Here is a 56763-nt window from a genome sequence, read left to right on the forward strand (position 1 = left end):
CGCCGGGCCTTCCAAATACAGCATTCATATTCCCTATAAACACACGACTTTGAAAACCCTCGACCTTAACCGGTCGGGGGTTTTGTCGTTTCAGTCTTTCAGAATTTGGTGTGCTGCCACCTCACAGCGCTGTGAGGATATGTGTGGAATGTCTCACGCCTCTTTGACTTGGCGTGTGCGAATGGTGCAGTGACGAATTTGCCCATCGCCCTTACGGTTAAATCATCACCTGGACTTGAGTGTCCGCATTTAACCGAAGGGAAACGACGATGAAAAAAGCAATGGTTCTGGGTGCAGCATTGAGTGCTGCTGTTTCAATGGCTGCGATCAACCAGGCTGCAGCCGATGGCGCTAAGGAAAAATGTTTTGGCGTGTCGCTGGCGGGGCAAAATGACTGTGCTGCCGGTCCGGGCACGACCTGTGCCGGTACCTCGACGGTCGATTATCAGGGCAATGCCTGGAAACTGGTTCCGGCCGGTACCTGTGAAGATATGAGCTTCACCACCGCGGATGGCCGCGAAGTCATGGGCAGCCTGGAAGCGCTGGATCGCGATATCCCGCAGGGCTAAGTCCTGCAATCCCCCAAGCCCGACCCTAAGCCTAATCGCGTCCCAACGGACGGTCAGCACAGATCTGCATATGTCTCCCCCTGTCCCGATGTGCTGGCCGTCCACCCGCGTAAACGGCGAAAAGATAAGGTTGCCCCGATATGACATCGCTGACACAGCTTCCTGACCGTGCAGGTGTTGGCTTCAAGGCCGAGCACGCCCAGGACATTTTCGACAAAGCCCCATCTGTGGGCTGGTTTGAAATCCATCCGGAAAACTACATGGTTGCCGGTGGCCCGCGACTTGCCATGCTGGAAGAGCTGTCTGCGCGCTATCCGGTCTCGATGCATGGGGTCGGATTGTCGCTTGGCGGCGGGGAGCCGTTGAACAACAACCATCTGGCAGACCTTAAACGTCTGGTCGACCGGTTCAATCCCGCCATGGTGTCGGAACATATCGCATGGTCCGCCCATGAAGGGCTTTATATGGCTGATCTGCTGCCGACCCCGATGACGAAAACGTCGTTGGCTCAATTGGTGGATGCCATCAATAGTGTGCAGGACTTTATTGGTCGACGGATCCTGATCGAAAATCCGACGTCCTATGTGCCTTTGCCGCAAAACTCGATCCCCGAATTGGAATTCATCACCGAAGCCGCCGCACGCAGTGGCTGTGGGCTGCTGATTGATGTAAACAACGTTTACATATCGGCCCATAATCTGGGCTTTGATGCCAATGCGTTTATTGATGCGGTGCCCTGTGACCTGGTCGGTGAAATTCATCTGGCCGGGCATGAGGAAGACGCCAACCCCGACGACAATGTTTTGATCGATACCCATTCCCGGCCGGTGGCCGATCCGGTTTGGGATCTGTTTGACCGTCTGATCGCCCGGATCGGGCGCAAGCCGACCCTGATTGAATGGGATAATGATCTCCCAAGCTGGGATGTGCTGGCGCGTGAAGCAGCCCTTGCTGACCGTCATCTTGAATATGCCGTGGACGCGCAGTTTGAGGCCGCGTCATGACGGAGCTTAAGGCATTTTATGACGGCTTTAGCGATGCCTTGATGGCCCGGGAACCCGATGCAGTGCCAAGCAGTGTCGCGGACGGTTATGCGCACCGTTTCGCGATTTACCGCAACAATGTCCATCGCGGCCTGTATGACGCGTTGGGGGCTGCTTACCCGACCGTGCGCAAACTGGTCGGGGATGTTTTTTTTGATCAATTGGCACAGGGGTTCGTTCAATCCGAAACCACACGTGCCGGATCGCTTGCCCTTTATGGGGCTGGCTTTGCTGACTTTCTGGCGAACCACCCGGTACGTGATCGTTTGCCGTACCTGTCTGATATCGCAAGGCTTGAACGTGCCCGGCTTGAGGTCAGCACATCCGAAGACGCCAAACCGCTCCTGGCCGAAGAGCTCGGCGGGCTTGAAGATCAGCTGGAGGCCATGACACTGCGCGCACACCCGGCCTGTCAGATCGTGGCGTCGAAGTATCCGGTCTTTGCCATCTGGAATGCGCAAAACCCGGTGAATGGCAACGAGGTCGGCAAAACCAGCATCGTGCAACGCGCTGAAACCGTTCTGGTCACACGTCCTTATATGCAGGTTGAAATGCGCGTGATTACCCATGGGCAGGCGGCGTTTCTTGCGGCGCTAACGCGCGATGGTTTGAGCCTTGGCGAAGCCTGTGCCCACGCCCTTGAGGCCGATGCGAATTTTGATGTGATGGCGAGCTTTGCCGCGTTTTTAACAATCGGGGCATTTGATGCCCGCGTTAATATCCCGAGAGGAAACGGGCATGATGATGCATAATGTAATCGGCGGTTACGCCCGTCTTGAGACGAAAATGGATGCCCTTGGCCGGCGCGATGTTATTGGCATTGCCAGCCGGGGGCTTTTTGTTCTTTTGCTGCTGCCTTATTACATCAACAGCGCGATGACCAAGATTGATGGCTTTGGCCTCAGTGCGGGCGCATTCGCGCAGATCCTGCCGCCAATTGCCGAGCAGTATCTTTACGATACCTCTGCCATTCCGTTCTTCCCGTGGTACCTGATTGTCTGGGCCGGCACCCTTGGCGAGTTTGTTTTGCCGATCCTGATTGTTGCCGGCCTGTTCACCCGCCTTGCAGCCCTTGGCATGATTGGCTTCGTTGTGGTTCAGACGGTGGTGGATGTTGTGTTTCACGGTGCCGCACTGGGCGGGCTTGCCAATGGATTGCCGACCGAGCTGATTGATCACCGCCTGCTTTGGATTTCGCTTCTGGTAGCACTGGTCTTTGCCGGTGGTGGCAAGCTGTCGGTGGATCGGTTCCTGTCGCACCGACGCGCCTGATGGGTGTTAGATCGGTAGCAACATTGGCGCCATTGATGCGACCAAAAGCACGGCCATGATGATGTTAAAGATGCGGGTTCGGTTGCCCTGACCAATAAAGGATCGCATGGCCGCGCCAAACAGCGCCCAGCTTGAAATGGATGGGATGTTGATCAATGCGAAGACGGCGATCATTACCAAAAGCCCCTTTATGCCTGCTGACGGCACGGTGTAGGTGACTGTTGCGATCAGGGCGACAGTCCAGGCCTTCGGGTTCAGAAGTTGCAACATTGCGGCCTGAACAAATCCGATGGGCTGTGCTGTCGCCTGTTCTTTGGTTTCAAGCGATCTGATCTGCGATATCTTGTAGGCAAGCCAGAGAACATAGCCAAAGCAGATAACACGCAGGACATCCTGTGCCATTGGAAAACGTTCCAAAATCTCGCCCAATCCCAGGCCCACCACAAACACCATCGACAGAAAGCCACTGCTGATGCCAAGGATCAGCGGGATGGTGCGGGCAATGCCAAAATTGGCGCCCGAGGCAAGCAGCAGGAAATTGCCCGGACCGGGCGAAACGGACATGACAAAGGCAAAGCCGATCAGGGCTGTCAGGTTTTCAGGGCTCATGATTTGATCATCCATCTGGGTATGTGGTCTGGTGATCATTGATCATTTCCGGGGACGCGTCTTTGCGATAAGCTGCCAATAAATTATCAGATCGTTCCAAATCGCGATGATGGATAAAATGCAGCAAGATGTGCTTAGTGACGTTTGCGCCGGATTACGGTTGCGCAGTGATCTGTATTTCACGGCGGAGCTTGCCGGGGATTTCAGTGTGCATATCCCGGCGGATGGCGCGCGCATCCGGTTTCATCTGGTTTTGGCAGGCGGGTGCAAGCTTTTGCTGTCTGAAAATGCACCACCAATTGATCTTTGCGCAGGTGATCTGGTTCTGGTGCCAAATGGGCGTGGGCACATTCTGTGTGATGCGCCGCGAACAAAGGCGGTTGCGTTGTCTGATGCGATGGCGGTCGGGTTTGACCCGGTTGTCGGGGTCTTGCGCAATCAGCTTGAAGGCGCGGGGGATGTGAGGCTGTTATGCGGGTTTTGCGCCTTTGATGACGATGAGCGTCATCCGGGTTTTGGCCTGATTGAGGATCATGTGATCCTGCGCGCAGAGGACCCGACAACAGAGGCGCAATCCTCAATCGTTGCGATGATCGAGACCCTTGCGCAAGAAATACAGCCCGGTTGGCGCAGTGCCTTGGCGCGCCTGATGGAGGTCCTTGTGATTGCGCTTATGGCAGCGCAATTAAAACGCGCCAATCTGCCGCAAGGTTTCCTTGCCGGATTGGCGGATAAAAAAATCGCACGCGCACTTTCAGCCATGCATGCCCAGCCGGAACGTGACTGGACCGCGGAGCTTTTGGCCAAACAGGCCGGGATGTCGCGGACGCGTTTTGTTGTGCGGTTTGGTGCGTGTGTCGGGATTGCACCAATGCAATATCTGCAAAATTGGCGGATGCGCCGGGCCAAGGCGCTTTTGCGCGATACCAACTTGTCGATGGATGAGGTTGCCTTGCGCTGCGGCTATCAATCGATGCCGGCATTTTCGCGGCGGTTTAAGGCGCAATATGGTGAAGGGCCGGGGGCGTTCCGGCGGGGATTGTGGCAGCCGGTTGCGGGGCAATAGGCCCTGTTTCGAAGGCCTATTTTGCCGCAAACCGGTCGTTCTGGGCGCTCGCATCGCGCAGGCTTGCGAGGTATTCCTGGCTGATCTCGTGGACCGCCATGATATGCCCGTAAAGCAAATCTTCGGCCGCCTTGACGTCGCCCCGCAGGATGGCATCGACAATGCCCTGATGCTCTTCGTGTGAGGATGCAAGGCGCGACAGGCTTTGGAACTGCACGCGGCGGAACGGGGCGACGCGCCGACGCACCGAAAGCGTAACATCGACTAGCACATCATTATGCGTGCCACGATACAGCGTATTGTGGAACGACCGGTTCAACGTTTCGTAACCGTCGCTATCACCCAGGCGCACTGTTTCGGCCAATTCATGGTGCAGGCGTTCAAGATTGTGGCGCTCACCACTTGTCATGCGCTTGGCCGCAAGCCGCCCGCAGGTGCCTTCCAGTTCGGCCATGCTTTCAAACATCGCCGTCAGCCGTTCCGGGGTGGCCAGCGAGACATAAACGCCGCGATTGGGAATCTTTTCGGCAAGTTCGGTTGCAGTCAGAAGCTGCAAGGCCTCGCGCACCGGCGTGCGTGAAACGCCAAACCTCTTGGCCAAAAGCGGTTCTTCCAACCGCTGCCCGGGGGGGAGCTTTCCTTTGACGATGTCATCTTCCAGCGCCTGACAAAGCTGTTGGGCGATGCCGACCTGCTCGGTCTGTTCGGACGGGGTGCTGAGCGCTTGGCGAAGCTCGATCATCTGAAGTCGATACCCTTCTTGCGAGGTTTGGTTGGGCTCTTATTGATCAAATGTATACACCAATTTTCAAGGCAAGGCCAAGTTTCTCAAGGGTTGTAAAATCCGCACATTTTTTCGCGCCAGTTCCTGCATATTTATTGTGCAGTAAAAATGTGCATTGCAATATTTTGACTATTTAATTGGCATTTCGAACATCAAAGAATAAGAGGAATTTTATTAAGTCATTGAAAAATATGCAATGGCATGTGTGTTGCAAGATGTATACACAGTGCGGAATGCATTCCGTTGAGATCACGTTTCAGAGAAATAGCTATCTCTATCAGGGAGACATCAATGACAAACATTAAACGGCGCGATTTTCTGACCAAATCGGCAATCGGTGCGGCAGCAACCGGTGCAGGCGTTATCGCCGCACCAAGCATCGTTCGTGCGCAGGAAACCTTTAACTGGAAAATGACCAATGCCTATGGTCCGGGTTCACCCTTTTATGTGACCGGTCCGGGCAGCCCGGAAGATTTCTGCAAGCGCGTGACGGAAATGTCGAATGGTCGTCTGAACATTCAGCATTTCGCCGCTGGCGAACTGATCCCGGCGCTTGAAGGTTTTGACGCGGTTCAGGCCGGTACGGTCGAAATGAATGCGGCCAATGCCTATTTCTGGGCGGGTAAAATCTTTGCCGCCCAGTATTTCACGACCGTGCCATTTGGCCTGAACTTCCAGGGTGTGAATGCCTGGCTGTATCATGGTGGCGGGCTTGAGCTTTGGCATGAAGTTTATCAGCCATATGGTCTGGTGGCCTTCCCGATGGGCAATACCGGCGTTCAGATGACCGGCTGGTTCCGCGAGCCGATTGAAAGCCTCGATGATTTCAACGGTCTTAAAATGCGCATCCCGGGTCTTGCCGGGAAGGTCTATCAGCAGATCGGCGTTGAAGTGAAACTGCTTCCGGGTGGGGAAATCTTCCCGGCACTGGAACGTGGCGTGATTGATGCGGCCGAGTTCGTTGGCCCGTATCAGGACCGTCGTCTGGGCCTGCAGAAAGCCGCCAAATACTACTACACCACCGGCTGGCATGAGCCGTCCAACGTCACCGAACTTCTGATCAATCAGAAAGCCTGGGAAAGCCTTCCGGCTGATCTGCAGGCGATCGTCAAGAACGCCGCACAGGCGTGTAACCTTGATAGCCATTCCTGGTGTGAAGCCAACAACGCAGCCGCCCTGCGTGATCTGGTCGAGAACTTTGGCGTTACCGCGCAAACCCTGCCCGATGATGTTGTGACCAAGCTTAAGGACATCACTAAGGATACCCTTGAAGCCGAAGCAGCCAAAGACCCGATCACCAAAAAGGTCCATGACAGCTTCATGGCGTTCCGCGACACGCACCGTGAATGGGCCGCGATCAGTGAAAAGCCCTATCACGGGATCATTTCATCCAAAGGCGGGATGAGCTGATATGAAGTCGACCCGTACTGAGCCGTTACCGGACCGTGTCCTTGGTCTGGTTGTCGATATTGCCGGATGGGGCGCTGCGATCAGCAGTCTTGCCCTTGTTCTGGTGGTCGGTGGCAATGTGTTGCTGCGCTATCTGTTTAATTCCGGAAGTGTGGCGATGCAGGAACTTGAATGGCATCTGGTGTCGCCAATTGCCCTGATGGGGATGGCCTATGGCATGCGCCATGGCGGCCATGTGCGGGTCGATTTCCTTTACGAACGTCTGGGCCCGCGGGCCCAGGCGATCATCGACCTTTTCTCGGCCGTTTTGATGGCGGTGCTGGGTGCTGCGCTGATCAGGTTTTCGATCCCCTATGTCGAGCAATCCATCATGATGGGCGAAGGCTCCCCCGATCCGGGTGGCCTGCCATATCGCTTCTTGCTCAAGGCCTTTATTCCGATCGGGTTTGGTCTTTTGCTGCTTCAGGCGATTGCCCAGGGCCTTATGAATTATCGTCAAATCGTTGCGGGTAATCGCAGCAATCCTGCCTTTGATGCACCTGATGCGGTCACGCAAACCGGTGCAGGAGACTAATCAGACATGACCGGAAATGAATGGCTGGCCATCGGTATGGTCGGGGGCTTCTTTGGCTTCCTCGTGCTTGGTGTGCCAGTGGCGATCTCGCTTGCGATTTCGGGATTTGCCTTTGGGATTATGGGGTTTGGCACCGGTTTGTTTAACCTGTTGCCGGCACGCGTTTACGGGGTTGTGACCAACTATACGCTGCTTGCCTTGCCGCTTTTCATCTTCATGGGGGTGATGCTTGAAAAATCCAAGCTGGCGGAAGAACTGATTGATGTGATCGGTCACGCCATGGGGCGGCTCAAGGGCGGCATGGGATTGGCCATCGTCATCGTTGGCGTTTTGATGGGCGCGTCTTCGGGGGTTGTCGGCGCGACCGTGGTGACGGTTGGTCTTTTATCCCTACAGCCCCTGATCAATCGTGGCTATGACAAGGGAGTTGCGAGCGGCGTAATTTGCGCATCGGGCACCCTTGGGCAGATCATCCCGCCCAGTCTGGTTCTGATCCTGCTGGCTGATATTCTGGGTGAATCTGTTGGTACACTGTTTGCCGCCGCCATGGTGCCGGGCTTGATCCTGGCCGGGATGCTTGGCCTTTATCTTGTGCTTCTGGGGATTTTCAAACCCGACATGGTACCCGCCATCCCCAAGGCTGAACGCGACGCCATGAGCACGCAGCAATTGCTGATCAAGATTGCCAAGGTGGTCGTGCCGCCATTGGCACTGGTCTTTGCCGTGCTGGGTTCCATCGTTGGCGGGATTGCCGCCCCGACCGAGGCGGCATCGATGGGCGCACTTGGTGCGTTGTTGCTCGCCCTGTTTTCCGGGCGTCTGAATTTTGGTGTGATGCGCGATGTCTTGCATGACACGCTGATCACCAGTGCGATGGTGTTCTTCATTCTGATCTGTGCGCAACCCTTTGGTCTGGCCTTCCGTGGCTTGGGCGGCGAGGGGCTTGTTCATGCGATGTTTGAATGGGTGCCGGGTGGCGACATGGGCAACCTTCTGTTCATGATGGCCTTGATCTTTGTGCTTGGCTTCTTCCTTGAATGGATCGAGATTTCCTATATCGCGCTTCCGATGTTCTTGCCGGTGTTCCTCAATAGCGGGATCGACATGGCATGGCTTGCCATCCTGGTGGCGATGAACCTTCAGACCAGCTTCCTGACGCCGCCGTTTGGCTGGGCGTTGTTCTTCCTTAAGGGGGTGGCGCCGCCATCTGTTTCCACGGTCGATATCTATCGCGGGGTGATACCGTTTATCGGTATTCAGGCACTTGCCCTGATCCTTCTGTTTATCTTCCCGGAATTGACAAGCTGGTTGCCAAATCTGATCGGCTGGTAGGCCGGTTTGGAAAACAGGTATTCTACAATGTGAAAAGGCGCTGAACGGAAACGCAAAACAGCGCTATGAACAAACCGGGCATGTCGCAGATGACGCGGCATGCCCGCAAGCATAAGGCAGGGAGATCAACTGATCATGTTACGTTCAAGAACCGCACTCGGTGGCATGGTCACCGCACCCCATCATCTGGCGTCTGAGGCCGGACGTGACATTCTGCGCGAAGGCGGAAATGCGGTCGAGGCGATGATTGCCGCCGCTGCGACCATTGCGGTTGTCTATCCGCATATGAACGCGATTGGGGGTGACGGTTTCTGGCTGATTGCCGAACCCGGCAAGGACCCGGTTGCCATCCGGGCATGTGGCGGGGCCGCAGGCCTTGCAACGCCAGACTTTTACCGCGAACAGGGCAAGGCCGCGATCCCGGCCCGTGGTCCGCTTGCGGCCCTGACAGTTGCTGGTGCGATTGGCGGATGGATCAAGGCAGCCGAGGTCGCGGCATCAATCGGCGGCAAAATCCCGCACAGTCGCCTGATGCGTGATGCGGTCCATCATGGCAAAACCGGGGTGCCGGTTACCAAATCACAGGTTGCCCTGACCACGACCAAAATGGCGGAACTTCAAGACTCACCGGGCTATGTTGATACCTACGCCGCCAACGGTATTCCGGCGATTGGCGATGTGCTGAAACAGCCAGCCCTTGCCGCAACGCTAGAGCAGCTTGGTCAGGTGGGTTTCGATGATTTTTATCGCGGCGATATCGCGCGAACCAATGCGCGCGGGCTTGAGGCGCTCGGAAGCCCGCTTCGCCTGACCGATTTTGAAGCCTATCACGCCAAAATCATGACGCCGCTTTCGGTCAAACTTTCAACCGGGACCGTTTTCAATATGGTCCCGCCGACCCAGGGTGTGGCATCGCTGATGATCCTTGGCCTGTTTGATCGCTTGGGATTGTCCGGCGCGACACTGGACGGGTTTGACCATGTCCATGGATTGATTGAGGCGACCAAACGTGCCTTCCTGAAACGTGACGCCCATGTCGGGGACCCGGACCGCATGAGCATCGATCCGATGTCGCTGCTATCTGATGGAATGCTCGATCATGAGGCGGCCAAAATCGACATGAAAACAGCACTTCCTTGGCCGCATGTCGCCAAGCCGGGCGATACCATCTGGATGGGGGCGGTTGACGCCAACGGTGTTGCCGTCAGCTATATCCAAAGCATATTCTGGGAATTCGGATCGGGCGTTGTGGTGTCCGAAACCGGCGTTCTGTGGCAAAACCGCGGGGCGAGCTTCACGCTCCATGATGGCCCCAATCAGCTGGGACCGGGCCGCCTGCCATTCCATACGCTCAACCCGGCCTTGGCAAAGCTTGATGACGGATCGCTACTGACCTATGGCACCATGGGCGGCGAGGGACAGCCACAAACCCAATCGGCGGTCTTTACCCGCAACGTGATGTATGGGCAGGACCTGCAGGAAGCGGTCAGCGCGCCGCGCTGGTTGCTGGGCAAAACATGGGGCGAAGACACGACAACCCTTAAACTCGAAAACCGCTTTGACCCGGCCTTGATCGAACAACTGAAAACGGCCGGTCATACGGTCGAAGTCGTCGGGCCCTATGAAGATATGATGGGCCATGCGGGTGGCTTTCGATTAAAGCCCAATGGCGTGATGGAAGGGGCCACCGATCCGCGTGCGGATGGTTCTGTTGCAGCACTTTAGGCCAAATCAAAGCCCCGCAAATGCGGGGCTTTGTTGTTTTAGGAAAACTCCCACTCAATCACGTGCCGATACGTCTCGCCGGGTTTGAGCCACGGGCTTGGGAAGTCCGGGTTGTTGGGGCTGTTGGGGTAGGTTTGCGGTTCAAGGGCGATGCCGCCTAATGTGTGAAGCGGCACGCCGTTTTCGGTTTTCATTGCATCATTGAAATGCTGTGCGAGGTAAAATTGCAAACCGGCCTCGGTCGAAAACAGTTTGATCGACCGTTTGCTGTTGGGATCGGACAGGGTGGCGATGTGGCGTAACTCGCCGCGGGGGCCGGTCAGGCAGAAATTGTGATCAAAGCCTTGGGACGCGTGCGGCAGCATATCGGAAATCCGCGCCGCGCTTCGGAAGTCATAACCGGTCCCCATAACGTCGCGGATTTCGCCCGTCGGGATCAGTTTGTCATCAACCGGAAGCCATTGATTGGCGTTGATTTGCAAGACGTGATCGCCGGCCGTTTTATCAAACGTGCCCGACAGGTTCCAATAGGCGTGACTGGTCATGTTGACCGGGCAGGGTTGATCGCAGGTCGCGGTGATTTCAAGACGCAGGCGGTTATCGGCAACCAGTGAATAGATCGCAGATGCGCTCAAATTGCCCGGATATCCCTGGTCGCCATCGGGCGAGGTCAGTTTAAACGTAACGCTACGTTCTGTTTGATCGGAAATGGTCCAGAGCCGCCTGTCAAAACCATCCGGTCCGCCGTGCAGGTGATGTTCGCCTTCATTGGCGGCAAGCTGAACAATATCCCCGTTTTCATCCCGGTAGCGCGACTTTTCGATGCGGTTGGCATAACGCCCGCACACCGCCCCGATATAGCTATCCTGATCAAGATAGGCGGCATCATCAATCAGGTTAACCGCGATATTGGTTTCGTGTCCGTCCTTCGGATCACGCAAATATACCCCGCAAAGGCGCGCGCCAAGCGCAGAAACCAATACGCGAATCTGAGAGCTCTCTAATGCAGCGCGGGGGGCGTTTTCGCCCTTTTGAAGTGTGTTGGTGTGGGGTTTTGCCATGTCTGGTATCGCGATGGTTTGTGACATTCGATTCTTGCCAAGATATTGATTTTTATTGGTTTAGCCAAGTTTTAATGTCGCTTGGCGCGATCACTCTAAAGGATGATGCACTATATGGTTGAGGGCTTAGAAATCATATTGTAATACTATATGGCTTTTAAGCAATAAGCCACTCTTAGGGAGGAAATCGTGGTAAGTTTTAAGAAGATGGCAGTTTCTACTGCCGCAATGGGTGTTGCACTTGGTCTGTCGTTTGCTGCGCACGCAGAAATGATGATCGGTTTCTCGCAGATCGGTTCGGAAAGTGGCTGGCGTACGTCTGAAACGGCGTCGATCAAGGCCGAAGCCGAACGTCGTGGAATTGATCTGAAATTCTCCGATGCACAGCAGAAACAGGAAAACCAGATCAAGGCAGTCCGTTCTTTCATCGCGCAGGGCGTGGATGGCATTCTTCTGGCTCCGGTCGTTGAAACCGGCTGGGATCAGGTTCTGAAAGAAGCAAAAGACGCCGGCATTCCGGTTGTCCTCGTTGACCGTGGTGTTGATGCAAGTGAAGACCTGTATCTGACCAAAGTGGCGTCGGACTTCGTGGTCGAAGGTGCACTGGCCGCTGCATGGCTGGCTGCTGAAACCAATGGCGTTTGCGACGTTGTCGAACTGCAGGGAACTGTTGGTTCGTCTGCCGCCAACGACCGTAAGGAAGGTTTTGAGTCGGTTGTTTCCAACTTCCCGGCCATCAACATCATCCGTTCGCAGTCCGGTGACTTCACCCGTTCCGGCGGCAAGGAAGTCATGGAAAGCTTCCTGAAGGCTGAAAACGGTGGTGCCAACATCTGTGCGGTTTATGCCCACAATGATGACATGGCACTGGGTGCCGTTCAGGCCATCAAGGAAGCCGGTCTGAACCCGGGTGAAGATATGCTGATCGTATCCATCGATGCGGTGCCAGATATCTTCAAGGCGATGGCCGAGGGTGACACCAATGCCACCATCGAACTGAACCCGCATCTGGGTGGCCCGTCCTTTGACGCGATCAAGGCGGCAAAGGCTGGTGAAGAAGTTCCGAAATGGATCAAGGCAAATGGCCCGCTCTATCTGCCAGATACCGCTGCGGAAGAATACAAAATGCGTAGCAAATAACCTCTGACGTCCCCCATGGGTTCTGCCCATGGGGACAAGAGGCACGCTTCTCATTGCATCGGACGTGCTCCGGCGATTGCCGGGGTGCGTCCGGCTGTATCCGCAGCAAAAGACTTCAAAGACAGACTAGGGAGAGGGGCAGGATATGTCAGACACAGTGCTTTCAGTGCGCGGTGCGGGGAAGTTCTTTCCCGGCGTCAAGGCGCTGGAGGATGTGGATTTTGACCTTGAACGCGGCGAAATTCACGCCCTTCTGGGCGAAAACGGGGCCGGTAAATCGACCCTGATCAAAGTGATTACCGGGGTGCATCCGCGCGATGCCGGTACGGTGTCACTCGAAGGACAGGAAATCCATCCGCAGCATCCCGGCGATGCGCAGGAACTCGGCATTTCCACGGTTTATCAGGAAGTCAACTTGGTGCCGACGCTGTCGGTCGCCGAAAACCTGATGTTGGAACGCCAGACCCGTAAATTCGGGTTGATTTCATGGAAAAAGACCGAGGCCGATGCCAAGACCGCCCTTGAGATTTTGGGGCTTGATATTGATGTCAATCGGCCGCTGGGCTCCTATTCGGTGGCGATCCAGCAACTGGTGGCAATTGCGCGCGCCGTCGCCCTTGATGCCAAGGTTCTTATTCTTGACGAACCGACCGCGTCACTTGACGGCGAAGAAATCAAAACATTGTTCCGGATCATGGGCGAGCTGCGCGACAAGGGGTTGGGGATTGTTTTTGTCACCCACTTCCTTGATCAGGTTTACGCGGTAACCGATCGTATCACGGTGCTGCGCAATGGCCGCCTGGTGGGTACGTTTGTCACCAAGGAACTGGCGCAGATTGATCTGATCAATCACATGCTGGGACGTGAATTGGCCGAAGTCAGCGCGCATCGCCATCAGGACGAAGGCAGCTATGATGGGCCGGCGCGCCAGATCCAGATCAAGAATTTGGGCAAAAAGCGTGTGCTTGAACCGGTTTCGCTTGATCTGAAAGCGGGCGAGATCGTTGGTCTGGCCGGTCTTTTGGGATCGGGCCGTACAGAGCTTGCCGAGCTGGTGTTTGGCACGCAAAAAGCCGATAGCGGTCTTGTGTTTCTGGATGGGGAGCCGGTTATGCTGCGTTCCCCGCGCCATGCGATCCGGGCCGGTTTCGGGCTGTGCCCCGAGGACCGCAAACAGGACGGCATTGTTGCCGAACTGAGTGTGCGTGAAAACATCGTGCTTGCCCTTCAGGGGCGGCGTGGTTGGCTGCGCCCGATCCCGCGCGCCGAACAACAGAAATTTGCCGATGACATGATCAAGGCACTGGGCATTGCCACCCCCGACAGTGAAAAGCCCGTCGGGCAACTGAGCGGTGGCAATCAGCAAAAAGTCATTCTGGCGCGCTGGCTGGTGTCCAAGCCGATCCTGTTGATCCTTGATGAACCGACACGCGGGATTGATGTTGGCGCACATGCCGACATCATCAAACTGATCAAGGAGCTCTGTGACGAGGGGCTGGCATTGCTGGTCGCGTCATCCGAGCTTGAAGAAATCGTCGCCTTTGCCGACCGCGTGGCTGTAATGCGTGATCGCGAAAAGGTTTCTGAACTGGTGGGTGCGGACATCACCCAGAACAGCATCATCGAGGCGATTGCACGATGACCAGTTTAAAAGACAAAAAGAAAATACGGGAAAGCAGCACCATGTCTGCATCTTCTTTGTTAAGTCGACCCTGGTTTGGTCCGGTCGCAGCACTGATCCTGATCGTGCTGGGGATCGGGATCATTTCACCGGATTTCTTCAATATCCGCATTGTTGACGGCCATCTGTACGGATCGCTGGTCGATGTTGTCCATCGCGGGGCCTCGACCGCCCTTGTTGCGGTGGGGATGGCGATTGTGATTGGCACGCGCGGCATTGATCTTTCGGTGGGCTCGATCATTGCCATTTCGGGGGCGGTGATGGCGGTTCTGATCCGCGATACCGATCTGCATCCGGCGGTGATTATCCTGGCCGCTCTTGGTGCCGGGATTTTGTGCGGTTTGTGGAACGGCATTCTTGTTGCGTTCCTTGATATTCAGCCCATCATTGCCACCCTGATCCTGATGGTGGCCGGCCGCGGCATTGCCCAGATGATCACCGGTGGGCAGATCGTGACCTTCCATGGCGAATTTTTCGAGGCGATCGGCAGCGGTTATTTGCTGGGTATTCCGTGGCGGGTGATTATTGCGGCTGCCGTGATTGCCGCGATCTATTTCATCATGCGCAAGACCGCCTTGGGTCTGTTTGTTGAATCGGTTGGTGGCAATGCGCGCGCCAGCCGGGTCGCGGGCATCGATGCACGCGGTATCAAGCTGATGGCCTACGCCGCATCGGGTCTGTGTTCGGCCTTTGCCGGGATCATCATTGCCGCGGACATCCGTGGGGCGGACGCCAACAATGCCGGTCTGTGGCTTGAACTCGATGCCATTCTGGCGGTTGTCATTGGTGGTGCGTCGCTGATGGGCGGTCGGTTCTTTATTGCCATGACCGTGATTGGCGTTCTGATCATTCAGGCGTTGACCACCGGCATCTTGTTGTCGGGTCTTCCGTCGCAATACACCCTGATCGTCAAGGCCGCAGTGGTGATGGTTGTTCTGCTGGTGCAGGCGCCCAAATCCCGCGAACTTGTGGGGCAGGCGATGGAACGCATGAAGCGGGGGAAATCCGATGAAAATTAATGAACGGTTTTATCCGATCCTTGCCACGCTTGCGGTTCTCGTACTGCTGTATGGCTACGGGATTGTTGAACACCGCGCCTTTTCCGATACCTATGTTCTGGGCGCGCTTCTGACCGACAATGCCTTTTTGATCATTACTGCCGTTGGCATGACCTTTGTCATTCTGTCTGGCGGGATTGATCTTTCGGTGGGGTCAATGATTGCCTTTATCGGGGTGCTGATGGCCGAACTTGTGACCGGCTTTGGGATGCATCCGGTGACGGCGGCCGTGATTGCGATGATTGTCGGCTCGGCATTCGGGGCGTTTATGGGTGTGATTATCGCCAAGTTCGATATTCAGCCCTTTATCATCACGCTTGCCGGGATGTTTTTCCTGCGCGGCATGTGCTTCCTGATCAATCTGGATTCCGTTCCGATTGATCATCCGTTTGTCTCGGCCTTTAGCGGGTTTAAAATCCAGCTGCCCGGTCGTGGCTGGTTGACAGCATCGGCCCTTCTGATGTTGGCGACCGTCATTGGCGGGGTGGTGATTGCCCATTTCACCCGGTTCGGACGCAATGTCTATGCGATTGGCGGGGATCGTCACTCGGCAGAATTGCTGGGTGTTCCGGTCCATAGCACCATCATCCGGGTTTACACCCTGTCGGGCTTTTTCAGCGCGCTTTCGGGTGTGGTATTTGCCTTCTATACGGCGTCGGCCTATCCGCTGGCCGCCGTGGGCGTGGAGCTTGATGCGATTGCCGCCGTGGTGATTGGTGGAACGCTTTTGACCGGTGGGATGGGCTTTGTGCTCGGCACGTTCTTTGGCGGGATCATCATGGGGGTTATCCAGACCCTGATCGCCTTTGACGGGTCGCTGAACAGCTGGTGGACCAAGATTATGATTGGCGCGCTTTTGTTTGGCTTTATCGTCCTGCAACGCCTGATCACGCGTTCCTTCTCGGGCATGCGGGCCGGGGCGACATAAGGCGTCCGGCGATCAAAATACCTTCCTTCAAAACGCCCTGTTTGAATAAGCAGGGCGTTTTTTCTGTTCCCTTACATGGGTCGTTTTGATCGTGCAATCAGGCACCGGCGCGGGGGCAAAACTTTTGACAAAAAAATTGGTCAATCAGACGCATTATTCATTTTTGGTGAATAATGCGTGGTGTCGGCGCCAAACGCGCTACCCGGCGTTTTGGGGGTAAATTCAAATAGTATGAGGAATGGGGCGGTGATCGTTTTGATCCGCCCCATCGGCATCGATTACAGGCCGATCTGATCCCAGTCATGTTCGACCGACATGCCGAGTTCCTTGCGCAATTCGCGCATGGTCCGGCGCAGCAGGCCGTGCATTTTGCTGCGCGCCTCTTCGGGGTCGCGCTGGCTGATGGCGGCATAGACCGCGTGATGATCGGGCAGCGACTTGACATGCGCCTTGGGTCCGCCCGATGACAGGCGGAAAGAACCGATCAGGGCGGTTTCGATCAACATGCCGAACGATTTCATGAAATCGTTGCCCGACGCATCCAGAATACCCTGATGGAACACAAGATCGGTAATATAGACCGCCTCGGTACCGGGTTCGGCCTTTTCCATTTCGAAATAGGCGGTTTCAAGATGCTTGATCTGTTCCGGCGTAGCGCGGACGGCGGCCATGGCGGCCGTGTTGGGCTCGATGATCAGGCGGGTTTCAAGCAGGCTATAGAGAAATGCCGGGTCCGGATCCGGGAAATGCCAGGACAGGACATCAGGATCAAGCAGGTTCCAGCTTGAACGCGGCTTGACCCGGGTGCCGGTTTTCGGGCGGCTTTCAATCAGCCCCTTGGCCGAAAGGATTTTGATGGCTTCACGAAGGGCCGTACGCGAAACATCAAGGGATTCACTTAAGGCCGCCTCTGTCGGCAGGACATCGCCAGGCGCAAGCTTGCCCGAAACAATGCGTGCGCCAAGATCGTGGGCAACAATGCTGTGCAGACTGCGTTTGGCGTAAGTTCTCGACATGGTAGACGACATATATTCCCTCCGGCGTGGCCCTGATTGAAAAGCAAATAGGCAAAAGGCCCGCTTTGTCATTATTCATATAATATGAATTAATTTTCAGGGCAACTTATCTGGTGCCGTCAACGCCTTGTGCTGCATAGCATATAATTATTTCAGGGGTGCGTCACGATGGCTGTTACGTATTTGCTTATGTCATGAACTTATAAACAAGCTTTCAGATAATGAAAGAAAAGACTGCATGGTTTGACGCTTGACAGGCCCGGATATCCTGATCATTAATGTTATTGTATGAAGAATAAAAAACAAGATTATCAGGAGGAAGCATCACGCAGCCGCGCACGGGAACGTGCCCGGACCATTCGTCTGGTCTGAAGGGGGCTTGTCGGCGTAGCATGATGTTGGCGTCAGGAAATTTTCTCCTGTTGCGCCGCACATAGCTTGATGGATGCACTTTCTGTCAATTTTGGCCTAGAATCGTGTTTGGCGTCAGGGGAATCCGACGTCTGACATCTGAAAACAAAACGCACGACGGGAGATGAAACGATCATGTCTGATCGCATGCCGACACACTACACAAGCCTGGAAGACAAATCAGTATTCATCACCGGTGGGGCATCGGGTATTGGCGAGGCGATTGTGACCGCCTTTGTCGAACAGGGGGCAAAAGTCGCCTTTGTCGACATCATGGAAGATGCCGGTAACGCCCTTGTCGAAAAGCTTTCGAAAGATGCACGCAATAAGCCTGTCTTTATCAAATGCGATCTGACCGATATCGCTGCCTTGCAGGCAGCCGTTGCCAAGGCGGCCGAGATCAATGGCCCGATCACCGGGTTGATGAACAATGCAGCCAACGATACCCGCCACAAATGGCAGGACGTCACCCCGGAATATTGGGATGAGCGTCAGGCAATCAATATTCGCCCGTCCTTCTTTGCCATTCAGGCAGTCGCGCCGATGATGCAAAAGGCCGGCGGCGGTGCGATCATCAATTTCGGGTCGGTCAGCTGGATGATGGGGCAGGGCGGTATGCCCGGCTACACGACGGCAAAGGCCGCAACCCATGGTCTGACGCGCGGTATGGCGCGCGATCTTGGCAAGGATCACATCCGCGTCAATACGCTTGTGCCCGGTTGGGTCATGACCCAGCGCCAGCTTGACCTGTGGGTCGATGAAGCCGCCGAACGCGAAATCGATGAGCGCCAGTGCCTGAAAAACAAGGTGATGCCCGATGACATTGCCCGTATGGCGCTTTTCCTGATTTCGGACGAGGCCCGCATGGTCACCGCGCAGAACTTTATCGTTGATGGCGGCTGGGTCTAAGGCCCGCGTCACGCACCCCGTATTCCGACATCGCCATATTCCGACATATATCCAAGACCGTTCAGGACAGAATTCATGAGACTGGTTCAATTCAAGGACACCGCCGGCGCGCAACATGTGGCCGTGGTCGAAGACCAAAATACCCTGATCCCGCTTAAGGGCGTATCCACCACCCGTGAACTTGCGACCATCGCCCTTGCCAAGGGCATGACGATGATCGAAAAGGCAAAAATTCGTATGGGCGACACCACTGTCGACTATAACGAAGTTGCCCGTGATGGCCGCCTTTTGCCGCCGATCACCCATGTTGATCCGGCGCATTTCCTGGTGACCGGCACGGGCCTGACCCATCTTGGGTCGGCATCGGCACGTGCGAACATGCACAAGGCCGATAACAAGGACGCCAACGAAACTGATTCCATGAAGATGTTCCGCATGGGGGTTGAGGGCGGCAAGCCCAAGGCTGGCGAACATGGTGTGCAGCCGGAATGGTTCTATAAGGGCGATGGTTCCATCGTTGCCAATCCGGGGGCAGATATCCCAAGCCCGTCCTTCGCCCTTGATGGCAGTGAAGAACCGGAAATTGCCGCGGTCTATGTCATTGATCATGATGGCACCCCGGTGCGCATCGGCTTTGCCATCGGCAACGAGTTTTCCGACCATGTGATGGAACGTCAGAACTACCTGTATCTGGCGCATTCAAAGCTGCGCCATTGTGCAATGGGTCCTGAATTGCTGCTGGGCGATCTGCCAAGCCATGTCGAGGGCACCTCGCGCCTCTATCGTGACGGCAAGGTGATTTGGGAAAAGCAGTTCGTCAGTGGCGAAGACAATATGTCGCATTCCATCGCCAACCTTGAATACCACCATTTCAAGTATGACCTGTTCCGCCGTCCGGGCGATGTGCATGCGCATTTCTTCGGGACCGCGACGCTCAGCTTTGCCGATGGTGTCACCACCCAGGACGGGGATGAGTTCGAAATTGAATCGCCGCTATTTGGCCGTCCGATCCGCAACCGCCTGATGGTTCAGGCAGAGCGCCCGGTGACCGTCAAGGCGATCTGATGTCTTTCTGAGACTCCCAAGGGCCAAAAACCCTGTCTACCTCCAAACGACACGACTTGCCCCGGTGCTTAAATGTGCCGGGGTTTTCTTTTGGGGGAGTAATCATCACCTTACCGGACAAATTTCATCAAGCCGCTTCCAAGTTGGATCTACCCTTAAATCAGCCGATGCCTGAGCGATCTCGTCTAAGGCTTTGCGAAGATTGTAAGGGGCTGTCGACATTGAGGGTGGATAAATTCGATCAAAAATGCGCAAGACCACTTCAGGCCATTGAGACGCGATAGAGGGAGTTTCAGAGATAATGCTGTGAGTGAACATATCTCCTCTCTCCGCTGGAACAAGAAAAGGTATGATTGTTTCAGCAATGTCTGGAAAGTGATTGCCAGACTGTGAGGTTAACATTAGCAACTGACTAGAAGTCTTTCGGGACTGATACTCTCGTTCCAAAGGCCAGTATCTCTTAAAGAATCTCTTTCCGAATGTTGTCCAGCAATCGTAATCCTCAACAATTCGCCCTAGCTGCCAAAGAGCATGTGCTCGAGACTCATCATCGAAAGACCTGATGGCCGTTCGGACCTCGTAATCTTGAAGGTATTTTTTCCTACGTCCGTGAAAATAAGCATAAGCAACGACAATACATGCTAGTCCTCTTCTGAAATCGTCCTCATCTTCCCATTCTACTTGTGATCCAAGGACCTTTATCATTTCTGATTTTATCGACCAGAATGCATCGCCAACAGGCAATTTGTTTTGGTTTACCAACCCTCGCCAAGCAGCCTCCGCGTTTTCATGCTCGACTGCAAATACTGGGACAAGGTGCTCCTTCGCCCAATCAGGGAACCAATAAAACAGATAATTATACCTAAGGGCGATCATGGTGGTGGCATTTGCCGATCCATCACCTATTGCGTTCAGACTAAGAACCAGTCGGTTAAGTATGGCCGTAAAATCATTGGTTGCGGGATTGAGCGACCAGCTTTCAATGGTTTGGAAAATTGCCTCCACCAGATGACCGATTGGTGAGTTTAAGGCGTGTGTTATGGTTTTACGGGAGGTTCGAACGACGCGTCCCGCACGTCTGGTTTCTCCGATAGCGCTTGTAGTTGCCTCTGGGCCATAGTTGTTCAATTGGAGGAATACGTGGTCCCAAATCTCCCAAAAGATTTTTTGTTCATTTTTCAGTGCCTTAGAGAGTTGCTTTTGGATCCAACTTGTTAAGGTATATCTGCATTCATAAACGATCTCTTCCGGCAGAATAGGTATCGCCTTTGCAACAAATTTTATGTCATCGGTTGATGCGGATTCAGGGAAATGGGAAAAGAGCTGCTGCCAGAAACGCGTCCTATGTTCGCCTTTTTCCAGTTCTGAAACTAGCTCCGTTGTTATCTTTATAGGATCTGCTTTAATTAACCCGATGAATGGTTTGTTCTCTTTTAAAAAAACGGAGTGGTCGCTTTCACGGCGCAAAATTTCCTCGAAAAGTTCAGTCCCTCCAAGTTTTTCCAAGCCGTGGGTTGAGGTGTCAGTTGAAACGAAGCCACCTTTAATTCTCCCGCTGGAAAACTCTTCTTCAAGATACTGATCTTTCCAATGTTCAGATGCTTTGATTTGATTCAGTCGGGTTTTTCCAAGGCTTGTTAGCCCTGTAGACGTTTCGTCGATTTTGGAGAAAATTCGTCCGAGCCAATATATCTTGCGCTCTTCGAATCTCTTTTGATCTTCCCACTCATCTTTGTCTGTAAATGCCCATATCCAGTTTTCAATTTTTAACCGATCTTTCTGAGAAAAACCTGAAAGGCGAATGTTTAGCATTTCCAGCAATTCTAGGATTGTGGAGCTGTCCCGAAATACTTCGTCTGACATGGTCCCAAGCTGTTGGGCGACCATAGATGCCGGGATGATGCTATCGAACCGCCAGGCAAAAAATTTTAATCTGTCAAAGACATTTGGGTCAGAATCCGGCCATGTATTTACGATTTTTGATAATTCTTGAGCATCAATATGCGCTAGCCTTTTAATTAGATCAGCTGCTAGCAAAATTAGCTTGCCGAAATTGTCGGTGTGTGAAGAAACGCTGTTTTTATTTGATGTAAGTGCTGGGAAATCAAAGTTATAGGAGCTGACTTCTGGGTACCCAACCATGTTTGAAAGGTCGATAGCCTTCTTCAAGGATTGCGTCAAAACCTCAAGGGTTGCTGAAATCCATGCTTCAGGAACTTCCAGTTCCATGTATGTCAAATGGGGAAAATGAACCTCGAACACAGGTATTATCGTTTCGATTTCCTCGAAACTGTTTATCGGAGTATCTGTATTTCGGTAGGTTTTAGCTAGCAATTCAGGCTGTGTTATTTCACTAAGTTGATCAATTATCGAACTGTTCCATCCTTTGGTGTCGATTTTTTGTTTGAGTTTAAACCACTCATAGTCGCAGTTATTCGACTGATTTTTATGAAAGTAAAAGAATAACGGCCAGAATTTCTCAAGCTTAGTGGGGGGATTATCCGACTCTTCAAAGCCTTTAGAGGCGATGCAATCCAGAATTATAGGATGAAGGGTTGTTTGTTTTAGTAACCACCAAATCGTTTCAGGCTGGTCGATAACTTTGGTTATCCAGTGGGACAGCGCAGTTATCCGGGAATTAACGCGCCAAAGTTCAGAATAGTTGAGATTAGACAAGCGTTCGGAAAGTTTTGACGTTTCGTGAGTTGGTAGGGTGCTCACATAGTCATCGCCGATAAGAAAGTTATTCTGATCGCTGCTACGCTCCAGTTCAGCTCGTGAGGGGTCGCGATCAGTGCCGTAGTCGTCAAGCAAGTCAATTGTGTCTTCAGTTTCGGGAACGTAGCTTTTGGGCTTAAAGAATCTTACGTTTCTGTCAAAAACACAAATCCATTCCGCATGTGGTAGTGGATTAAACGTAGCAAATTTTTCGGCACCTTTTTGATCTGAAATGAACGAAGCGACTTGTCCACGTTGGAATGGTAGCAAACTTCTCGGAGAACTCTGAGCTATGTTGTGAATATAGTTTTCCCAGTAGTCTGGTGTTGCAGCAAGCTTTGACCATTCTTCAATGGTTTTCCAAAGGTCGCTGTGATCAGGATAAGGGATCGCATTGACTCCCAGAGAGGACCACTTACGATTTACTTCACCTTCTGAGCCGCAGTCGAATGCGTATACATTTGTATGAGCGGCTCCCGTTTCAGCATTCAACCCTTCAAGCAGGTATCTAACCAGCGTGTCGTCGCCGGAATACCCAATGAGGACAATTGTCCGTGTTCGAAGGATATTTGATAGAAAGCGCGCCGCCCACCCATGTGACAAATAAGCCTTCCCGAAATCCTGCGAGCTAATAACGAGATTATATTTTGGGGGATTTTTAAGATTTGGTTTCTGCCAGCGGCCATGAAGATAAATAATGCCAGAAGCGTCTCTGTCCATTTGTAAGTCTGGCAGAAATGGTGCGGTATAATGCTTTAGGCCTTCTTGGGCGCGTTCAAATAATCGGTCAAAATTCGTTGTGACCACCAGCGGTTCACCCAGCGGTGTTTTCGATAGTTTTAGAAGATTGCGATGATTTTCTAATTTTGGGCTGCGAGGTACTTTTAGTGAGTTTAATATATGATAATCGACTTGATCGCTGGGATAGTGTTGCCGCAGCCAAGAAAACACTCTGTCGTACTCACCCCGTTCAATCATGTTCTTGACAATATCATGATCGGTTGCGTGGAGCTTCTGCGCCACGTTTTCAGTGAGGCATTTGAATCCGGGGAGTTCCGCCGGAACAGATATGCCTGCTCCGCAGAAAAAGATTACCTGTCCATTCCGTTGTGCAGAAATTAGTTCGTGCGGGATGTCCGGCCCGTTTTCAGTGAAGCGCATCAAATACCTCAAATAATTCAACCGGAGCCTGCGAGAATAGGCTTCGTTAATGGTGGTTCTTGAGCGATACGGTAAACTGAATAATTGCCAGTGGACAGGTCTTTAACGACTTAACCCTCAACACGCGATCAGTTGGTTGGCACGTGATCAGGCCGCCTTTTACGAGGGTGCGCCTTGAGAGATAGATCCCCACCTGCGTGGGAATGACGGGGTTGGCGTTCGTTATGGCAGATGGATGTCGGCAGAATGCGATAAGGGCAGCGAGGGTTCGCTGCCCTTTGGTGTGTTTGGGGTGATTATGGTGGTTGCGCGAGGGTAAGAAATGCCCCGGCAGTGGTGACACTGCCGGGGCGGGCTGGGCCGATGCGGCATCGGTGGGGGTTGGGGCGATGCTGTTATCCCTGTTCGGCGGGAACAGGGGCGGTTCGCAGGCCCAGCGTTACGATGATCGATGCGCCGAGAAGCAGGAAACCGGCGATGGTAAAGACGCCAAGCGCGCCGCTGGTGTCAAAGACAAGGCCGCCGACTGCGGCACCCGTGGCAATGGCAAGCTGGAAACCGGCGACCAGAAGTCCGCCGCCGCTTTCGGCCTCATCCGGGACGGTGCGCGTGATCCAGGTGGACCATGCGACCGGCACACCGCCAAAGGCCATGCCCCAGATCGCAACAAGCACGGTGGTCGGGGCAACCGCACCATCAATGGCGACCATGCCGACGCCGGCCAGCCCCATGATCATCGGCATCAGCGCAATGGTCATGCGCAGCGAGCGGGCAATCAGCGCACCACCAACATAGGTGCCGATAAAGTTGGCGACACCAAAGCCCAGCAAAATGCCCGAGATACCCGCCGTCGTCACACCCGAGACATTTTCAAGGAACGGGCGGACATAGGTGAACAACGCGAAATGGCCGGTAATGATCAGGACCAGTGAAAACAGCCCGAATTTCATGCGCGGGCGGTTGATGACCTCGATCAGGGTGCGCAGGGTCGCACGCCCGCGCGGCGGCATTTTGGGAAGCGTTGCGAATTGCACGACAAGGGCAAGAACGCCCAGCAGGGACGCCAGCATAAACACATTGCGCCAGCCAATGACATCGCCAAGATAGCTGCCGAGCGGGGCGGCAAAGACGGTGGCGGCGGAAACGCCGCTAAACAGGATGGCAAGGGCGCGCGGGACGTTCTTTTCCGGCACAAGGCGCATGATGATGGCCGCCGACATGGTCCAGAAACCACCAAGGGCAACGCCCAGCAAGACCCGGCCAGCCAGGAGGATGGCATAGTTCGGGGCCTGTGCGATCATGATGTTCGCGGCAATCAGAAGAACCGAAAAGCCAAGCAGAACATAGCGGCGGTCGATCTTGCGGGTCACCGTCGCGGTCAGAAGGCTGGTGATCAGGGCCATAACGGCGGTGGCGGACATGGCCTGACCGGCCATGCCTTCGGTAATGCGCAGATCATCTGCCATCGGGGTGAGCAGGCTGACTGGCAAAAATTCGGCCGTGACCAGCCCGAATACCCCAAGCGTCATGGAAATCACAGCGGCCCATGCAGCAGGTGCGGGCGCGGCCGATTGATCCATGGCCGATTGGGGGCGGGATTGCGATTCACTCATGGGAAGTCCTTTGAGTTGATGTTTTGCATTGCACCCAAAATAGTCTGGACCGTTCGGACGATCTATGACAGTTTGTCTTTATTCATTGATCAATCGTCCGGAATGTCATGTCGCTCATTGCAAATGCAGACCTAAACAGCCCGTCCAATCACCTCGAAGGCCAGTTCAATCCCGCCGGTCATGACATGGTCAATGAGCTTCTTTCCGGTGTGCGGTTGCGCGGCCTTGATTATCGTCGCATTGAAATATCCGCCCCGTTCGGCTTGCGGTTTGGCGAGGATGTTGACGATGGCCGCGCCTGGTTTCATTTCATCGGGCAGGGCACGGTCCATCTGCGGACCAAAAGTGGTGCGACCCATGTTTTGGGATGCGGGGATGCGGTGTTGTTGCCCTGTGCGGGCATTCACGATCTTTACAGCCAGGATGGCGTTGCGATGCGCAGCATTGATGCGTTTGAAAAGGCGCCGCTTTGTGATGCGGCATCGGAAATCCGGGCCTGCGAAGCCGATGTGTGCCGATCAAAGGACAATCTGATTTTCAGTTGCGCGATGGAATTTGATCTTGGCTGGTTGCATCCGTTAGCCCACCTCAAGCCGGAAATCATGCATATCGAAACGGTGCCGGATCATGATCCGCAAATCCCGGCGATCCTTGATGTCATGACAGCCGAACTTCGCGCCAAACGGCCGGGATATGGTGTGATCCTGACCCGTCTTGCCGATGTGGTGGCCGCCGCAATCCTTCGGCGCTGGGTCGAGACGGGATGTGATGTATGCGGCTGGGTCGAGGCGATCCGTGATCCCAAGCTGGCGCGTGTTCTGGCGGCCCTGCATAAGGAGCCGGGGCGGAGCTGGTCAGTTGCGGATATGGCATCGGAAATGGGGGTGTCGCGGTCTGTCTTTGCCGAGCGATTTGTCGAGCTGACGAAATCAACGCCGCAGCAATATCTGACCAACTTGCGCATGCGTCTGGCCAGCCAATGGATCGGGCGGGAAAACCTTTCCCTGGATGAGGTGGCGGATCGTCTTGGCTATGCCTCGGTCGCGGCATTCAGTCGCGCGTTCAAGCGCACAACCGGGAAATCCCCCGGTGCCATCCGCCATATTGATTACGCATCGCCGTAAAGGACGTGCTGCGCGCTTTTTGCGGCGGCTTGAAGCTTTGCCAGCAAGGCTTCGCGATTTTGCGCCAGCGTTGCCGGGGATGCACCAAACACCGAAAAGGCCGAGATCATATTGCCATGTTTGGTCAGGATCGGCACGGCGATGGCATAGATGTCTTTTTCGCGCTCGCCATTATTGGTGGAAAAGCCCTGATCGCGGATGTGGGCAAGTTCCGTCCTTAGATCATCAAGATCGGTGATGGTGTGATCTGTCATTCCCTTAAGGCTGGCATTCTTGAAATAGCGGTCCTGATCATCGGGACTCAGATGTGCAAGCCACAGCTTGCCATGTGCCGTGCAAAAGGCATCAAGCCGCGACCCAATCCGGATATCGACATAAAGCGCCCGGTCGGGGAGGGCGCTCGGTGATCTTCGAGGCGAATTGACAATATGGGATATTTCTAAAGCGTCGGAAGTCACCGCTTAGAAATTCTTGATACAACAGCGGCTGATTTGGTGAGGACACGATTAGGTATGGTAAACATTTTCCCTGCAAAATGTTTACCTACCGACAGGTGTTTTGTAAACTTGTGACGTAAATCATAGTACAGCTCAACAATGCCTTGTTCTGAAAACTGAGAATAAGCTGCTCCACTAATCTCCCATTTTTCCCCTCGTTCCCACTGTCGAGTTCTTTTTGATAGTTTGTCTCCAAAACCAAGTAATCGTGTCCCGGGATATGTGTGCGCACGCATTATTTTACGCTCACATCCTTCTTTCAGGAAGCTGCCTCTGTGAAATACATCAGTGTTAAATATTATTAAGGATCCGGCAGGTGCAAGGATTTCAACAAACGGAGGTAGTCCCTCTGGGAGTACCTCGTTATTCATAGTATAGAATTCAGGAACTCCAACCGTTATTGTTCCATTGTGCTCTAATTGTGAAAACCATGCTCTGAACTGTTGCCTTGCGAGTGGTGCACTGCCGGGATGCACACCAAAAGCCCCTCTCCCGGTCTCTAGAATATCTTCCAAATAGACCATAAATTTGAGATTCCAAGTCTTATCAAAGTGCGAGGGAGCTACTTCCTTGCCGGTACCTATATCATGTGTGGCGTATATCTCAGTATTCAGCATGCAAGGTCTACCTACGATTTTCTCCGTTAGTTGAACGATCTTGTCGTCAGCAAATACCTTATCTACGGTCTCGAATGTTGGAGCAGTAACGGAACCACGGTCAAAAGCTGCATAATCAGCAATATCTCCACCGACTTTACGGACGTAGGCTACCTCGTCTTTATTCCTGAGACTTCTTATATGTTCCCATTCAGCTCGAAGGTTATCAAGGTTTGGTTGGGACACCCATGAAGGCAAAACAGCTACACCGAATTTTCTCAATGCACGCTCTACATCTTCCTCCTGAAAGCCATTTTTTAGGGTAATGTCTTCCAAAGTTGCGGCATTCATGGTGCTTTCTCCAAGTGGTTTCTTCGCTAATCGAATGCAGTAAAAGTCTAATTATGATTTTAAATCAATTATTAGAAATTGCAATTGCACTAACTGTTGTGCGCCATTTACCAATTGCCTAGGATTTTTTTTTGTTTCAATAGTCCAAGTTCGCATTGGATCTTCTCTTTGAATCAATGATTGGGACATTGCAAAGGGGAGCATCTGATATTTGTCTATATCGTTACTCTTCGTGTCCAATATCTTTTTTATCGTTGCTCTGCTTACGTAATTCCACCCGATTTCCCATTCCCCTTCGGTATCACTTCCTTCGATAACACGTCGATGCCTCATAATCACATCGACCGGGTGGTCATTTATCATGTCGAGGACAACTATTCTGCCATTTGGCAGGGTAAGGTTAACTAAGTTCGACAAAACAGGTTCAGTGTCATCAAAGCAATTTAAAACACCTGACATGATACTGAAATCGAATTTTGAAGTGGGCGATAAAGTAGGTACAGAAATATCACCCTGAATAAACTCAACGCTAGGAAGGCGTTTCCTGGCAAGTTCTAACATCTTTTGTGATACATCAAAGCCGCTCAGCTTCAGTTTAGGAAACCTGAAGCTCAGATAATGCAATAAATCTCCGGTCGCGCAGCCAATGTCTATACAACTTCCACCATTTTTTGCTCCTTTTTCCTCCAAGATATTACCAATATGAACAAAAATATCCTTTGGTTTTTCTCTTCGATCTTCGTTTATGTAGATATCGTCATCCGCTATTCTGCGGCCAGAACCAGACCATTTACTTTGCATCTATCTTGTCTCTTTCTATTTGCTCTAACTGCCTGCAGATTCGAACAAAAGAGTTACCATCTAGTGGACCGAAACCAATCAATTCCTCTAAGCTATCAGAGATAAGTTGCTCAAATCGACTCTTTTCGGTCGCTAGCAATTTAATTTCCTCTAGAGTTTCCGAGTACGAAGATGTGGCCAAATAACTTGCAATGTTTGGAAATTCATCTAACCCAAACTGAAACAAATCGTAGTCTATGCACACTTTTCGAGCGGCGAGAGCCCACCGTGCGGTGCTGGAACCGTTAACCAACAAAACATCGTAAGATGGAATTAAATCAACAACGAAACCTGGGGTATTATATATACCGTTTTTCTCGAGCTTTTTTACGTCGTCTGTGATTATTCGTGGATGAAGGGAAAAAGATAATTGTACATTATTGAATCGCTTTAAATCATCGCAGAGCCGAGATATGTAATTCGCTACACTTGAAAATTCACTTTTTTGGGCCCAGCTGGTAGTTTCGCTTGGAGGAACGCAAACTAGTATTTTGACTTTATTTCTAGATATCTTTGTGCAGTTAGCAAACGCTATTTGAGCGGCGGGATCTCTTTCAAACGCATCGGATACCACATCTCCGTATATAGACCCGGTAACCACAATTTTCTTCTCTGGGACGCCCTCCTGTAAGTATCGCGCCTGCATTGCTTGTCCCTCGCTCAATATGATGTCGCTATTTCCTCCTTGAAAGCACCAAGGGTCTCTGAAGGTTATTCCGCAGTATTCCATTGCGATAATAAAAGAAGGCGGCAGATATATACTGTTTCCAAAATGAGTTCCTCTAATCCATTGAGGGTGATTGGTCTTTATGTACGAGCCTCCTGCGCTATCTGTATTGTATAGACTGCCATCTTCTGCTTTTTCCTCGACGCCTTTGTATACTAGTGATGAGGAATCCGCCATTCCATAGGGTAGGGTAGCTATGATCAGACCGCGTTGCTTTGCGACATGCAATAGCCAATAGTCTGAGGCAATACCATCCTCACCAGTTACAATCACTGTGGCGCCACTCTCATCAATTACCCTTTGGGCATCTTCAATACGAAATGTGTGGTACTTCACCATCTCAGAAAGTGCAGCATCAGGAATGCCGGTATCTTTAGGCACTCCGAGCGCAAAAGACTTTTTATTTATTAAATAATGTATTCTTTTTAGTATTCTAGAAAAGAAATTGTTTGTATTTTGTGCTGTATTATCGACCGGTCCGCGGTCTCCTTTATGAATAAAAAAACTAGCATTGAGAGATGTTGCTACGTCTGACACACGTTGAGCAACGCCGTCATCGTCTCGATCGCAGCAAAAACAGACAGAAAACCCATAGCGCTGCATTCGTTCAGCGACTTCTTTGTAATAGTTTAGTTGTCCAGTTTCGCCGCAAATAATAAGAATTCTTGGGTGAGTCAATTTTCATTATCTCTTATTAAATTTTGAAAAATATGTTTTCACTAATTATGCTCTGTTATTAGTCTGACAATATTTTCTGTTGCTCTTCCGTCAATTTCCCCCCATATTTTCCTGTTTTCTTCCATACCGCGTGCTTGTGTTTCATAGTATTCGTTATTTAGCATTTTCAATACTTTTTCTTTTGAATTCGAGAAGTTCGCAAAAGAAAAAAAACCTGGAGAATTGTCGTAGATAGAGAGGTTAAATCCATACATATCATAGTTGATGACCGGTTTTCCAGCTGCGAGCGCCCAGCGAATAGTCGATGAAAAGCATGTGAAAAATAAGTCGTGAACAGGGATTGCCGTAATCACACCGTTTTCAATAGTATTTAGATTCAAATTGTTGATGACTTCTCTGTCAGAATCTAGGGTGTTCGGGTGAATAGAAACTGAAATTTCAAGTTGTTCATTTTCGTCTTCGAGTCTCTTTAATTGTTGCCAAACTGTACTGTATGACTCAAATTCGCAAAATTTAGCACGAGTAGCATGATAGTTCGGCGGCAGTGATACTAGTATTTTTGTTTTGTTTGGGGCTATTTTTTTCTTGTTCTCAAATGCCCTCTTGGCATCCCCGTGTTCGGATATTTTCTCATAAATTAAGTCACAATATATCGAGCCAGTTGGCACAAGTTTTTTTTCGTCGATATTTTCATCTCGGTAGACACGCATCGTGTTTTCGCTCTCTACTGCAATGTATGAGCTTGGTCCGCCGTGTACAGTCCAAGGATTCTGAAGTTCTCCAATTATATCTTCTCTTGCAAGTATATACTCAGGGGGGAACAGTAAAAAATTTTTACGTTTGTATGTTTTGATCCATTGTGCGTGTTTGGAGCGGATCAATTGACCTAGTGCCGAGTTTGGAACTTCGTATAGTGTACCGTCAGCATACTTTTCAAGCAGTAGGTTTTGAAAGTCTTGGTGGTTGGATATCTCGTAAGGAACAACGATAACCGGTATCTTCAATTCTATAGCCGCAGATATGTATTCGAAAGGGGAAGATATTCCGTCTTCGAAGCAGATCAAATGTGTAGATTGTGACTTAGATATCTCTAGTTTTGCGATTTTCTTTTTCTGGAAAAAGTCACGTGCCGTACGCAGATACTTAATTCTGGACCGCATGGGTGCTGCTCTGTACTTCAATTGGCTTAGTGCTAGTAAATATAAATTTTCACAAAAGTTTTTAATAGTATTTATGTGTTCTCTGTTGTTAATCGTTGAGTTCGTTTTTTTCGATATTGTTATTATTTCTTGCGTTAAACCAGAGTTATTGGGCGTGCATAAAGTAACTTTAATACGCTGTTGTTGCAGCCTTGATGCTAGTTCGGTTGTCAATTGCAGCTGAGATTTCAGCGTTGGTACTATGAAAACTCTTGATTTTCTTGTTTCCCGGTTTGTTGTCATCCCCTTACCCTTCTTCTCTCCAGAATGTTTTGTGTTGCACTAATTCTGTGTTTAGTGGTTGGGGTTTGCATTTGCTTGCACGGATGCAATTGGCGCATAGAGTTCCTTCAAGGTCGTCAGCAATGTGGCGTTGACGTAAGTCACGAAACCGTTTGCTATGCCAAGCATCCTTTACTGACATGTTGGAAATGCTCTCTACTGCGAGTAGGTTTTCGTAGTCATTACAGCATGCTTTCATATACCCTTCTAGGCTAAAATGTGCTTTGTTAAAAGGAAGGTGGCAGTCACGGTAGGGAGGGTCAGGGAATTCTGACATTTGGCCTGATTGATTGGATGCCTCATAGTATAGTATTTCGTCAACATAGTCTGAGATAAGAGATTTCAAGTTGTCGAATGAGGCAATTGTATGGGGCATGCCGACAAACGAGACGCCTAGATATACATCTTGAGAAACCTTTTCTCTATAGGCGCTTACAAATCGGATGTTATCGATAACCTTGTCAAAGTTATCTTTTCCATGAACTGCTTTATAGGTTTCTCGGTCGCCGCCGTTTACAGAAAACTTAATCGAGTTCAGCCCTGCATCGAGAATTTTCTTAAATTTGTCGTGTCCGACCAATGCCCCATTGGTCGAGATGTACTGATATTCGTAGCCAGTTTCTTTGCAAAACGAGATATACTCGTCTAACCACTTGCAGGTCAGTGGTTCTGCACCTGCGAATAAGCCGATTTCCCTAGCGCCGCATTCGTAGGACTCTGTAACAATACGTTTGAATAGATCTCGATCAATGTGCCTCTTTGGGCGCTCCATTAGTGTGTAAGCGCAAAAATTACAATTATGGTTACATATGTTCGTTGTCTCAACCTGAATCTGTCTAGGGAATGGAGGGCATTGTTCTCGTTTTGAATCAGTTATCATATTCAAAAGTCGCGTACCAATATGGCTTTTCCCGGTGTATCCGCTAGAGAATATTTCGGTGAGATCATCTTCGATGAATTGTTTGTTCTCTTTTGCCATAGTTAATTCGGTTCCCAAAAACTGATTTGATTAGCCATATCTTGTGCCTTTTTTTAAATGATGTGCAAATGAATTCCAACACCGAATTCATACGTGGTGAGGATAAGCGGGATAGTCGGCTGGTGTAAGCGTGCAGGGTAACCCGCTTCACATAATATTTCTTGCTAAAGCATCTTGGAGATGTTGATGATAATAATTTGCACTTGTGTGTAAGGGGCATGTATTGCCATAGCATGGTCACAAAGGGTTCAGGGGATAAGCGTATGATAGCAGTATTGGTCGGCTAATCAGTTCGCGCCGCAAATTGTAATTTTTGCAAGATGTGCGGCAATTTGCGTGCTCTCTAGAAGGCTCTGGCGGTTCTGGTCAAGTATCTCAACTGATGCGCCAAATACCGAAAAGGCCGAGATCATATTGCCATGTTTGGTCAGGATCGGCACGGCGATGGCATAGATGTCTTTTTCGCGCTCGCCATTATTGGTGGAAAAGCCCTGATCGCGGATGTGGGCAAGTTCGACCTTTAGTGCATCAAGATCGGTGATGGTGTGATCCGTCATCCCCTTAAGGCGGGCATTTTTGAAATAGCGGTCCTGATCATCGGGGCTGAGATGCGCCAGCCACAGCTTGCCATGCGCTGTGCAAAAGGCATCAAGCCGCGACCCAATCCGGATATCGACATAAAGCGCCCGGTCGGGGAGGGCCTTGGCGATGCAAACTGCTGCGTCGCGATCAAATTCGGTTGCCATGCAGGCTTCGCCTGTTTCGCGCGCCAGCTGATCAAGGATCGGCTGCAGGATGGTCGGCAGGTTGCCATCGTGCAAAACACGATCCCCCAGATCGGCAAACATATACCCCAGCCTGAAAACCCCGCGTGACGTCACCCGCAATGCCCCGGCATGCACCAGTGTGTGCAGAAACCGGTGGGCGGTGATCATGTTGATGCCTAGTGCATCGGCCGTTTCCTTGGCGGTCAGTTCACTTTGCCCCGCCGCAAACAGATCAAGAATTTTAAAGGCCTTAAGCACGGAACCATTGAGTTGGCTGGTCATCGGGTTGCTTTTCTCCACGCAAACAGATCGGACGCCGCTGTGCCGTCTTGACGACCACCGGATTTCAATAATAAACTATATTATAAATCATATTTCAACTATAGAAATAACGGGCATGCGCCCGGAAAGCAAGAGGCGTCTGATGAAAAGCGACAAGCAGGAAAATCCCGGCCAACTGACCCTGACTGCCGGTGGGGCGGTCCTGGCCCGCATGAAGGCCATCGGGATTGATTACATCTTTGCCAATTCAGGGACCGATTTCCCGCCAATCATCGAAGGGTTGGCCGAGGCCGCGGCAAAGGATATCGACCTGCCGCACGCGCTGATTATGCCGCACGAAAATGCGGCGATGGGGATGGCGCACGGCTATTACCTTGCCACCGGCAAGACGCAGGCCGTGATGGCGCATACCAATGTTGGCCTTGCCAACTGTGCAATCGGGGCGATCAATGCCGCGACCGAACATGTGCCGGTTGTTTTGATGTCGGGCCGAACGCCAGTGATGGAAAAGGGGCGTCTGGGGGCGCGCACCGTGCCGATTGGTTGGGGCCAGGAAATGCGCGATCAGGCAGCGCTGGTGCGCGAAAGCACGAAATGGGAGTATGAGCTTAAATTCCCCGAACAGGTGCCGGATGTTGTCGACCGTGCTTATGCGATTGCATCATCGGTGCCCAAGGGCCCGACCTATGTCAGCCTGCCGCGTGAAGTTTTGTGCGAACCGTGCCCGAGTGATCAGATCGAAGGTCCGCTTCGTATGCAGCCGGTGCCTGTCGCCCCGCCACAGGCCGTGGTGGAACAGGCAGCCGACATTCTGGCCAATGCCAAAAACCCGGTGATCATTGCCCAGCGTGGAACGGGCACGGCGGAAGCCTTTGGCCGCTTTGGCGATCTGGTCGATCAGTGGGGCATTCCGGTGGTGCAATACTGGGCGATCCAGCTTGCCATTGGCACCGAACACCCGATGTTTGCCGGGATGGACCCAGCGCCGTGGCTTAAAAATGCCGATGCGGTGGTGGTGATCGATTGTCTCGCCCCCTGGTCGCCCGATATCCATGATTTGCCGGATGACTGCAAAGTCATCCAGATCGGGCAGAACCCGCTTTATTCGCGTTTCCCGGGGCGTAATTTTGCCGCCGATATCTCGCTTGTTGGTGAAACCGGTGATGTGATCATGATGCTGGCGGATGCCATGGATCATCGTCATGACGACCAAAAATCTGTTTGCGAGGATCGCCGGGCCAAGGTGGCAGCCATCAATGCCGAAACCCGTAAAAAGGCGTTGGCGGCGGCGGATGCCGGGGCGGTGGACCCGATGACCAAGGCTTATGTATCACGCTGCTTGTCCGATGCGATTTCAGGTCGGGCGGCGACGGTGTTTTCCGAGCTTGGGTGCCCGCTGGAGCCGCTTTCGCTTTCTGAACATAGCAGCTGGTATCAGGAACCCCATTCGGGTGGGCTTGGTTGGTCCTTCCCGGCGGCGATGGGGTATCAGTTGGCGGACAAGAATAAACTGGTCGTCGCGACGATGGGGGACGGATCCTATATGTTTGCCAACCCGACGGCGTGTCATCAGATTGCCGAGGCGTTGGAGCTTCCGATCCTGATCCTTGTTCTGAATAACAATGAATGGGGGGCGGTGCGCCAGTCTGTGACGGGGATGTATCCCGATGGTTATGCGGCAAAAACCAACGAAATGCCGCTGACCGCCCTTAAACCCAGCCCCGATTTCACCAAGGTCGCCGAGGCCAGCCGCGCCTGGGTTGCCAAGGCCAAACGCGCCGAAGATTTGCCCGGTATCCTGCGCGATGCCATCAAGCATATCGACACCAAACGCACCCATGCGTTTGTTGAGGTAACGATTGCGCCTTAAGCGACTGCTTATGTCATTAATGATCGGCGCCCGGCATATTGTCGGGCGTCATCGTTTTGATCAGATGCACTGTATTGTGGCATCGCAAAATGCCTGCTTGCATCGCAGGCAATTTCATTATTTGATTGAGCTAATTATTTGAATTGCCTACCCGGAAGGAACCATTATGGATCGTGTCGTTGGAACATCGGGACGTATCGCGTTTGCAAGCGCGATGCGCAACCTCCTTGCGGATGTGTATCCCGGGCACGATCAAGCGGATTTGGTGCGTCGGGTTTTTGAAGTTCTTGGCTTGCCGATTGAGGGCGACGGACCGGAACCCTGCGAGGAATATTTGCGCAAATGGGATCAGCGAGATGCGTTTCTGATCACCTATGGCGACAGCATCCAGCAGGACGGCAAGAAGGGGCTGCAAAGCCTTGGCGAGTTTCATCGTAAGTGGCTGAAAGACTGGCTGACGGGTATTCATATCCTGCCGTTCCATCCCTTCACTTCCGATGACGGCTTTTCGGTTAGCGACTTTGACATGCTCCGCCCGGAACTCGGCGACTGGAGCGATGTCGAGGAACTGTCAAAGCACGCAACCGTGATGGCCGATCTGGTGGCAAACCATATTTCGGCATCCCACCCGTGGTATCAGCAGTTTCTGGCAGGCGAAAAGCCCGGCATTGATTACATCAAGACCGCAAATCTTGAAGATGACCTTTCCGATGTCGTCCGCCCGCGCAGTCATGCGTTGCTCAATCACGTGGTGACCAAGCAGGGTGAGAAGCAGGTCTGGTGCACCTTTAGCTATGACCAGGTGGATCTGGATTACGGCAATCCGGACGTATTCTTTGAGATGCTCAGAGTGGTTCTGAACTACCTCAAGCACGGCGTGCGCGTGGTGCGGTTGGATGCCATCGGCTTTATCTGGAAGGAAGTCGGCACGACCTCGATCAACCTTGATCAGACCCACAAACTGATCAAGGCGATGCGTCTGGCGTGTAATGCGGTGCATCCGGATGTGTTGTTCATTACCGAAACCAACCTGCCGCTGCTCGAAAACCTGTCCTACTTTGGCAATCAGGACGAAGCGCACCTGATTTATAACTTCTCGTTGCCGCCGGTGATCATTCATGCGTTGCTGAGTGGACGAAGCGATTTTATCCGCAAATGCATCATGGCAATGCCACCGGCGCCTGCGGGCTGTACCTTCTTTAACTTCACCGCCAGCCACGATGGCATCGGCCTGCGCCCGGCCGAAAACCTGATTCCGGATGAGGATATCGAAGGCCTGCGCGATCATGCGGTCAAGATGGGCGGGCAGGTCAGTTACCGTGCGCTCAAGGGTGGCGGGCAGAAACCTTATGAGCTTAATGTCACGTTGTTTAGCATGCTGGCACAAAACTTCGCTGGCGAGGCCACCATGGGGCTTGAGCGCTTTGTGATGAGCCAGGCGATCGCCATGTCGCTTGAAGGTATTCCGGCGATCTATATCCAGACCATTCTGGCAACTGAAAACGATCAGAAGGCTTATGAGGAAACCGGCATTCCAAGGCGTCTGAACCGGAAAATCTGGAAGCTTGATGATGCCGAGGAAACGCTGTCACGCGAAGGTGTGGCACGATCGGCCTTTGATCAGTTGCGCGCGCTGATGTCGATCCGTCAGGGGCAGCCGGCCTTCCACCCGAATGCCACGCAATATACCCTTAATCTTGGCTCGGAACTTCTGGGCGTCTGGCGGCAATCGCATCTTAATGAACAAAGCATTTTCTGCGTCTTTAACCTGACTGAAAAGCCCCAGGACCTTGATCTATCCAAGATCAACCTGATCATGACCGAAGGCTGGCAGGACCTGATTACGCAACAGGTCGTAGAAGACTATAACGGCGTGATGAAATTGGCGCCTTACCAGATCGTCTGGATCTCCAACATGGACGGCCGCAACCGCACCGAAAGCCGTCTTTTGCAGCGGTATCGGGATGCAATGCCGGTTTAGGGGCTTGCGTTCGAAATAGCGGAGAGGGCGGCGCCAAGTGGCGAAAATCTGGCGGTTTTTCGTGCCTCTTGTGGTGCTTCTTAGAATGGCGACTGAAAAATACGACCGAAAAATAAATCTGCCGCCTTTTTTTTCTACCTCAAACGGCGTTTTGGCACTCTCAGACAAATCTAAGGGGTTGACCTTCCATCATAGCATGCGAACGCCAGCTTGTTTCCATCTGGATCGCGCACGTACGCAACATAGAACTTGTCGCCATATCGTTCCGGGCGAAAGCCAGGGCGGCCTTCGTCTCGCCCGCCGCCTGCTATCGCTATTTCGTACAACGCGTCGACCGAGGTTGCTGTTGGCACTCGAAACGTAGTCATCGCGCCATTTCCAACGCTGGCGGGATTGCCGTCATACGGATGGCAGGAGAAAAATCGGGGTACAGTCTCATCATGCCGGTCGCCCCACGACACGACTTGCTCATCCTCGTAACAAGGCGATAGCCCCATCATCTCGAAAAGCGGATCGTAGAAAGCCTTGGCCCGATTGAGATCATTTGTACCGACCATTGTGTAGCCAATCACTTCATCCTCCTTTCTCTGCTCCCTACCGTAGGGCTCCCATCAGTGTGTTCAACAACCGTCGAAAAGATCATCATCAGAGTAAACACGAGATGAGCTTTATCCAAAAATAGCAGACATTCGTGCAACCCGCGGCATCGGTGTTTCTGGGCTAGAAGCCATCATTCGGCATCGTTTTTATTTGTGGTGCGTGGACTTTTCAAATTGCGGTTATTCCGTGCTCTATCGTACTACTTAAAATCATTAAACTATAACGTGTATTTGGTAGGCTGAAATGCGGTTGCGCACGGTTATTTGTTTCCTGTATGCGTGACGCCAAAGATGGAAGATCGAGGGGGCATGAAGCGCAATGGCTTATGCGCTGGAAGTTCGGATTCCGCACTTGCCCGATGATACGGATTACCGCGTTCGGGCATATGTGGAAATATGGTGGAATGCGGCCCGCAACGGGGAAGTTCCCGATCGTAAGCGTTTCAATGCAGATGTTTTGTCGCAATGGATCGATGACATCTGCATCTATGAATTCCTTCCCGAAAAACGCGACTTCGTGATCCGCATTGATGCACCCAATATCATTGCTGCCAGTGGCGAATGTTATCAGGGGTGCTCGCCGCGCCAGATTGATCTTGATTTCGGCACCACTGTGTATCCAACGCTTCTGGAAGTGATTGATACCGGAAAGCCCGCCTTTCATCGTGTCGGCCATGAACGCATGGTCTGGGAGGAATGGCTGCGCATAATGTTGCCGGTCCAGACCACCGACCGGGCAGGCAAGGTGATCAAGCAGGTCTTTGTCACCCATTTTCTCTATCGCGGGCAAAGCGAGCCGGATTAACGCCGCGCTTGTTTCGCATGGTGTCACGCCCCACGTGGATAAGGAAAGGGGCGATGGGTCCAATGCATGTCTCGATGCATGCATGCGATGGCAGTGTGACTGGGAATGTTATGGCAAAGCTTGGTGGTGAACGGGATAGGGAAATCCCGTTAACATATCTCGATGACGATGCGCCGCCTGCTGCGCAGGCTCTTCTGGATTTCTGGAACGCGCATGCGTCAGAGGGCAATCTTCCCACACGATCAGATTTCCAGCCTGATAACCTAATCCCTTGGATCGACGATATTTCTATCTATGAATATGTCCCGGAAAAGGATGACTTTCAGATACGGCTTGAAGGCGAAAACATTATCGCACTGACCGGTGAAAACTGGCGCGGTGCGTTTGCCCGCGAAGTCGATTGCCGCTTTTCAAGCGGACTGCATGCGGCGATGACCGCTGTACGAACTACGCTCCGACCACAGATCCATCATTTGCGAATTTTTCAAAGGGAATGGCAAAGCGGCATACGGTTGCTTTTGCCGGTTCTGCTGCAAAAACCGGACAAGGAAGATATTATACAGATCTTCCTTGCGATTTTTCCGGTCGATGATTAGGCACGATCAATTGCGCGCGCTATGCCTTGCCAATATCCATGTCGTTGAGGTCATCTTCGACCGCAGCTGAAAGCTGTTCGAAGATGTCGCCCATGGCACTTTCGACACGCTGCCAGCTTGGGATGAACGGGCTTTCCAACGGGTTTTCAAGATAGTGCTGACCGGCACTGATGATCACTTCGGACAGGACTTCGACACAGTTTTCTTCCTCGTCACGATTGATCTTGAGCCCGTTAAACAGCGCATCGGCGCGGTATTGTTCAATCAGGTCCAGGGCAGCCCGGTAATAGGTTGCCTTGAGTGTTCTGAAGGTTTCCGGGGTAAAGACCGTGCCCTGGGTCGCCAGTTTACGGAACAGGGATTTGGCGATGTCACTTGCCATGCGTGACAGCCCGTCATCCTTTTGCGCCGGATCAAACTCACGGTGCTTGTGGTCATAGATATCGGCGATATCGACCTGGGCGAGACGATGGACCGTGTGATTGCGATACATCTCCGAGAGCATCGAAACTTCAAGACCCCAGTCGGATGCCACACGAAGGCCATAGGCCACATCGGTTCTGATCGCCATTTCGCCCGACAGCGCATAGCGGAAGCAATCAAGATAGTTGAGGAAATCGGTCTTGCCGACAACCTGCTTAAGCGCACGGATCAACGGTGTGACAAACAGGCGGCAAACGCGCCCTTTTAGCGTGCCATTGGCAACACGCGCGTAATAGCCCTTGGCAAAGGCAAAGTTGAAGGCCGGGTTGGCAATCGGATACATCAGCTTGGCGGGCAGATCGGGCGTATAGGTCGCAATATCACAATCATGGATGCCGATAACGGAACTGCGCCCGGAGGCCAGCGTATAGCCAAGGCAGTACCAGACGTTACGACCCTTGCCCGGTTCATAACGGGCCAGATTGTTTTCATCGAGACGATCATGAACGCTGCGCAAGCGCGGCCCGTCGTTCCACAGAATACGGACATGTTGCGGCAGATCCTTGAAGAATTCACGCGCATGCAGGTATTGCTGCGCATCGGCGCGGTCCAGCCCGACAACGATCTGATCGATATAGGTTGCCTGTTTCAGCCCTTCGACAATTGTTGTCATCGCCGGTGTTTCCAATTCGGAATACAGGCAGGGCAGAATAAGGGTCTGACGCCGTTGGCGGGCAAAGGCGTTCATTTCATAGGCGAGTTCTTCCGGGTTTCGGTCAAGAATGCGATGAAGGGTTGTGATCGGGCCACCCTGATGGAAATCAGCCATGAAGTACCTCGCTGTTTTTATTGGTATTAGGGTCAGGACCTATTATCTGATCCAGAATGTCGTTAACTGCTACGTTCCATCCCGCCGGTCCCGGTTTGGGTGCTACGCGCAAGTTGGGATGGTCGAGCAACGGCATATTGCGTTTGCCATGCTTTGACGGAATTTGAACGGCATAATCTGCCTCGGCCAGCATGGGGATATCGTTCGGGGAATCTCCGAGCGAAATCGTCGTAAAGCGTTGCTGGCGTTTGTTTTCAGGCGCATCCTCAAGCCAGGTGACGCTCAGGCGTTCAACCATGCGTCGCATGGCTTGTCCCTTGCTTGAAGGGCCGCACAAGGTGTGGAACCGTCCACCTTTCACCAGCGTCAAATCATGCTTTTCGGCGATCTTGCGGGCAAGGGCGATGTCCTTGGCTGCGGGCTGCCAGATCAGCGGGTCTGAACAATGACGCTGCCCGGCGCGAATGGCGTCTTCAAGCGGCAAGCCGGTTTCTGTTGCGATGATTTCGGGGCTTACGGTGCGAAAGCTTTCGACCGGGACTGTGACGGCCGACTTGATTTCTTCGCGGGTGCGATCAACGGTTTCGCTGGCCGGGCCATATTGTTCGACATTGCCATTCAGCGCGATAACGCCGCCGTTCTCGCCGATAAGTCCGTCAAACAGACCGGATGTCTGATTGATATGTTCCAGTTCGGCGAGTGTTTTTGAAGATACCGCGATCAGGGGGATGGAAAGCTGTTTCAGCCGATCCAGTGCGGGGCGGGCATCCGTCCAGCTATAGGTGTCATGATCAAGCAATGTGCCGTCAAGATCTGTGAAAATGGCGATGGCGCGGCTTTGAGGCATCTTCCCGTTCTGTCGCGGTTTTAAGGGATTTTTGGCCATTGTGCAGGGCCGAAAGAAACAACTTAGCATAGTGCTGACAAAGGATCGACAGTTCACAGGATGAATTTTTCATCACGACGACAAATGCGATGAATTTTCCGGCACTATCGCACCGGTTTCCGGCCAAGGATCGGCCATTGGCGACAGGGCGTCCGTCTGACGGTTAGAACCAGATCACGCACAAGGTATAACCAAAATCCAATACATGTTCGATTTGTCCAATCATTATCCCGGTTTGTCCATTCTGTCCCAACAGCAACAGGCGTATTCTTTCCGCAATGGAACGGTTCTTGTTCCAATTCAAAAACAGAACCAAAAACCGTGATCTTGTGAGGAAATCGTCATGCATGTCCCTGTCGTTATCGTTGGTTCGGGCCCGGCTGGTCTGCTGCTGTCACATCTGCTGCATGTGCAGGGGATTGAGTCCATTATTCTGGAACGCAAAAGCCGCGACTATGTCGAAGGTCGCATTCGTGCAGGCGTTCTGGAAATGGGAACGGTCGATCTGATGAAGCGTGTGGGCGTCGATGCCCGCATGAACAAGGAAGGCATCATCCATGGCGGCATCTATATCAGCGTCAATGGCAAGCGCACCCATGTGAATATCGAAGAACTCACCGGTGGTTCGACCGTCATGGTGTATGGCCAGACAGAAGTCACCAAGGACCTGATCCAGGCGCGCCTTGATCACGGCGGCGAAATCATCTTCGAAGCCGAAGATGTCAGCCTGCATGACATCAATGGCGATACACCAAGTGTTCGATATGTCAAAGACGGCAACGCGCTTGAACTGACGTGCGACTATATCGCGGCGTGTGACGGTTTCCACGGCGTCGGGCGCAAAACCCTGCCGGGCGTCAAGGAGTTCGAAAAGGTCTATCCGTTCGGTTGGCTGGGCGTTCTGGCCCATGCAAAGCCGGTTGCCGAAGAACTGATTTATGCCAAGCATGACCGCGGCTTTGCGTTGTGTTCGATGCGCTCGGACAAGGTTGTGCGTCACTATGTCCAGGTGCCGATGACGGACAAGATCGAAGACTGGTCTGATGACCGGTTCTGGAACGAGCTTCGCACCCGTCTTGGTGAAGAGGACGCCGAACTGGTCAATGAAGGCGAAGTGTTCGAAAAAAGCATCGCGCCGCTGCGCAGTTTTGTGGCGGAGCCGATGCAACACGGCCGTCTGTTCCTTGCCGGTGATGCCGCCCATATCGTGCCACCGACCGGTGCCAAGGGCCTGAACCTTGCGGCGAGTGACGTTCACTACCTGTCCGAAGCCTTGATCGCAAAATACAAATCCAACCGCGAAGATCTGCTGGCAAGCTATTCCGATACGGCATTGGCCCGTGTCTGGAAGGCAGAGCGGTTCTCGTGGTGGATGACATCCATGCTGCATACGTTTGATGACCAGAATGAATTTGATGGTCGCATCCGCAATGCAGAGCTTGAATATATCCTGTCGTCAAAAGCAGGTCTGAAAACCCTGTCGGAAAATTACGTCGGTTTGCCTTACTGATCGACGTAACGGGGATACCCACCCCCGACGGAGAAGTCCCGCTCTCCATTTCCGCCCAGAAGTCCGACAGGTCATGAAACGGTCCGCAACCCACGCGGACCGTTTCTTTTTGGCATCGGTTGCCGGGTTTTTATGTATGGTCAAACCGTTATGCCCCGAAATCATCACAATTGGTTGGGGAACCTTATGCCATGTCCGCACGTTTCCTGTGTGTTGCTGTTTTCAAGACAATAGGAGAAAACCATGGCGACCAAGACCGAGACGACTGCTGATAATGCAAAACTGCAGGCGGATGTCGATGCCCTGCGCAGCGATCTGGCCGAAATCACCAAAACCCTGAAGACGATGGGTGGTCAGGCGGCAGAGACCAGAACGCAGGCAGCTGCGGAGCGCATTCGTGAAGTGACCGGTCAGGCGCGTGATCAGTTTGATCATGCACGCGGTGTGGCTGTGGATCAGGTTCGCGAGAACCCGCTGGCATCTGTAGCCGTGACCTTTGGTGTCGGCCTGCTTATCGGCCGTCTGCTGCAGAAATGATTGATCAGCTGACCGACATACTTGTCGATCAGGCAAAGGCCGCGGTCCGAAAGGGCGCGGCTTTTGCCGCGATCGCAATTGTGATGTTGATCGGGGCAGGCTTCTTGCTGGCGGCCATCTATATGGCGATTGCCGCATCCTTTGGCGCGATTGCGGCTGCCATGGCGATTGGCGGCACGCTGGTGACGCTTGGGCTGGTGGCCCTTGCCATCATGTTGCAGCGTGATCCCGGCGATGCGGTTGATCCCGCAGCCGTGCATGACGATGCTGCGCTCAGACAAAAAACCGAAGATGACATGTTGTTTGATCTTTTGGTGCATTCGGCCATGACCGGCTATGCAACTGGTCAAGGTAACAAACCGCGCATGCAATCGGGGTTTGATAAAATGGTCACCGACCTTGCTGCTCTTGGTATTTTCGATCCCCCGAAGGGACACATGGAAACCCAAGAAAGCCATGACGATCCGAATACAAAAAAGGCGGGATAGCTGATCAAGCTGCCCGCCTTTTTTTATTCTGTTTTCGCCCGGTTTATTCGCCGTGGAAATGGACCGTGCCGATAAAGGGCAGGTTGCGGTTGTTCTGGGCATAATCGATGCCATAACCGACCACAAATTCGTCAGGGATATCAAAGCCGCAGAAATCAATCGGGATTTCAACTTCGCGGCGCGACGGCTTGTTCAAAAGCGTGCAGATTTCCAGACGGTTCGGATCGCGGGTTTTCAGAAGCCGCACCACTTCCGACAGGGTGTAGCCGGTATCAATGATGTCTTCGACCAGCACGACATCCTTGCCACGGATCTGACCATCAAGGTCCTTGACGATGCGCACATTGCGCGAACTTTCCGTGGAATCGCCATAGCTGGATGCGACCATGAAGTCGACTTCGACCGGTACGGTCAGTTTGCGTACCAGATCGGCGATGAAAACAAAGGAGCCGCGCAGCAGGCCGACAACAATCAGCTTTTCGGTATCCTTGAAGCTTTCATTGATCTCGGCGGCAAGCGCATCGATCTTGGTGGCAATCTCGTCCGCCGTTATCAGCGGCTTGACATCATAATCGGCCATAAATTCCGGTCCTGAAGCGTTATGGTGTGATGCTTCGCTTGCTAGCACAAGCCGGTCACGATGACCAGCCTGTGAATGGTAACAGAAGTATAATCCCGTAGCTCCGCGCACCGGAAATCGCGCAGCCCGCGAAGCCGTTTGATGTCATTAAACGCAGAAGTGTTTTGACGCTTTGCGCGGCGTTTAAGCCGCCTTGAAAATCACCGGCGTGTCGCCTTCGTGCCATTGGTCATATTTGGTCATGGCGCGTTCAAAAAGCTGGGAGGCCAGGAAATCATCAAGCCAGCGCTGCACATGAACGAACGGCATGGCGTCAAACGCCTCTTTGTCGGTATTGGCAAACTGGCGGATGAAGGGGGCGATGGCGAAATCGGCCAAGGCCGGGCGCGACCCGAACAGATATTTGCCAACCGCCAACCGACCATCAAGGCGGTTAAGGATCTTTTCCGCATCCCGGCGATGTTCGAGCGGGTCTACGTCTTCATAGCGGTTGGGATATTTGTAACGATCAAGGTGATGCTTGAACGGGCCATCATTTTGCGAAATCAGGGCCAGCATGTCGTCAAGCGTGCCGCTTTCGGGTGTCAGCCATTCAAGCGGATCATTTTCCGCAAGTGCCCAGACCATGATTTCAAGGCTTTCATCGACCACCGTACCATCGGGCAGGACCAGAACCGGGACGGTTGCCTTGGGCGATACATCGATCATGCTTTGCGGTTTGTCGCGCAGGACAACTTCACGCAGTTCGACATCAATTTCGGCGGCCAGCAACGCAATACGTGCGCGCATGGCATAGGGGCAGCGACGGAAACTGTAAAGGATGGGCCGGGATTGCGCAGCAGCGTCTGCTATGGCCTTCGCAGGGGGAAGGTCGGCGGTCTCGGTTTTGGCAGATGCGGTGCCGGTGCCGGTGTCGGCATCGGTGTCGGCCTTGGGCATAACTTCGATTTCGGTCATATATTTGGCTTAAACGGTGCCCGCGGGCAATGCAATAGACAATCGCGTGACAACCGGAATGCGCAAACATCCGGCTCCCTGACGCGTATGCTGCAAAAAATGGCCGGTTTTACGACTTTTTTGGCCCGATGGGCTTGATTTTACTGTCCGGTTTGTGAAAGGACAGTGCACCAGATTTAACAAAAGACTTTAGGATAGAGGGCAGACGCCAAAGTGCGTATGAGATATCCTGTAGTCTTACAGACAAAAGCCGTTGGAAAGAACAAGGGGCAAGTCCTATGACACCGACAGAGATCGCACGCGTCGAAGATTATCTGCGTCGCACGTTTGATAACCCGAAAATCGCCATTGATGCGCCCAAGAAAAAAGGCCATCCGATTGAAATGCGTGTTGGCGACGAGTTCGTCGGTGTTGTGCATCGTGACGAGGATGAAGGCGAAGTCAGTTACTCGCTGAACCTTGTCATCCTTGAAGAAGATCTGCCGCCGGCACCCTGATCTCTGATCTGACTGATCGAATTTAAAACGCCCCGTTGCCTTTTCTGGCCGGGGCGTTTTGCGTTTGCTACGACAGCATCTGACGGATTTCGTCCGGGGTGGCGACCTTGCCTTCGACCAGGATGTCGTCATCGGCCATCAGGGCCGGGGTGCGCATGATGCCGGCATCAATGATCTTGTTGGTGTCGGTGACCTTTTCGATCTCGTAATCAAGATCAAGCGCCTGCGCGGCCGCTTCGGCGTTTTTGGCCAATGCCTGGCACTTTGCGCAACCGCTGCCATAAATGCTGAGTTTCATCTTTGATCTCCTGTGATCAGAATGATTGAATATTGCCGTAAACAAAGCCCGAAATCGTCGCCATGACGACGACCAGCGCGCAGTAAACCAGCGTTTTCTGCGTGCCGATGACGGTGCGAATAACCAACATGTTGGGGAGTGACAAAGCAGGCCCGGCCAAAAGCAACGCCAGGGCAGGCCCCTTGCCCATACCTGCACCCATAAGGGCCTCGACAATCGGGATTTCCGTTAAGGTCGAAAAATACATGAACGCGCCCAGAACCGACGCCAGCGCGGTGGAGGTCAGGGAATTATCGCCAACCGCTGCCTGCACCCATTCATTGGGGATCAGGCCTTCATGCCCCGGTCGGCCCAGCAGCAGCCCAGCGATGAATACCCCCATCACCAGAAGCGGCAAAATCTGTTTGGTGAAATCCCAGCTTTGATCGACCCATTCACGGTCCTGATCGCGCGTCAGTGCAATCATCATCAGGCCGATCACGCCAATGGCAAAGGCCAGTTGCGGATGTTGCGGGAAAATCACGGCAGCAAGGATGACAATTGCTGCAAGCCCCGCAACCTGTTTAACCGGCCAATTCCATTGCCAGATCAGAAGTCCGGCAAAGCCCGCCGCAAGAAGAGCGGTGGTGGTCCATTTAACATCATAAACCGCCATCCAGACAGGACTGCCGGGGACGGAGGCCCAGTTGGCAAACACCAGAATGCCGACCATCAGACCAAAAAACGCAATGGTGATCGAAAGCGGCTTGCCGTCATCGTCGCCGCCAAAGCCGCGTTTGGATTTCTGGGCGCGATCATGTTCTTCGTGGCGATAGATCAGATGCATGATCAGGCCGATGACAATGGCAAACACAATCGCGCCAACCCCGCGCGCAAGGCCGATTTCAGCCCCCAATACCTTGGCCGTGACGACAATCGCCATGATATTGATCGCGGGCCCGGAATACAGAAACGCAATCGCCGGACCTAGCCCGGCACCGCGTTTGTAAATCCCGCCAAACAGCGGCAACACCGTGCAGGAACAAACCGCCAGCAACGTGCCCGAGATTGATGCCACGCCAAGGGCGACCGGGCGCGATGCATCCGGGCCGAGATAACGCATTACCGATCCCTGACTGATGTAAACCGCCATCGCCCCGGCAATCACAAAGGCCGGAAGCAAACACAAAATAACATGTTCGCGGGCATACCAGTTGGTCAGATAGACGGCCTCAAGCACCGCATTGTCAAACCGCCCCGTGCCAGCCGGGATGAAATAGATCGCAAGGAAACCAAGCGAAATGGCGGCAAACAGCCGTCCTTCGCGGGGATTTTCACGATAAAGCGCGATCAGGCGATGAAGCATCGGACGGTCTCCAAATGACCACGACGGGCGTTGTTGTTTTTAATCTATCCAGATTGGCCGACTATTACTTTGATACATCGCAACGTTGTGCACTGCCGCGACGCGGGGTTTGGCATCCCCCCATTTTTCGGATGTTCCCGCTGATCACGGATCGGCCGGGGAAACATTCGAAGGCCGATTTCAACCAATCGTCGCAAATCTTCTGAGCACAAGAGGAAGTTTAGGGGACGCAGCCCAGTTCGTTTGACAGTCGCGCGAACGCGGGCCTACCGTTTTGGTTGCACTGCGAATATCAAAAAACGCGCGGTGGGTTCGGTTCGGGCAGGGGTGCGGCGCAAGATCGCATGGACCCGGACATCAACAACAATCCTGACAAACCATATCAGGGAAGAGGAAGCAGAATATGAGCAGTCCATCAAATCGTGGCGTTGTATTCAAAGGTCCGGGAAAAGTCGCAATTGAAAACATCGCGTTTCCGGAATTGGCGCTGGGCAATCGCAAATGCCACCATGGCGTCATTCTGAAAGTTATCACCACCAATATCTGTGGCAGTGACCAGCACATGGTGCGTGGCCGCACAACCGCTCCCGAGGGGCTGGTTCTTGGCCATGAAATCACCGGCGTGATTGTCGAAACCGGCCGGGATGTCGAATTCCTTAAGGTCGGTGATGTGTGTTCCGTGCCGTTCAACATTGCCTGTGGTCGTTGCCGCAATTGCAAATCCGGCCTGACGGGCATTTGCCTGAATGTAAACCCGGCGCGTCCGGGTGCTGCTTATGGCTATGTCGATATGGGCGGCTGGGTCGGCGGGCAGGCCGAATATGTCATGGTGCCCTATGCCGACTTCAACCTTTTGAAATTCCCGGATTCAGATCAGGCGATGGAGAAGATCCGCGACCTGACGCTTCTGTCTGACATCTTCCCGACCGGCTTCCATGGCTGTGTCACGGCGGGTGTCGGTCCGGGCAGCACGGTTTATATCGCCGGTGCCGGTCCGGTTGGCCTTGCTGCGGCGGCGTCGGCCCACCTTCTGGGGGCGGCTTGCGTGATTGTCGGTGACATGATCGATGATCGCCTGGCACAGGCACGCAGCTTTGGGTGTGAAACCATCGATCTTAAAAAAGACATGCCGATGGAAGACCAGCTTGAAGCGATCCTGAATGATCGCGAAGTGGATTGCTTTGTCGATTGCGTGGGCTTTGAAGCCCATGGCTGTGGCTGCAACCACAATCACGAAGCCCCGGCAACCGTTCTGAACTCTGCCATGCAGGTTACCCGTGCCGGTGGTTCGATCGGCATTCCGGGCCTTTATGTCACCGAGGATCCCGGTGCGGTCGATGATGCCGCCAAGGTGGGTGCACTTAGCATGCGGTTTGGTCTGGGCTGGGCAAAATCCCATTCCTTCCATACCGGTCAGTGCCCGGTGATGAAGTATCACCGCAACCTGATGCAGGCGATCCTGTTTGAAAAGATCGACGTCGCCAAGGCGGTCAATGTGCAGATGATCAATCTTGATCAGGCACCAAAAGGCTATGCCGACTTTGACGGCGGGGCGGCGAAGAAATTCGTCATCGACCCGCATGGCAGTGTCGCTGCCTGATCCGGCATCCATCAAAAACGCATCTCTGGCACCCCGGTCTTTGGCCGGGGTGTTTTGCATTCCCCTGAAACAAAACCGCTGGCGGCACGTTGCGTGGATGGTGCCGGATCAAAGTTGAATTCGGCCACCAAGTCGATTTTGATTTCAGGGGGACCCGATGGGTTCATGGATTGAACAACACGCGACCTTGCTTCAGGTTGGGGTTAGCATCGCAACATTGATGGTGTGGATTTTTTACGCGCAATTGCTGTTTCAAAGCTATCGCCGCGTCAGACGTCCGAAAATTGTCATCAACCAGATGCTTGGCAATTCGGACAAGGCGCGCTTTCTGATCAGCAATATGAGCCAGGAAGCCATCCATATTGACAAGGTGCTTGTCTGCATTGGCGATGAGACGCATCAGGTGTGTGAGCAGGTCACAGACAGCGATCCGGAAGTGGATTTCCAGACCGATCAGGGCAGCAAATCGGCCCACGCCGCCCGTCTTGAGGAACTGACAGTGCAAGGCCCGCTTGAATCCGGCAGATGCATCGAACTGGGCGCGCTGCAAAACCTGATGCGGCGGATCAGTCATCAGGCCCGCGCCAGCGATAAGGACACAGGTAATGATGCCGATACCGCAATGGGCGAAGGCAAGTGCCGGATCGAAATCATGGTCATTGCGGTCTATAGCTCGGAAAAGGGCGTGATCGGTGCCAGCCGGGCCTTTGTCTGTGACGAGGATGGGCAGTTGCACCCGGAAATGGTTCAAACGACCCAGCATGCCGGCTTTTTCGCGCGCAGACGGATGGCGCGCCTGCATGCGCAATATGCCTGATCAGCTCAATCATTCGCCAAACGCAAACGGGCCCCGCAAAGGGGCCCGAAATGTTTGTTCGATTGTGGTGTGTGCCGATCAGGCCGCCGTTTTGGCGTCCTCGGACTTGATGACCTTGTGGGTGTCTTCATTCATGCCAAGCTTCCAATAGCTTGAGATATAAAGATCATCCTTGCCAAGGCCGCGTTCCTCGCGGAAGTAGCTGCGCAGTTCCCGCATGGAGGTGAATTCGCACGCCGCCCAGACTGAAAGCCGACCGTCTGCGTGCCAGGGGATGCGTTTGACCACATCACTCAGGACCGTGTTCTGTGCGCCCGGACGCGGATTGATCACCCATTCGATTGTGATGTTGTCGGGCTTTTTCAAATCCTGCATGTCGGCTTCTGACCGGACTTCGATCACGGCATAGCCGCGTGCGTCACCCGGCAGGGTTTCCAGATTGACCGATACGGCCGGAAGTGCCGTCATATCGCCAACAATCAGGAACCAGTCGGCGGTCGGATCAACAAGCTTTTTCGGGCCGGGGCCCCCGATGGTGATCACATCACCGGGCTTGCAATTGACCGCCCAGTTTGAGGCGGGGCCGCCATGGTCATGATCATCCACACCATCATCACCATTGCCAGCACCATGCATGACGAAATCAATATCGATCTCGCGGCCCTGATCGGTCATGCGGTCATGACGCACGGTGTATGTCCGGCGCAAAACGCGGCCCTTGTCGTCGCCTTCAATCGGGAACATCAGTTTGACATAGGCGCTTTCCTGATCGTCTGGGAAGTCCTTCATGCCGTCACCGCCAAGGGTAACGCGTAGCATATTGGGGGTGACGTATCCCTTTCTGATCACGGTCAGATCGCGTGTGGAAGGTTTACTCATTTCTTCACTCCTTGGTCCTTTGGGCCATCGGCCGCAAAGTCCAGTTTCTTGCATTTGTGGGTTTCCAGATTGTCGGACATCAGATTGGCGATCTCGACAAAATCATGGATCTGTTGTGGCGTAAGGCCGCTGGTCATTCGGGATCTGACTTCTTTTTCAACAGCGCGGAAATCTTCCATTTTTGCGCTGCCGGCGGCCGTCAAATGCAGTGTTTGGCTCCGTCGATCTTCGGGGTGCGGGCGGCGTTCAATCAGCCCGTCATTTTCAAGTTCTTTCAAAAGCCGCGTGATCCGGCCTTTGTCCTGACCGGATTTTTCGGCCATTTGCTGGGCGGTGATGCCGGGGATTTTGACAATCCATTTCATCACCCGCTTGTGCGAAATCGGCATCGGCATGTCGGCTGCCTGCATCGCATGCATCAGTCTGCGTTTATAGGCATGCACCAACCGATGCAGGGTTTCACCCGGGACGTGGACCTGATCTTCTTCGGTCATGACAATCGTTTCTTCCTCACAGGCCAGCCGGGCTGGCAATCAAGCCGGAACGAAGGGCATGGCGGCGTCCTTCGCATATGATGGCGGAAGTAACGGCCGAGCCACTGGCGACGATCATGATGGTCGCAAGGTCAAAGCCACCACCGGTGCCAATCAGAATGGCGGCAAGGGCCGCACCAACCGACTGGCCGGTCAGGCGTGCGGTGGACAAAAGCCCGCTTGCCCCGCCGGACCGTTCACGCGGCGCACTGGTCAGCATCAGGCGGTTATTGGGCGCCTGAAACAGACCAAATCCGGCCCCACAAAGCGCAAGGGCGGCAATGATCGGCGCCAGCCCACCGGCATCGGCCGCCAGCGTCGTGCCATAAAGCCCGATGGCAAAGACCGCCATGCCAATCCCGGTCAGACGGATCGGCGAAAACCTGTCGGCCAACCGTCCGGCAATCGGGGCAATGATCGCGGTCGCCACCGGCCATGGCGTCATCAAAAGACCTGTCATGGTGGCACTTTGTCCCAACACATCGTGGAAATAGAACGGCAGGGTGACGAACGCAATCATCTGAGCACAAAAACCGGTGATTGATGACCCGATGGAGCAGGCAAAGACCGGAATTTTCAACAGATCAAGCGGCAGCATCGGGCGGGTGCGTGACAATTGGCGATGCACCAGAAAGACACCGGCAACAAACGATACTGCAAATTGTACGCCGATCAGGATCGGGTTGCTTTCGATGCCCATATTGCCAAGCGCCGCGACAAGCCCGCCAAAGGTCAGGACATTTAAAAACGCACTGATGAAATCAAACCGTGCGCGGCTTGGCGTATTGAACGGCAGGCTGAAATAGCCAATCACAACCGCCAGAACCGACATCGGCAGATTGATCAAGAACAGCCAGTGCCAGCTGGCAACCGCCATGATGGCCGAGGCAATGCTGGGCCCGGCGGCGGCCGAAACCGACACCGTCATCGCGATCCAGCCAATCGCCTGACCGAGTTTCGCATGCGGGAAAACATGGCGCATGATGGCGGCATTGATGCTCATGATCGCAGCCGCCCCAAGGCCCTGCAATACGCGCGCTGCCGTCAGAAGCTCGATCGTCGGGGCCATCGCACACAGGGCGGATGCCACCCCGAACAGGGCAACCCCACTCAGGTAAACCTTGCGAAACCCGATGGCTTCGCCAAGGGCTGCAAACGGCAAAAGGGCCACCACGATGGCCAACTGATACGCCGTAATCACCCAGATCGCGTGGGCCGGTGTTGCGCCCTGATCATGGGCGATGGCGGGCAGGGCGACATTCATGATCGTGCCATCAAGCACCGCCATCATGATTGTGATCAAAAGCGCCAGTGCCGCATAAATGCGCCGTGGTCCCGGCAGCCCATCGGGATGCACTTCGGGTGATATCTTAAGTCGGGGGATATGAGGGATCGGCATGGGGCAGTCTCTTTATCAAATGGTGTGCGCGAAGGGGCCTTTATTTCAGGCACGGCATGTCGCCTTGGTATCGCGTCGGCAAAGCGTGGGGCGCTTGTGGGGGCAGACGCGATCCTTAATTGGTTGATACTGTCAACTATATAAAAATGGTTGATCATGTCAACTATCTTTTTGACCTGCCCTTAAAGCTAGTATGTCTGCCGCGTGAGGATGTTATCATCACGGGATAAACAGGGAGGATAACGATGAAAACAGTTCTGATGATTGCCGCCGCCTTGCCGTTTGCGCTCGGCCTGGCGGTTATGCCGGAACCGACAAACGCGCAGCCGGTGACTGTGGATCAGGCGATTGAACATGGTGGCGGATGCCGCAAAAGCTCCCCACCCGGTCAGTGCTGCCACATGGATCGCAAGGCGGGCACGGTTCATTGCCACTAGGCGGGTGGGCATAGAGCCCGGATCGCAGGGTTATTTCACCCGGTACAGATCATAGAAAATGTGCTTCTTGTCGGCGAAATCTTCGTGGTTGGGCAGATAGGGCATCGGGTCGGAATGGGAAATCATCTCCCATTTTTTGGCCTTGATGGTGGCCTGAATGGCCTTGATGAAGGCGTCGTCATAAAGATCGGTGCGCTGGGTAAAGCACACAATCCCGCCGCGCTTCACAACCCGGCAAAATTCCGAAAACAGCTGCTTTATTTCGCGGACATAGGTCAGGGTGCCAATACATTGAACAGCGGCAAAGCCATTGTCGCCAAAGGCCAGCGTTTGGTTCATGTCGCGCTTCTTAAGGTGACGATAAACGCCCTTGGCCTCGGCCGCCTGCAGGGATTCCAGCGAAAGATCAATGCCGGTGATATCGCTATATCCGGCCTTTGAAAGCTCCAAACCCGTCAACCCGGTGCCACATCCGGCATCCAAAACGGGTGCGTCAAACGGCACCCCGTGCTCAACCATGATGGCCGCCGCCCGCTTGGGCGCGTCATAGCCCATCTTGGGCAAATCCGCATCATAGCTTTCCGCCCACTTGTCGTAATAGGCGGCAAGGGCCTCCGGTCCTGCATCGGTCATCCGCGTCAGGTCGGATGCGCTATCGGAAATATCCGTACCTCTGGAATTGCCATCACTGGCACCCGTCATGGCTCACCTCTCTGTTTTTATTCTTGGATTTTTGAAATTTGAAGGTGGGTATTAAGGCATAGACGATGTTGCATTGCAAATTTTGCCCCATCTTTTGATGGCGTGTGCCTTTTGGCCGGCTTTGGTTTGGTTGGTCATGTCTTTTATGACCTTTTAGTCGTAAAAGATGCATTTCGAACGGTATTGTTATCCTAATAGTATATATTTTCGGCGACCACATTCGAACAAGATTTGTTGTTGTTTGTTTGTGTTTATGTTATTAAAAGTTTGTATTTGAGGTGCGTGAGATGCTTCAGATCGTCTATGCAAGGGATGCGCGCAAAGCATTGCGCAAGATACCCAAAAAGACGCGTGACAGTATTTTGCAGAAAATCGACCTGATCGCCCAAAATCCACTGCGCACCGATCTCGATATAAAACCGCTTAGGGGTGTTTCGGCCCATAGGCTGCGCGTTGGGCAATACCGGGTGGTCTATACCGAGGATGGCGTCATTCTTGATGTGCTGAAAGTTGGCCCGCGTGGTGACGTTTACGACAAGCTTTAGGAGACAGGCGATGAATGTGCCTCATCAGATCATTTACAAAGATGAAAAACCCGAATTCGCCGTCGTGCCATGGGATGAATATGTAAAACTCTTCAAGCCGACAGAAGATGATCTGGACAGAATGGCCTATGATCAAGCCGTGGCGCACGATGATGGTGTGCGTTTTCCTGCTGCGGTGATCAAGCGTCTGAGTGACGGTGAAAATCCGGTGCGCGTATATCGCGAGTATTATGATCTCACACAGGAAGAATTGGGCGCGAAAGTGGGGGTGACCGGAACCTATATCGGTGCTGTTGAACGGAACGCGCGTCCGCTGTCAAAAAAGCTGGCGACGAAAATTGCGTCTGTCTTCAAGGTTGATGCGGATGATTTGGAACCTTGGTCGCAAGAGTGACCTGACGTTTTGGGCAGAAAATAAATCTGTCCCTTTTTTTCTATGGAGGAGTGGGGTTTGGTGACACAGCTACAGAATGTCTCCACTACTGATCTTTACTACATTTGTCAGATCGTCGATACAGTCACACGAAATCCATCCAGCTATATTAGAAATATAGAAGACATTTTTGGCGATATGGCATCAATTAGTCTTACTCACAGCTTTCCAAAATGGACGCCTTTTCACATATTCATAGAAAGTGTAATATCAAGCGTTATTTATGAGGAAGCTGAAAAAAGCAAAACCATCGGAACCTTCTGGGTTGATTATTTGCTTGATGCAAACGACATAAAAGTGAGCTCAGCATCAAACGACCCTCATGGGGGCAGCCTTGTATATGGGTATGAGTATCTTGAGCAACTGTCTCAGGACAACTTGATCAATGACGTTTGTGAGAATGTTACCAAGCAAGTGTTTCATGTGCTTTTTTCAAACCGAGCTACTCTTGCAGCATTCTGGGACGTTGTATCTTGGTACGTCTCGGATACCGCTCGGCTATTTAGGCCTGAAGCATTTACTAGATCAGGTCATCTAAAAAGGTCTCGTATCCCGATGTGGGCCCAAAATTCCATTTATCACAGAGATAAGGGGCGCTGCGTTCTGTGTAAGACGGATTTAACAAAGTTGGTCACGCAAGAAAACTCTCTACATTTTGATCACATCATCCCTTTAGCAAAAGGAGGCGGAAATTGTGTGACAAACCTTCAGTTGACATGTTCATCCTGCAATACCCGAAAGGGAGGGCGTGCATCCACCACTTCGAAAGATTATGAAGCTTGGTATAAATACGACTAATGAGATGAAAATATACGCCATAAATTAACTAACATGTATGGTGTCATTTTCTGTCCAAATCAGAGTAGGGAATGATATTTGTGAAAATTGGAGCCGGAAATGATTCGCTTACAAGAGGTGCGAATTGAAACGAATAAAAAATGTTCTTTTTCAATTCATTTAGTGGAAAATGTTGCGAATAAAACAGATTTCAGTTGTGAAGTGGACGTATTTGACTTTGTATCAAATCATCCGGGAAGTTACCGGATATCAACAAAAAATACTTTCCCGACACCTATTGAAGCTCTTGAAGACGGGCTGAATCAAGCTAAAAATTATAGTAAAAATTCTCATGTCACGATTTGCGTAATTGATAATCCTTGTAATTGCGAACTGGTTTCAAAGAAAGACCAACAAGATTTAGTACGCAAATTAAACCTCTCAGCACAGGTAACTGAAAACGGCAGTACTGAAGACGGCAGTTAAGTACGTCCAAATTAATTTGGCATTCAATTAGTATTTGATTAGGCACCCACTCAACAAATACCCACCCGTTGGTGCTTCCCAATCAATCATTTCGCCGAGGCAGTAGGTGCCGGGGCGGTTGATTAGTTGGAAGGTGTCGTCGAGTTCTTCCCATGCGACACCGCCTGCGGTGCTGATGGCCTCGTCCAGTGGACGGGGCTTTTTGATTTGGAGTTTCAGGTTTTTGATCGCCGTGGCGAGGGCGGTTGGGTCGTTCAGGGTTTCGCGCGGGGTGACTTCGAAAATCAGTGCTGTTTTGGTGGCATCAAGGCCGAGGGTTTTGCGTAAATGGTTACCCAGTGAGTTTTTGCCGCGTGGCTTTGACAGGCGGTTGGTGACGTCACCCAGCGTGCGGTCGGGGCAGAGGTCAAGCGTGAGGGTGCCAACCCCGGTTTCAAGCCACTGATCACGCAGCGTTGCCGAGATGGCGTAGACCGCGCTGCCTTCG

General features: G+C 52.8%; 56 protein-coding genes (1 of these 56 only partly in view). 31 read left to right on the plus strand and 25 right to left on the minus strand.

The window, feature by feature from the left end; all coding sequences use genetic code 11:
* Positions 1 to 269 precede the first annotated feature (269 nt).
* The 4 genes from B2T33_RS03240 to B2T33_RS03255 all read left to right on the plus strand — a co-directional run bounded on the left by B2T33_RS03240 (position 270) and on the right by B2T33_RS03255 (position 2884).
* Positions 270 to 569, plus strand: a complete 300-nt coding sequence (locus B2T33_RS03240; RefSeq protein WP_008891960.1) for a DUF2282 domain-containing protein — start codon at positions 270 to 272, stop codon at positions 567 to 569.
* A 140-nt stretch (positions 570 to 709) separates the two neighbouring features.
* The gene (locus B2T33_RS03245) at positions 710 to 1573 is read left to right on the plus strand and encodes a DUF692 domain-containing protein (protein WP_286791144.1); all 864 of its coding nucleotides are present in this window, start codon (positions 710 to 712) and stop codon (positions 1571 to 1573) included.
* Positions 1570 to 2364, plus strand: a complete 795-nt coding sequence (locus tag B2T33_RS03250) for a DNA-binding domain-containing protein (protein ID WP_286791145.1) — start codon at positions 1570 to 1572, stop codon at positions 2362 to 2364. Before B2T33_RS03245 ends, B2T33_RS03250 begins: the two co-directional genes overlap by 4 nt.
* Positions 2351 to 2884 (plus strand): DoxX family protein, encoded by a 534-nt coding sequence (locus tag B2T33_RS03255; protein WP_197147298.1) that lies wholly within the window; start codon positions 2351 to 2353, stop codon positions 2882 to 2884. The genes B2T33_RS03250 and B2T33_RS03255 overlap by 14 nt, the downstream gene beginning before the upstream one ends.
* Positions 2885 to 2890: 6 nt before the next feature.
* On the opposite strand, the gene B2T33_RS03260 is transcribed toward B2T33_RS03255, so the two are convergent.
* Positions 2891 to 3532: a LysE family translocator gene (locus B2T33_RS03260; protein ID WP_286791146.1), complete on the minus strand. Its 642-nt coding sequence runs from the start codon at positions 3530 to 3532 to the stop codon at positions 2891 to 2893.
* A gap of 79 nt (positions 3533 to 3611) precedes the next feature.
* On the opposite strand from B2T33_RS03260, the gene B2T33_RS03265 reads away from it, so the two are divergent.
* Positions 3612 to 4559: an AraC family transcriptional regulator gene (locus B2T33_RS03265; protein ID WP_286791147.1), complete on the plus strand. Its 948-nt coding sequence runs from the start codon at positions 3612 to 3614 to the stop codon at positions 4557 to 4559.
* A 16-nt stretch (positions 4560 to 4575) separates the two neighbouring features.
* Here B2T33_RS03265 and B2T33_RS03270 read toward each other — a convergent pair whose 3' ends face one another.
* Positions 4576 to 5301: a GntR family transcriptional regulator gene (locus tag B2T33_RS03270; RefSeq protein ID WP_008891954.1), complete on the minus strand. Its 726-nt coding sequence runs from the start codon at positions 5299 to 5301 to the stop codon at positions 4576 to 4578.
* A 333-nt stretch (positions 5302 to 5634) separates the two neighbouring features.
* Here B2T33_RS03270 and B2T33_RS03275 point away from each other — a divergent pair, with 333 nt between their 5' ends.
* The 4 genes from B2T33_RS03275 to B2T33_RS03290 all read left to right on the plus strand — a co-directional run bounded on the left by B2T33_RS03275 (position 5635) and on the right by B2T33_RS03290 (position 10384).
* Positions 5635 to 6753, plus strand: a complete 1119-nt coding sequence (locus B2T33_RS03275; protein WP_008891953.1) for a TRAP transporter substrate-binding protein — start codon at positions 5635 to 5637, stop codon at positions 6751 to 6753.
* Position 6754: 1 nt separating this feature from the next.
* Positions 6755 to 7327 (plus strand): TRAP transporter small permease subunit, encoded by a 573-nt coding sequence (locus B2T33_RS03280; protein ID WP_286791148.1) that lies wholly within the window; start codon positions 6755 to 6757, stop codon positions 7325 to 7327.
* Between the two features lie 6 nt (positions 7328 to 7333).
* Complete coding sequence (locus B2T33_RS03285) at positions 7334 to 8659, plus strand: TRAP transporter large permease (protein ID WP_286791149.1); 1326 nt, start codon at positions 7334 to 7336, stop codon at positions 8657 to 8659.
* 135 nt (positions 8660 to 8794) lie between these two features.
* Positions 8795 to 10384 carry a gamma-glutamyltransferase family protein gene (locus B2T33_RS03290; RefSeq protein ID WP_286791150.1) on the plus strand — a complete coding sequence of 530 codons (1590 nt, stop codon included), beginning with the start codon at positions 8795 to 8797 and terminating at the stop codon, positions 10382 to 10384.
* Between the two features lie 38 nt (positions 10385 to 10422).
* Here the strand turns inward: B2T33_RS03290 and B2T33_RS03295 are convergent, their stop codons facing one another.
* Positions 10423 to 11472: an aldose epimerase family protein gene (locus tag B2T33_RS03295; protein ID WP_414716632.1), complete on the minus strand. Its 1050-nt coding sequence runs from the start codon at positions 11470 to 11472 to the stop codon at positions 10423 to 10425.
* A 162-nt stretch (positions 11473 to 11634) separates the two neighbouring features.
* Between B2T33_RS03295 and B2T33_RS03300 the strand changes: the two genes are divergently transcribed.
* From B2T33_RS03300 to yjfF, 4 genes are all read left to right on the plus strand, one after another.
* On the plus strand, positions 11635 to 12585 hold the full coding sequence (locus B2T33_RS03300) for an ABC transporter substrate-binding protein (protein ID WP_286791151.1): 951 nt from the start codon (positions 11635 to 11637) through the stop codon (positions 12583 to 12585).
* 145 nt (positions 12586 to 12730) lie between these two features.
* Positions 12731 to 14227, plus strand: coding sequence for a sugar ABC transporter ATP-binding protein (locus B2T33_RS03305; RefSeq protein ID WP_120225879.1), 1497 nt, complete (start codon positions 12731 to 12733; stop codon positions 14225 to 14227).
* A 41-nt stretch (positions 14228 to 14268) separates the two neighbouring features.
* Entirely contained in the window at positions 14269 to 15285 is a 1017-nt protein-coding gene (locus B2T33_RS03310) for an ABC transporter permease (protein WP_167351244.1), read from the plus strand.
* Complete coding sequence (gene yjfF / locus B2T33_RS03315) at positions 15275 to 16252, plus strand: galactofuranose ABC transporter, permease protein YjfF (protein WP_215907636.1); 978 nt, start codon at positions 15275 to 15277, stop codon at positions 16250 to 16252. The genes B2T33_RS03310 and yjfF overlap by 11 nt, the downstream gene beginning before the upstream one ends.
* Positions 16253 to 16530: 278 nt before the next feature.
* On the opposite strand, the gene B2T33_RS03320 is transcribed toward yjfF, so the two are convergent.
* The gene (locus tag B2T33_RS03320) at positions 16531 to 17280 is read right to left on the minus strand and encodes a FadR/GntR family transcriptional regulator (protein ID WP_120225880.1); all 750 of its coding nucleotides are present in this window, start codon (positions 17278 to 17280) and stop codon (positions 16531 to 16533) included.
* 534 nt (positions 17281 to 17814) lie between these two features.
* On the opposite strand from B2T33_RS03320, the gene B2T33_RS03325 reads away from it, so the two are divergent.
* Both B2T33_RS03325 and araD1 read left to right on the plus strand, forming a co-directional pair.
* On the plus strand, positions 17815 to 18588 hold the full coding sequence (locus B2T33_RS03325) for an SDR family NAD(P)-dependent oxidoreductase (protein WP_008891943.1): 774 nt from the start codon (positions 17815 to 17817) through the stop codon (positions 18586 to 18588).
* A 75-nt stretch (positions 18589 to 18663) separates the two neighbouring features.
* Positions 18664 to 19653, plus strand: coding sequence for an AraD1 family protein (gene araD1, locus B2T33_RS03330; RefSeq protein ID WP_286791152.1), 990 nt, complete (start codon positions 18664 to 18666; stop codon positions 19651 to 19653).
* Between the two features lie 105 nt (positions 19654 to 19758).
* Here araD1 and B2T33_RS03335 read toward each other — a convergent pair whose 3' ends face one another.
* Positions 19759 to 23532 carry an SIR2 family protein gene (locus tag B2T33_RS03335; protein WP_064782536.1) on the minus strand — a complete coding sequence of 1258 codons (3774 nt, stop codon included), beginning with the start codon at positions 23530 to 23532 and terminating at the stop codon, positions 19759 to 19761.
* A gap of 395 nt (positions 23533 to 23927) precedes the next feature.
* Positions 23928 to 25145, minus strand: coding sequence for an MFS transporter (locus B2T33_RS03340; RefSeq protein WP_083997168.1), 1218 nt, complete (start codon positions 25143 to 25145; stop codon positions 23928 to 23930).
* Positions 25146 to 25252: 107 nt separating this feature from the next.
* On the opposite strand from B2T33_RS03340, the gene B2T33_RS03345 reads away from it, so the two are divergent.
* Positions 25253 to 26269: an AraC family transcriptional regulator gene (locus B2T33_RS03345; RefSeq protein ID WP_083997167.1), complete on the plus strand. Its 1017-nt coding sequence runs from the start codon at positions 25253 to 25255 to the stop codon at positions 26267 to 26269.
* On the opposite strand, the gene B2T33_RS03350 is transcribed toward B2T33_RS03345, so the two are convergent.
* From B2T33_RS03350 to B2T33_RS03380, 7 genes are all read right to left on the minus strand, one after another.
* Positions 26254 to 26727, minus strand: coding sequence for an IclR family transcriptional regulator (locus B2T33_RS03350; RefSeq protein ID WP_245227978.1), 474 nt, complete (start codon positions 26725 to 26727; stop codon positions 26254 to 26256). The two genes, B2T33_RS03345 and B2T33_RS03350, sit on opposite strands and share 16 nt — an antisense overlap.
* Positions 26724 to 27713: a phytanoyl-CoA dioxygenase family protein gene (locus tag B2T33_RS03355; RefSeq protein WP_064782079.1), complete on the minus strand. Its 990-nt coding sequence runs from the start codon at positions 27711 to 27713 to the stop codon at positions 26724 to 26726. Before B2T33_RS03355 ends, B2T33_RS03350 begins: the two co-directional genes overlap by 4 nt.
* Positions 27714 to 27764: 51 nt before the next feature.
* A complete protein-coding gene (locus tag B2T33_RS03360; RefSeq protein ID WP_064782078.1) occupies positions 27765 to 28514 on the minus strand; it encodes a class I SAM-dependent methyltransferase in 750 nt (249 codons plus the stop codon).
* On the minus strand, positions 28504 to 29958 hold the full coding sequence (locus B2T33_RS03365) for a hypothetical protein (protein ID WP_157097783.1): 1455 nt from the start codon (positions 29956 to 29958) through the stop codon (positions 28504 to 28506). Before B2T33_RS03365 ends, B2T33_RS03360 begins: the two co-directional genes overlap by 11 nt.
* 41 nt (positions 29959 to 29999) lie before the next feature.
* On the minus strand, positions 30000 to 31400 hold the full coding sequence (locus B2T33_RS03370) for a hypothetical protein (protein ID WP_157097782.1): 1401 nt from the start codon (positions 31398 to 31400) through the stop codon (positions 30000 to 30002).
* Between the two features lie 4 nt (positions 31401 to 31404).
* Positions 31405 to 32418 (minus strand): radical SAM/SPASM domain-containing protein, encoded by a 1014-nt coding sequence (locus B2T33_RS03375; protein WP_064782075.1) that lies wholly within the window; start codon positions 32416 to 32418, stop codon positions 31405 to 31407.
* Positions 32419 to 32705: 287 nt separating this feature from the next.
* Positions 32706 to 33467 carry an IclR family transcriptional regulator gene (locus B2T33_RS03380; RefSeq protein WP_064782074.1) on the minus strand — a complete coding sequence of 254 codons (762 nt, stop codon included), beginning with the start codon at positions 33465 to 33467 and terminating at the stop codon, positions 32706 to 32708.
* A 142-nt stretch (positions 33468 to 33609) separates the two neighbouring features.
* On the opposite strand from B2T33_RS03380, the gene B2T33_RS03385 reads away from it, so the two are divergent.
* Together B2T33_RS03385 and B2T33_RS03390 are read left to right on the plus strand one after the other, a co-directional pair.
* Positions 33610 to 35337: a thiamine pyrophosphate-requiring protein gene (locus tag B2T33_RS03385; protein ID WP_064782094.1), complete on the plus strand. Its 1728-nt coding sequence runs from the start codon at positions 33610 to 33612 to the stop codon at positions 35335 to 35337.
* A gap of 166 nt (positions 35338 to 35503) precedes the next feature.
* A complete protein-coding gene (locus tag B2T33_RS03390) occupies positions 35504 to 37318 on the plus strand; it encodes an alpha-amylase family glycosyl hydrolase (protein WP_064782073.1) in 1815 nt (604 codons plus the stop codon).
* A gap of 170 nt (positions 37319 to 37488) precedes the next feature.
* Here the strand turns inward: B2T33_RS03390 and B2T33_RS03395 are convergent, their stop codons facing one another.
* Complete coding sequence (locus B2T33_RS03395; RefSeq protein WP_064782072.1) at positions 37489 to 37890, minus strand: VOC family protein; 402 nt, start codon at positions 37888 to 37890, stop codon at positions 37489 to 37491.
* Between the two features lie 346 nt (positions 37891 to 38236).
* Between B2T33_RS03395 and B2T33_RS03400 the strand changes: the two genes are divergently transcribed.
* Entirely contained in the window at positions 38237 to 38722 is a 486-nt protein-coding gene (locus B2T33_RS03400) for a hypothetical protein (protein WP_286791153.1), read from the plus strand.
* 53 nt (positions 38723 to 38775) lie between these two features.
* Positions 38776 to 39318 (plus strand): PAS domain-containing protein, encoded by a 543-nt coding sequence (locus B2T33_RS03405; protein ID WP_286791154.1) that lies wholly within the window; start codon positions 38776 to 38778, stop codon positions 39316 to 39318.
* A gap of 19 nt (positions 39319 to 39337) precedes the next feature.
* On the opposite strand, the gene B2T33_RS03410 is transcribed toward B2T33_RS03405, so the two are convergent.
* Both B2T33_RS03410 and B2T33_RS03415 read right to left on the minus strand, forming a co-directional pair.
* A complete protein-coding gene (locus B2T33_RS03410) occupies positions 39338 to 40570 on the minus strand; it encodes a hypothetical protein (protein WP_063086879.1) in 1233 nt (410 codons plus the stop codon).
* Positions 40563 to 41417, minus strand: coding sequence for an HAD-IIB family hydrolase (locus B2T33_RS03415; RefSeq protein WP_286791155.1), 855 nt, complete (start codon positions 41415 to 41417; stop codon positions 40563 to 40565). The genes B2T33_RS03410 and B2T33_RS03415 overlap by 8 nt, the downstream gene beginning before the upstream one ends.
* 382 nt (positions 41418 to 41799) lie before the next feature.
* Between B2T33_RS03415 and pobA the strand changes: the two genes are divergently transcribed.
* From pobA to B2T33_RS03430, 3 genes are all read left to right on the plus strand, one after another.
* Positions 41800 to 42966 (plus strand): 4-hydroxybenzoate 3-monooxygenase, encoded by a 1167-nt coding sequence (gene pobA, locus B2T33_RS03420; RefSeq protein ID WP_197147318.1) that lies wholly within the window; start codon positions 41800 to 41802, stop codon positions 42964 to 42966.
* A gap of 243 nt (positions 42967 to 43209) precedes the next feature.
* Positions 43210 to 43503, plus strand: a complete 294-nt coding sequence (locus tag B2T33_RS03425; protein WP_286791156.1) for a DUF883 family protein — start codon at positions 43210 to 43212, stop codon at positions 43501 to 43503.
* Positions 43500 to 43991, plus strand: a complete 492-nt coding sequence (locus B2T33_RS03430) for a hypothetical protein (RefSeq protein WP_286791157.1) — start codon at positions 43500 to 43502, stop codon at positions 43989 to 43991. Before B2T33_RS03425 ends, B2T33_RS03430 begins: the two co-directional genes overlap by 4 nt.
* Before the next feature lie 43 nt (positions 43992 to 44034).
* Here the strand turns inward: B2T33_RS03430 and hpt are convergent, their stop codons facing one another.
* Both hpt and B2T33_RS03440 read right to left on the minus strand, forming a co-directional pair.
* Positions 44035 to 44571 (minus strand): hypoxanthine phosphoribosyltransferase, encoded by a 537-nt coding sequence (gene hpt / locus B2T33_RS03435; protein WP_008891923.1) that lies wholly within the window; start codon positions 44569 to 44571, stop codon positions 44035 to 44037.
* A 183-nt stretch (positions 44572 to 44754) separates the two neighbouring features.
* Positions 44755 to 45528, minus strand: a complete 774-nt coding sequence (locus B2T33_RS03440; protein WP_286791158.1) for a glutathione S-transferase — start codon at positions 45526 to 45528, stop codon at positions 44755 to 44757.
* 278 nt (positions 45529 to 45806) lie between these two features.
* Here B2T33_RS03440 and B2T33_RS03445 point away from each other — a divergent pair, with 278 nt between their 5' ends.
* Positions 45807 to 46025, plus strand: a complete 219-nt coding sequence (locus B2T33_RS03445) for a DUF3126 family protein (RefSeq protein ID WP_008891916.1) — start codon at positions 45807 to 45809, stop codon at positions 46023 to 46025.
* A gap of 67 nt (positions 46026 to 46092) precedes the next feature.
* Here B2T33_RS03445 and B2T33_RS03450 read toward each other — a convergent pair whose 3' ends face one another.
* Both B2T33_RS03450 and B2T33_RS03455 read right to left on the minus strand, forming a co-directional pair.
* Positions 46093 to 46323 carry a thioredoxin family protein gene (locus tag B2T33_RS03450; RefSeq protein ID WP_008891915.1) on the minus strand — a complete coding sequence of 77 codons (231 nt, stop codon included), beginning with the start codon at positions 46321 to 46323 and terminating at the stop codon, positions 46093 to 46095.
* A gap of 16 nt (positions 46324 to 46339) precedes the next feature.
* A complete protein-coding gene (locus tag B2T33_RS03455; protein ID WP_083997164.1) occupies positions 46340 to 47668 on the minus strand; it encodes a permease in 1329 nt (442 codons plus the stop codon).
* 403 nt (positions 47669 to 48071) lie between these two features.
* Between B2T33_RS03455 and fdhA the strand changes: the two genes are divergently transcribed.
* Together fdhA and B2T33_RS03465 are read left to right on the plus strand one after the other, a co-directional pair.
* The gene (fdhA, locus tag B2T33_RS03460) at positions 48072 to 49268 is read left to right on the plus strand and encodes a formaldehyde dehydrogenase, glutathione-independent (RefSeq protein WP_064782059.1); all 1197 of its coding nucleotides are present in this window, start codon (positions 48072 to 48074) and stop codon (positions 49266 to 49268) included.
* 157 nt (positions 49269 to 49425) lie between these two features.
* Complete coding sequence (locus B2T33_RS03465; RefSeq protein ID WP_064782058.1) at positions 49426 to 50085, plus strand: hypothetical protein; 660 nt, start codon at positions 49426 to 49428, stop codon at positions 50083 to 50085.
* A gap of 78 nt (positions 50086 to 50163) precedes the next feature.
* Here the strand turns inward: B2T33_RS03465 and B2T33_RS03470 are convergent, their stop codons facing one another.
* The 3 genes from B2T33_RS03470 to B2T33_RS03480 are packed head-to-tail and all read right to left on the minus strand — an operon-like array spanning position 50164 to position 52896.
* Positions 50164 to 50964, minus strand: coding sequence for a siderophore-interacting protein (locus B2T33_RS03470; RefSeq protein WP_286791159.1), 801 nt, complete (start codon positions 50962 to 50964; stop codon positions 50164 to 50166).
* A complete protein-coding gene (locus tag B2T33_RS03475) occupies positions 50961 to 51458 on the minus strand; it encodes a MarR family winged helix-turn-helix transcriptional regulator (RefSeq protein WP_064782056.1) in 498 nt (165 codons plus the stop codon). The genes B2T33_RS03470 and B2T33_RS03475 overlap by 4 nt, the downstream gene beginning before the upstream one ends.
* Before the next feature lie 16 nt (positions 51459 to 51474).
* Positions 51475 to 52896 (minus strand): MFS transporter, encoded by a 1422-nt coding sequence (locus B2T33_RS03480; RefSeq protein ID WP_286791160.1) that lies wholly within the window; start codon positions 52894 to 52896, stop codon positions 51475 to 51477.
* A 245-nt stretch (positions 52897 to 53141) separates the two neighbouring features.
* On the opposite strand from B2T33_RS03480, the gene B2T33_RS03485 reads away from it, so the two are divergent.
* Entirely contained in the window at positions 53142 to 53333 is a 192-nt protein-coding gene (locus B2T33_RS03485; RefSeq protein ID WP_064782054.1) for a hypothetical protein, read from the plus strand.
* A 30-nt stretch (positions 53334 to 53363) separates the two neighbouring features.
* Here B2T33_RS03485 and B2T33_RS03490 read toward each other — a convergent pair whose 3' ends face one another.
* Entirely contained in the window at positions 53364 to 54035 is a 672-nt protein-coding gene (locus B2T33_RS03490; RefSeq protein ID WP_064782053.1) for a class I SAM-dependent DNA methyltransferase, read from the minus strand.
* A 287-nt stretch (positions 54036 to 54322) separates the two neighbouring features.
* Here B2T33_RS03490 and B2T33_RS03495 point away from each other — a divergent pair, with 287 nt between their 5' ends.
* The 4 genes from B2T33_RS03495 (at position 54323) to B2T33_RS03510 (ending at position 56276) form a co-directional block, all read left to right on the plus strand.
* Positions 54323 to 54580: a type II toxin-antitoxin system RelE family toxin gene (locus B2T33_RS03495; RefSeq protein ID WP_064782052.1), complete on the plus strand. Its 258-nt coding sequence runs from the start codon at positions 54323 to 54325 to the stop codon at positions 54578 to 54580.
* A gap of 10 nt (positions 54581 to 54590) precedes the next feature.
* On the plus strand, positions 54591 to 54974 hold the full coding sequence (locus tag B2T33_RS03500) for a helix-turn-helix transcriptional regulator (protein WP_064782051.1): 384 nt from the start codon (positions 54591 to 54593) through the stop codon (positions 54972 to 54974).
* Positions 54975 to 55034: 60 nt separating this feature from the next.
* The gene (locus B2T33_RS03505; RefSeq protein WP_167351231.1) at positions 55035 to 55811 is read left to right on the plus strand and encodes an HNH endonuclease; all 777 of its coding nucleotides are present in this window, start codon (positions 55035 to 55037) and stop codon (positions 55809 to 55811) included.
* A 99-nt stretch (positions 55812 to 55910) separates the two neighbouring features.
* A complete protein-coding gene (locus B2T33_RS03510) occupies positions 55911 to 56276 on the plus strand; it encodes a hypothetical protein (protein WP_157097781.1) in 366 nt (121 codons plus the stop codon).
* A gap of 27 nt (positions 56277 to 56303) precedes the next feature.
* On the opposite strand, the gene B2T33_RS03515 is transcribed toward B2T33_RS03510, so the two are convergent.
* Positions 56304 to 56763 carry the final stretch of a TIGR03862 family flavoprotein gene (locus B2T33_RS03515; RefSeq protein WP_083997163.1) on the minus strand. The gene runs 755 nt beyond the window's last position, so 460 of the gene's 1215 nt are visible here — the last part of the coding sequence; its start codon lies beyond the right edge, outside the window; its stop codon occupies positions 56304 to 56306.

This window comes from Thalassospira sp. UBA4513, from assembly GCF_002388495.1.
In the GTDB taxonomy this organism is placed as follows: domain Bacteria; phylum Pseudomonadota; class Alphaproteobacteria; order Rhodospirillales; family Thalassospiraceae; genus Thalassospira; species Thalassospira tepidiphila.

Bases quoted from the DNA above. Each gene is read 5' to 3' on its own strand.
- B2T33_RS03375 (WP_064782075.1), bottom strand. From the start codon at position 32,418: ATGGCAAAAGAGAACAAACAATTCATCGAAGATGATCTCACCGAAATA.
- B2T33_RS03245 (WP_286791144.1), top strand. From the start codon at position 710: ATGACATCGCTGACACAGCTTCCTGACCGTGCAGGTGTTGGCTTCAAG.
- B2T33_RS03450 (WP_008891915.1), bottom strand. From the start codon at position 46,323: ATGAAACTCAGCATTTATGGCAGCGGTTGCGCAAAGTGCCAGGCATTG.
- B2T33_RS03430 (WP_286791157.1), top strand. From the start codon at position 43,500: ATGATTGATCAGCTGACCGACATACTTGTCGATCAGGCAAAGGCCGCG.
- B2T33_RS03410 (WP_063086879.1), bottom strand. From the start codon at position 40,570: ATGGCTGATTTCCATCAGGGTGGCCCGATCACAACCCTTCATCGCATT.
- pobA (WP_197147318.1), top strand. From the start codon at position 41,800: ATGCATGTCCCTGTCGTTATCGTTGGTTCGGGCCCGGCTGGTCTGCTG.
- B2T33_RS03490 (WP_064782053.1), bottom strand. From the start codon at position 54,035: ATGACGGGTGCCAGTGATGGCAATTCCAGAGGTACGGATATTTCCGAT.
- B2T33_RS03305 (WP_120225879.1), top strand. From the start codon at position 12,731: ATGTCAGACACAGTGCTTTCAGTGCGCGGTGCGGGGAAGTTCTTTCCC.
- B2T33_RS03320 (WP_120225880.1), bottom strand. From the start codon at position 17,280: ATGTCGTCTACCATGTCGAGAACTTACGCCAAACGCAGTCTGCACAGC.
- B2T33_RS03360 (WP_064782078.1), bottom strand. From the start codon at position 28,514: ATGCAAAGTAAATGGTCTGGTTCTGGCCGCAGAATAGCGGATGACGAT.
- B2T33_RS03265 (WP_286791147.1), top strand. From the start codon at position 3,612: ATGCAGCAAGATGTGCTTAGTGACGTTTGCGCCGGATTACGGTTGCGC.
- B2T33_RS03335 (WP_064782536.1), bottom strand. From the start codon at position 23,532: ATGCGCTTCACTGAAAACGGGCCGGACATCCCGCACGAACTAATTTCT.
- fdhA (WP_064782059.1), top strand. From the start codon at position 48,072: ATGAGCAGTCCATCAAATCGTGGCGTTGTATTCAAAGGTCCGGGAAAA.
- araD1 (WP_286791152.1), top strand. From the start codon at position 18,664: ATGAGACTGGTTCAATTCAAGGACACCGCCGGCGCGCAACATGTGGCC.
- B2T33_RS03415 (WP_286791155.1), bottom strand. From the start codon at position 41,417: ATGCCTCAAAGCCGCGCCATCGCCATTTTCACAGATCTTGACGGCACA.
- B2T33_RS03495 (WP_064782052.1), top strand. From the start codon at position 54,323: ATGCTTCAGATCGTCTATGCAAGGGATGCGCGCAAAGCATTGCGCAAG.
- B2T33_RS03405 (WP_286791154.1), top strand. From the start codon at position 38,776: ATGGGTCCAATGCATGTCTCGATGCATGCATGCGATGGCAGTGTGACT.
- B2T33_RS03400 (WP_286791153.1), top strand. From the start codon at position 38,237: ATGGCTTATGCGCTGGAAGTTCGGATTCCGCACTTGCCCGATGATACG.
- B2T33_RS03240 (WP_008891960.1), top strand. From the start codon at position 270: ATGAAAAAAGCAATGGTTCTGGGTGCAGCATTGAGTGCTGCTGTTTCA.
- B2T33_RS03440 (WP_286791158.1), bottom strand. From the start codon at position 45,528: ATGACCGAAATCGAAGTTATGCCCAAGGCCGACACCGATGCCGACACC.
- B2T33_RS03465 (WP_064782058.1), top strand. From the start codon at position 49,426: ATGGGTTCATGGATTGAACAACACGCGACCTTGCTTCAGGTTGGGGTT.
- yjfF (WP_215907636.1), top strand. From the start codon at position 15,275: ATGAAAATTAATGAACGGTTTTATCCGATCCTTGCCACGCTTGCGGTT.
- B2T33_RS03380 (WP_064782074.1), bottom strand. From the start codon at position 33,467: ATGACCAGCCAACTCAATGGTTCCGTGCTTAAGGCCTTTAAAATTCTT.
- B2T33_RS03255 (WP_197147298.1), top strand. From the start codon at position 2,351: ATGATGATGCATAATGTAATCGGCGGTTACGCCCGTCTTGAGACGAAA.
- B2T33_RS03475 (WP_064782056.1), bottom strand. From the start codon at position 51,458: ATGACCGAAGAAGATCAGGTCCACGTCCCGGGTGAAACCCTGCATCGG.
- B2T33_RS03370 (WP_157097782.1), bottom strand. From the start codon at position 31,400: ATGACAACAAACCGGGAAACAAGAAAATCAAGAGTTTTCATAGTACCA.
- B2T33_RS03280 (WP_286791148.1), top strand. From the start codon at position 6,755: ATGAAGTCGACCCGTACTGAGCCGTTACCGGACCGTGTCCTTGGTCTG.
- B2T33_RS03325 (WP_008891943.1), top strand. From the start codon at position 17,815: ATGTCTGATCGCATGCCGACACACTACACAAGCCTGGAAGACAAATCA.
- B2T33_RS03425 (WP_286791156.1), top strand. From the start codon at position 43,210: ATGGCGACCAAGACCGAGACGACTGCTGATAATGCAAAACTGCAGGCG.
- B2T33_RS03485 (WP_064782054.1), top strand. From the start codon at position 53,142: ATGAAAACAGTTCTGATGATTGCCGCCGCCTTGCCGTTTGCGCTCGGC.
- B2T33_RS03275 (WP_008891953.1), top strand. From the start codon at position 5,635: ATGACAAACATTAAACGGCGCGATTTTCTGACCAAATCGGCAATCGGT.
- B2T33_RS03290 (WP_286791150.1), top strand. From the start codon at position 8,795: ATGTTACGTTCAAGAACCGCACTCGGTGGCATGGTCACCGCACCCCAT.
- B2T33_RS03385 (WP_064782094.1), top strand. From the start codon at position 33,610: ATGAAAAGCGACAAGCAGGAAAATCCCGGCCAACTGACCCTGACTGCC.
- B2T33_RS03250 (WP_286791145.1), top strand. From the start codon at position 1,570: ATGACGGAGCTTAAGGCATTTTATGACGGCTTTAGCGATGCCTTGATG.
- hpt (WP_008891923.1), bottom strand. From the start codon at position 44,571: ATGGCCGATTATGATGTCAAGCCGCTGATAACGGCGGACGAGATTGCC.
- B2T33_RS03295 (WP_414716632.1), bottom strand. From the start codon at position 11,472: ATGTCACAAACCATCGCGATACCAGACATGGCAAAACCCCACACCAAC.
- B2T33_RS03345 (WP_083997167.1), top strand. From the start codon at position 25,253: ATGTCGCTCATTGCAAATGCAGACCTAAACAGCCCGTCCAATCACCTC.
- B2T33_RS03285 (WP_286791149.1), top strand. From the start codon at position 7,334: ATGACCGGAAATGAATGGCTGGCCATCGGTATGGTCGGGGGCTTCTTT.
- B2T33_RS03510 (WP_157097781.1), top strand. From the start codon at position 55,911: ATGATTCGCTTACAAGAGGTGCGAATTGAAACGAATAAAAAATGTTCT.
- B2T33_RS03390 (WP_064782073.1), top strand. From the start codon at position 35,504: ATGGATCGTGTCGTTGGAACATCGGGACGTATCGCGTTTGCAAGCGCG.
- B2T33_RS03445 (WP_008891916.1), top strand. From the start codon at position 45,807: ATGACACCGACAGAGATCGCACGCGTCGAAGATTATCTGCGTCGCACG.
- B2T33_RS03470 (WP_286791159.1), bottom strand. From the start codon at position 50,964: ATGAGTAAACCTTCCACACGCGATCTGACCGTGATCAGAAAGGGATAC.
- B2T33_RS03480 (WP_286791160.1), bottom strand. From the start codon at position 52,896: ATGCCGATCCCTCATATCCCCCGACTTAAGATATCACCCGAAGTGCAT.
- B2T33_RS03270 (WP_008891954.1), bottom strand. From the start codon at position 5,301: ATGATCGAGCTTCGCCAAGCGCTCAGCACCCCGTCCGAACAGACCGAG.
- B2T33_RS03355 (WP_064782079.1), bottom strand. From the start codon at position 27,713: ATGAATGCCGCAACTTTGGAAGACATTACCCTAAAAAATGGCTTTCAG.
- B2T33_RS03310 (WP_167351244.1), top strand. From the start codon at position 14,269: ATGTCTGCATCTTCTTTGTTAAGTCGACCCTGGTTTGGTCCGGTCGCA.
- B2T33_RS03260 (WP_286791146.1), bottom strand. From the start codon at position 3,532: ATGATCACCAGACCACATACCCAGATGGATGATCAAATCATGAGCCCT.
- B2T33_RS03455 (WP_083997164.1), bottom strand. From the start codon at position 47,668: ATGCTTCATCGCCTGATCGCGCTTTATCGTGAAAATCCCCGCGAAGGA.
- B2T33_RS03340 (WP_083997168.1), bottom strand. From the start codon at position 25,145: ATGAGTGAATCGCAATCCCGCCCCCAATCGGCCATGGATCAATCGGCC.
- B2T33_RS03500 (WP_064782051.1), top strand. From the start codon at position 54,591: ATGAATGTGCCTCATCAGATCATTTACAAAGATGAAAAACCCGAATTC.